The 57,671-nt window shown below is 63.5% G+C and carries 48 protein-coding genes and 1 pseudogene (1 of these 49 running past the window's edge); 30 read left to right on the top strand and 19 right to left on the bottom strand.

Features of this window, described 5'->3' with window-relative positions:
* Window positions 1-334, top strand: partial view of a LytR/AlgR family response regulator transcription factor gene (locus tag ACE3UG_RS19440; protein ID WP_374626947.1) — the 3' end only. 491 nt of this gene lie to the left of the window's left edge; the window shows 334 of its 825 coding nt (coding positions 492-825); the start codon falls outside the window, past its left edge; its stop codon occupies window positions 332-334.
* On the opposite strand, the gene ACE3UG_RS19435 is transcribed toward ACE3UG_RS19440, so the two are convergent.
* Window positions 297-1,163: a helix-turn-helix domain-containing protein gene (locus tag ACE3UG_RS19435; RefSeq protein ID WP_374626969.1), complete on the bottom strand. Its 867-nt coding sequence runs from the start codon at window positions 1,161-1,163 to the stop codon at window positions 297-299. The genes ACE3UG_RS19440 and ACE3UG_RS19435 overlap by 38 nt on opposite strands.
* Before the next feature lie 293 nt (window positions 1,164-1,456).
* Here ACE3UG_RS19435 and ACE3UG_RS19430 point away from each other — a divergent pair, with 293 nt between their 5' ends.
* Window positions 1,457-1,945, top strand: coding sequence for a gamma-glutamylcyclotransferase (locus ACE3UG_RS19430; protein WP_374626945.1), 489 nt, complete (start codon window positions 1,457-1,459; stop codon window positions 1,943-1,945).
* Window positions 1,946-1,993: 48 nt separating this feature from the next.
* Here ACE3UG_RS19430 and ACE3UG_RS19425 read toward each other — a convergent pair whose 3' ends face one another.
* Both ACE3UG_RS19425 and ACE3UG_RS19420 read right to left on the bottom strand, forming a co-directional pair.
* Window positions 1,994-2,797: a queuosine precursor transporter gene (locus tag ACE3UG_RS19425; RefSeq protein ID WP_374626943.1), complete on the bottom strand. Its 804-nt coding sequence runs from the start codon at window positions 2,795-2,797 to the stop codon at window positions 1,994-1,996.
* Complete coding sequence (locus ACE3UG_RS19420; RefSeq protein ID WP_374626941.1) at window positions 2,794-3,627, bottom strand: hypothetical protein; 834 nt, start codon at window positions 3,625-3,627, stop codon at window positions 2,794-2,796. The genes ACE3UG_RS19425 and ACE3UG_RS19420 overlap by 4 nt, the downstream gene beginning before the upstream one ends.
* A 286-nt stretch (window positions 3,628-3,913) precedes the next feature.
* Between ACE3UG_RS19420 and ACE3UG_RS19415 the strand changes: the two genes are divergently transcribed.
* Window positions 3,914-4,825 carry a DMT family transporter gene (locus tag ACE3UG_RS19415; RefSeq protein ID WP_374626939.1) on the top strand — a complete coding sequence of 304 codons (912 nt, stop codon included), beginning with the start codon at window positions 3,914-3,916 and terminating at the stop codon, window positions 4,823-4,825.
* Here the strand turns inward: ACE3UG_RS19415 and ACE3UG_RS19410 are convergent.
* Window positions 4,822-4,956: a hypothetical protein gene (locus ACE3UG_RS19410; protein WP_374626937.1), complete on the bottom strand. Its 135-nt coding sequence runs from the start codon at window positions 4,954-4,956 to the stop codon at window positions 4,822-4,824. The two genes, ACE3UG_RS19415 and ACE3UG_RS19410, sit on opposite strands and share 4 nt — an antisense overlap.
* 339 nt (window positions 4,957-5,295) lie before the next feature.
* Here ACE3UG_RS19410 and aceA point away from each other — a divergent pair, with 339 nt between their 5' ends.
* Window positions 5,296-6,618, top strand: coding sequence for an isocitrate lyase (gene aceA, locus ACE3UG_RS19405; RefSeq protein ID WP_374626935.1), 1,323 nt, complete (start codon window positions 5,296-5,298; stop codon window positions 6,616-6,618).
* A gap of 248 nt (window positions 6,619-6,866) precedes the next feature.
* On the opposite strand, the gene ACE3UG_RS19400 is transcribed toward aceA, so the two are convergent.
* Both ACE3UG_RS19400 and ACE3UG_RS19395 read right to left on the bottom strand, forming a co-directional pair.
* Complete coding sequence (locus ACE3UG_RS19400; protein ID WP_374626967.1) at window positions 6,867-7,301, bottom strand: universal stress protein; 435 nt, start codon at window positions 7,299-7,301, stop codon at window positions 6,867-6,869.
* A 397-nt stretch (window positions 7,302-7,698) separates the two neighbouring features.
* Window positions 7,699-8,120 (bottom strand): annotated as a pseudogene (locus tag ACE3UG_RS19395) (hypothetical protein); the annotation flags it as partial.
* A 295-nt stretch (window positions 8,121-8,415) separates the two neighbouring features.
* On the opposite strand from ACE3UG_RS19395, the gene pip reads away from it, so the two are divergent.
* Complete coding sequence (gene pip, locus ACE3UG_RS19390) at window positions 8,416-9,354, top strand: prolyl aminopeptidase (protein ID WP_374626965.1); 939 nt, start codon at window positions 8,416-8,418, stop codon at window positions 9,352-9,354.
* A 107-nt stretch (window positions 9,355-9,461) separates the two neighbouring features.
* Here pip and ACE3UG_RS19385 read toward each other — a convergent pair whose 3' ends face one another.
* Window positions 9,462-11,222 (bottom strand): DEAD/DEAH box helicase, encoded by a 1,761-nt coding sequence (locus tag ACE3UG_RS19385; RefSeq protein WP_374626933.1) that lies wholly within the window; start codon window positions 11,220-11,222, stop codon window positions 9,462-9,464.
* A 427-nt stretch (window positions 11,223-11,649) separates the two neighbouring features.
* Here ACE3UG_RS19385 and tsaB point away from each other — a divergent pair, with 427 nt between their 5' ends.
* Genes tsaB through ACE3UG_RS19365 form a run of 4 tightly spaced genes read left to right on the top strand, consistent with a single transcriptional unit; the run spans window position 11,650 to window position 15,122 of the window.
* Window positions 11,650-12,411, top strand: a complete 762-nt coding sequence (gene tsaB, locus ACE3UG_RS19380; protein ID WP_374626931.1) for a tRNA (adenosine(37)-N6)-threonylcarbamoyltransferase complex dimerization subunit type 1 TsaB — start codon at window positions 11,650-11,652, stop codon at window positions 12,409-12,411.
* On the top strand, window positions 12,411-12,890 hold the full coding sequence (gene rimI, locus ACE3UG_RS19375) for a ribosomal protein S18-alanine N-acetyltransferase (protein WP_374626929.1): 480 nt from the start codon (window positions 12,411-12,413) through the stop codon (window positions 12,888-12,890). The genes tsaB and rimI overlap by 1 nt, the downstream gene beginning before the upstream one ends.
* Window positions 12,891-12,927: 37 nt before the next feature.
* Window positions 12,928-13,962, top strand: coding sequence for a uracil-DNA glycosylase family protein (locus tag ACE3UG_RS19370; protein WP_374626963.1), 1,035 nt, complete (start codon window positions 12,928-12,930; stop codon window positions 13,960-13,962).
* Window positions 13,923-15,122, top strand: a complete 1,200-nt coding sequence (locus ACE3UG_RS19365) for a DUF1853 family protein (RefSeq protein WP_374626927.1) — start codon at window positions 13,923-13,925, stop codon at window positions 15,120-15,122. Before ACE3UG_RS19370 ends, ACE3UG_RS19365 begins: the two co-directional genes overlap by 40 nt.
* A 110-nt stretch (window positions 15,123-15,232) precedes the next feature.
* Here ACE3UG_RS19365 and thiD read toward each other — a convergent pair whose 3' ends face one another.
* Both thiD and lplT read right to left on the bottom strand, forming a co-directional pair.
* Window positions 15,233-16,057 (bottom strand): bifunctional hydroxymethylpyrimidine kinase/phosphomethylpyrimidine kinase, encoded by an 825-nt coding sequence (gene thiD / locus ACE3UG_RS19360; protein ID WP_374626925.1) that lies wholly within the window; start codon window positions 16,055-16,057, stop codon window positions 15,233-15,235.
* Window position 16,058: 1 nt separating this feature from the next.
* A complete protein-coding gene (gene lplT / locus ACE3UG_RS19355; protein ID WP_374626923.1) occupies window positions 16,059-17,351 on the bottom strand; it encodes a lysophospholipid transporter LplT in 1,293 nt (430 codons plus the stop codon).
* A gap of 337 nt (window positions 17,352-17,688) precedes the next feature.
* On the opposite strand from lplT, the gene alr reads away from it, so the two are divergent.
* Both alr and radA read left to right on the top strand, forming a co-directional pair.
* Window positions 17,689-18,759, top strand: coding sequence for an alanine racemase (gene alr, locus ACE3UG_RS19350; RefSeq protein ID WP_374626921.1), 1,071 nt, complete (start codon window positions 17,689-17,691; stop codon window positions 18,757-18,759).
* A gap of 24 nt (window positions 18,760-18,783) precedes the next feature.
* Complete coding sequence (gene radA / locus ACE3UG_RS19345; RefSeq protein ID WP_374626919.1) at window positions 18,784-20,154, top strand: DNA repair protein RadA; 1,371 nt, start codon at window positions 18,784-18,786, stop codon at window positions 20,152-20,154.
* A gap of 192 nt (window positions 20,155-20,346) precedes the next feature.
* On the opposite strand, the gene ACE3UG_RS19340 is transcribed toward radA, so the two are convergent.
* The 7 genes from ACE3UG_RS19340 to dapC form a co-directional block, all read right to left on the bottom strand.
* Window positions 20,347-22,302: an ATP-binding cassette domain-containing protein gene (locus tag ACE3UG_RS19340; RefSeq protein WP_374626917.1), complete on the bottom strand. Its 1,956-nt coding sequence runs from the start codon at window positions 22,300-22,302 to the stop codon at window positions 20,347-20,349.
* Window positions 22,303-22,473: 171 nt separating this feature from the next.
* Entirely contained in the window at window positions 22,474-23,901 is a 1,428-nt protein-coding gene (gene cls / locus ACE3UG_RS19335; protein ID WP_374626914.1) for a cardiolipin synthase, read from the bottom strand.
* A gap of 111 nt (window positions 23,902-24,012) precedes the next feature.
* Window positions 24,013-24,909 carry a 50S ribosomal protein L3 N(5)-glutamine methyltransferase gene (gene prmB, locus ACE3UG_RS19330; RefSeq protein ID WP_374626912.1) on the bottom strand — a complete coding sequence of 299 codons (897 nt, stop codon included), beginning with the start codon at window positions 24,907-24,909 and terminating at the stop codon, window positions 24,013-24,015.
* Window positions 24,910-24,928: 19 nt separating this feature from the next.
* Window positions 24,929-26,080, bottom strand: a complete 1,152-nt coding sequence (gene dapE, locus ACE3UG_RS19325) for a succinyl-diaminopimelate desuccinylase (protein WP_374626910.1) — start codon at window positions 26,078-26,080, stop codon at window positions 24,929-24,931.
* A 4-nt stretch (window positions 26,081-26,084) separates the two neighbouring features.
* Window positions 26,085-26,432 (bottom strand): ArsC family reductase, encoded by a 348-nt coding sequence (locus tag ACE3UG_RS19320; RefSeq protein WP_374626908.1) that lies wholly within the window; start codon window positions 26,430-26,432, stop codon window positions 26,085-26,087.
* 88 nt (window positions 26,433-26,520) lie between these two features.
* Window positions 26,521-27,348: a 2,3,4,5-tetrahydropyridine-2,6-dicarboxylate N-succinyltransferase gene (dapD, locus tag ACE3UG_RS19315; protein ID WP_374626905.1), complete on the bottom strand. Its 828-nt coding sequence runs from the start codon at window positions 27,346-27,348 to the stop codon at window positions 26,521-26,523.
* A gap of 24 nt (window positions 27,349-27,372) precedes the next feature.
* Complete coding sequence (gene dapC / locus ACE3UG_RS19310; protein WP_374626961.1) at window positions 27,373-28,575, bottom strand: succinyldiaminopimelate transaminase; 1,203 nt, start codon at window positions 28,573-28,575, stop codon at window positions 27,373-27,375.
* 340 nt (window positions 28,576-28,915) lie between these two features.
* On the opposite strand from dapC, the gene ACE3UG_RS19305 reads away from it, so the two are divergent.
* The 5 genes from ACE3UG_RS19305 (at window position 28,916) to def (ending at window position 37,942) form a co-directional block, all read left to right on the top strand.
* Window positions 28,916-29,914: a DMT family transporter gene (locus tag ACE3UG_RS19305; protein WP_374626903.1), complete on the top strand. Its 999-nt coding sequence runs from the start codon at window positions 28,916-28,918 to the stop codon at window positions 29,912-29,914.
* Window positions 29,915-30,037: 123 nt separating this feature from the next.
* A complete protein-coding gene (smc, locus tag ACE3UG_RS19300) occupies window positions 30,038-33,553 on the top strand; it encodes a chromosome segregation protein SMC (RefSeq protein ID WP_374626901.1) in 3,516 nt (1,171 codons plus the stop codon).
* 39 nt (window positions 33,554-33,592) lie between these two features.
* On the top strand, window positions 33,593-35,122 hold the full coding sequence (locus ACE3UG_RS19295) for a cell division protein ZipA C-terminal FtsZ-binding domain-containing protein (protein ID WP_374626899.1): 1,530 nt from the start codon (window positions 33,593-33,595) through the stop codon (window positions 35,120-35,122).
* A 173-nt stretch (window positions 35,123-35,295) separates the two neighbouring features.
* The gene (ligA, locus tag ACE3UG_RS19290) at window positions 35,296-37,392 is read left to right on the top strand and encodes an NAD-dependent DNA ligase LigA (RefSeq protein ID WP_374626897.1); all 2,097 of its coding nucleotides are present in this window, start codon (window positions 35,296-35,298) and stop codon (window positions 37,390-37,392) included.
* 16 nt (window positions 37,393-37,408) lie between these two features.
* Window positions 37,409-37,942, top strand: a complete 534-nt coding sequence (def, locus tag ACE3UG_RS19285) for a peptide deformylase (RefSeq protein ID WP_374626895.1) — start codon at window positions 37,409-37,411, stop codon at window positions 37,940-37,942.
* 101 nt (window positions 37,943-38,043) lie between these two features.
* Here the strand turns inward: def and ACE3UG_RS19280 are convergent, their stop codons facing one another.
* The 3 genes from ACE3UG_RS19280 to map form a co-directional block, all read right to left on the bottom strand.
* Window positions 38,044-39,663 carry a pseudouridine synthase gene (locus tag ACE3UG_RS19280; RefSeq protein ID WP_374626892.1) on the bottom strand — a complete coding sequence of 540 codons (1,620 nt, stop codon included), beginning with the start codon at window positions 39,661-39,663 and terminating at the stop codon, window positions 38,044-38,046.
* Window positions 39,660-42,224 (bottom strand): [protein-PII] uridylyltransferase, encoded by a 2,565-nt coding sequence (locus ACE3UG_RS19275; protein ID WP_374626890.1) that lies wholly within the window; start codon window positions 42,222-42,224, stop codon window positions 39,660-39,662. Before ACE3UG_RS19275 ends, ACE3UG_RS19280 begins: the two co-directional genes overlap by 4 nt.
* Window positions 42,225-42,300: 76 nt before the next feature.
* Complete coding sequence (gene map, locus ACE3UG_RS19270; RefSeq protein ID WP_374626888.1) at window positions 42,301-43,161, bottom strand: type I methionyl aminopeptidase; 861 nt, start codon at window positions 43,159-43,161, stop codon at window positions 42,301-42,303.
* Between the two features lie 483 nt (window positions 43,162-43,644).
* On the opposite strand from map, the gene rpsB reads away from it, so the two are divergent.
* The 14 genes from rpsB to lpxB form a co-directional block, all read left to right on the top strand.
* Window positions 43,645-44,394, top strand: coding sequence for a 30S ribosomal protein S2 (gene rpsB, locus ACE3UG_RS19265; protein WP_374626886.1), 750 nt, complete (start codon window positions 43,645-43,647; stop codon window positions 44,392-44,394).
* A gap of 155 nt (window positions 44,395-44,549) precedes the next feature.
* Entirely contained in the window at window positions 44,550-45,431 is an 882-nt protein-coding gene (gene tsf / locus ACE3UG_RS19260) for a translation elongation factor Ts (protein ID WP_374626884.1), read from the top strand.
* 98 nt (window positions 45,432-45,529) lie between these two features.
* On the top strand, window positions 45,530-46,243 hold the full coding sequence (gene pyrH, locus ACE3UG_RS19255) for a UMP kinase (protein ID WP_010803863.1): 714 nt from the start codon (window positions 45,530-45,532) through the stop codon (window positions 46,241-46,243).
* Window positions 46,244-46,330: 87 nt separating this feature from the next.
* The gene (frr, locus tag ACE3UG_RS19250; RefSeq protein ID WP_374626882.1) at window positions 46,331-46,891 is read left to right on the top strand and encodes a ribosome recycling factor; all 561 of its coding nucleotides are present in this window, start codon (window positions 46,331-46,333) and stop codon (window positions 46,889-46,891) included.
* Window positions 46,892-46,955: 64 nt separating this feature from the next.
* Complete coding sequence (uppS, locus tag ACE3UG_RS19245) at window positions 46,956-47,738, top strand: polyprenyl diphosphate synthase (RefSeq protein WP_374626880.1); 783 nt, start codon at window positions 46,956-46,958, stop codon at window positions 47,736-47,738.
* Complete coding sequence (locus ACE3UG_RS19240; protein ID WP_374626878.1) at window positions 47,738-48,547, top strand: phosphatidate cytidylyltransferase; 810 nt, start codon at window positions 47,738-47,740, stop codon at window positions 48,545-48,547. Before uppS ends, ACE3UG_RS19240 begins: the two co-directional genes overlap by 1 nt.
* 2 nt (window positions 48,548-48,549) lie before the next feature.
* Window positions 48,550-49,749, top strand: coding sequence for a 1-deoxy-D-xylulose-5-phosphate reductoisomerase (ispC, locus tag ACE3UG_RS19235; protein WP_374626876.1), 1,200 nt, complete (start codon window positions 48,550-48,552; stop codon window positions 49,747-49,749).
* 44 nt (window positions 49,750-49,793) lie between these two features.
* On the top strand, window positions 49,794-51,191 hold the full coding sequence (rseP, locus tag ACE3UG_RS19230) for an RIP metalloprotease RseP (protein WP_374626874.1): 1,398 nt from the start codon (window positions 49,794-49,796) through the stop codon (window positions 51,189-51,191).
* A gap of 71 nt (window positions 51,192-51,262) precedes the next feature.
* Entirely contained in the window at window positions 51,263-53,566 is a 2,304-nt protein-coding gene (gene bamA / locus ACE3UG_RS19225) for an outer membrane protein assembly factor BamA (RefSeq protein ID WP_374626872.1), read from the top strand.
* A 125-nt stretch (window positions 53,567-53,691) separates the two neighbouring features.
* On the top strand, window positions 53,692-54,156 hold the full coding sequence (locus tag ACE3UG_RS19220; protein WP_374626959.1) for an OmpH family outer membrane protein: 465 nt from the start codon (window positions 53,692-53,694) through the stop codon (window positions 54,154-54,156).
* Between the two features lie 26 nt (window positions 54,157-54,182).
* Window positions 54,183-55,241, top strand: coding sequence for a UDP-3-O-(3-hydroxymyristoyl)glucosamine N-acyltransferase (lpxD, locus tag ACE3UG_RS19215; RefSeq protein WP_374626957.1), 1,059 nt, complete (start codon window positions 54,183-54,185; stop codon window positions 55,239-55,241).
* The gene (gene fabZ, locus ACE3UG_RS19210) at window positions 55,238-55,696 is read left to right on the top strand and encodes a 3-hydroxyacyl-ACP dehydratase FabZ (RefSeq protein WP_374626870.1); all 459 of its coding nucleotides are present in this window, start codon (window positions 55,238-55,240) and stop codon (window positions 55,694-55,696) included. Before lpxD ends, fabZ begins: the two co-directional genes overlap by 4 nt.
* Window positions 55,697-55,713: 17 nt before the next feature.
* Window positions 55,714-56,505 carry an acyl-ACP--UDP-N-acetylglucosamine O-acyltransferase gene (lpxA, locus tag ACE3UG_RS19205; protein WP_374626868.1) on the top strand — a complete coding sequence of 264 codons (792 nt, stop codon included), beginning with the start codon at window positions 55,714-55,716 and terminating at the stop codon, window positions 56,503-56,505.
* 3 nt (window positions 56,506-56,508) lie between these two features.
* The coding region (gene lpxB / locus ACE3UG_RS19200; RefSeq protein ID WP_374626866.1) for a lipid-A-disaccharide synthase at window positions 56,509-57,671 on the top strand (1,163 nt) is incomplete at its 3' end.

Genomic DNA, 57,671 nt, shown 5'->3' with positions numbered 1-57,671 from the left:
TGCCCGCGAATACCTGCGCTTTGTGCGGGCGTGCGGGCGCGACGCGATTCATCTCGTCCCCGTCGACGACGTGTGTTTCTTCGAGGCGGCCGACAAGCACGTCATGGTGGCGACGGTCGACGGCGATCTGCGAATCCGCACCAGCCTGCGCGAATTGCTGCCGCAACTCGATCCGTCGCGCTTCTGGCAGGTGCATCGCAGCACGGTCGTCAATGTGGCGGAAGTCGTGAGTGCGCAGCACACGCCGCTTGGCCGTCTTACACTCAAGCTCAAGCGTCGCAAGGACCGTGTGGCGGTTAGTCGTCAGTACGCGCACTTGTTTCGGCAGATGTAGCGTCCGGAACGGCGGCGAAGAACTCGCTGGGCGTGCGTCCAAAAGTGCGTTTGAACATCGCGGAAAACGCACTCTGGCTCCGGTAGCCCAATTCGCGGGCGATGCGGGCAAGCGGATATCCCTTCGACGCGAGCGGAATCGCCTGCGCCAGCACCACTTGTTGACGCCATTGAACGAAGCTCATATTGAGTTCCTGCCGGAACAGCCGTCCGATGGTGCGTGGACTGGCGCCTGCATGACGGGCCCATTGATCGAGTGTCCAGGCACGTGCCGGGTCGGCCAGCATGGCGTTGCACAGCGTGAGCAGCCGCTTGTCGCGCGGTAGCGGCACTTCCAGCGGTAGCGGTGACGCACGCCGCAACTCGTCGAGAATCAGGCCGCCCAGCAAGTGTTCGCGAGGCGCCTCCAGCGTCGATTCGGGCACGTCGATGGCCGCGATCAGCTCGCGCAGCAGCGGCGAGACCTCGACCACGCGGCAATGCGTCAGCCCGGCCGGAACGACATCGGGATGCACATAGAGCGTGCGTAAGTAGGACGGTTCGTTGACCTGCAGGCTATGCACGACATTGGGCGGAATCCAGATGGCGCGCGATGGCGGGACGATCCACGCCGCATCCGCCACCGCGATCTGAATCACCCCCCTTGGCGTGTAGGCGACCTGAGCCCAGGCATGTTGATGATCGGGCACGCGAATGCCGTCGCGCAGCGGCCGGGCGCGCAGCCGGACCGGGCGCTCGCGGGTGGGCGTAAACGCCGTCGGCACGATATGGGGGCCGGGATCGACCGGGGCCGCGACATCGCTCGCAAGGCGCGGCGGCTCGGCATCCAACGGTTCGGACCGCGCAGGCGTGAGGTTGGGCATGGCGTATGCACGACAATTCGGGTCCCGTAAGTGTAATTCAGCCGCGCGCACTCGTTCGCAAGCGCGCCGCTGTTTTCGTGGGATGCCTTTCTGACACGCCTCGGGGCCGCCTGCGTGCCGGGACGACAGCGCCTCACAGGTTTCCCGGTGGCAAAGGCGCTATCATCCATGGCACCACGTTGTGGACGTAGTGCCGTCCGCCACGCCACCGACCTTTTCCCTTGACTGGGCAACCCCCATTTACGACCTGAACGCGCTTGATGACAACGCCAACACGCGATCGATGTGACGCTCGCGATTCGCGAGACGAGACCTGCCACGTTTTTGTCTATGGCACGCTGCGAGCGGGAGAAATCAACGACATCATGCGCGCCGCTGCGCGCTGCGGCATCGCCCCCCCGGTCCATGTTGGCACTGCATCGCTGCGCGGGCGGCTTTACGATTTCGGGCACTATCCCGGCATGGTGCTCGACGTGGCAGCCGCGGGAGACGCCCACGCCGCAGGCCGCGTCGCGGGTGACGTCTATCGCATTGCGGCGGCGCTGGTTCCCGTGCTCGACGAGATCGAGGCGGTGTATCCGGGGGAGGCAGGGTTGTTCGTTCGCGAGATGCATGCGGTCGCATGTGACGGCGCGACGTACGCATGCATCGTCTATCCGGTGAGCGAATCGGCCGTCAGTCGCTTGCCGCCGATTCCGGGCGGGGACTGGGTGGCCTATCGCCGCGCGCGCGATGCCGATTGGGCGTGAGCCTTCTACCGCTGGGGCACTGCGGTAGAAGGGTTCGAGCGTCGTGCGCTATCGGACGCCGGTGGAAGGTTGCGGTGCCGAAACCCGAAGACTGAACGGATTCAGCGGGGTGCCGATGTCGTAGTGATCGATGCCGTCGGCCCGCTTGAGCAGGCGCGCGAGTCCGACCGTGAGCGGAAGCGCCAGCCATTGCAGCACGCATTTGAAGACGAATTCGAGCCCGACCATTCGCGCCATGGTGTCGAAGTCGAGGACGTAGGCGAAGGCGACCAGTGCGAAGACGACCGTATCGAGCATGGCGGCAAGCGCGCTGCCTGCCATGATGCGGAGACCGGCGAGCTTGCCTCGCATCGCTACCTTCATGCGCGCGAGCATGGCAGCGTTCGCGAACTCGCCCACGAAACATGCGGAGACCGACGCGAGAAACATATGCGCAATGGCCTCGAACCAGTGGCGCTGCACCTCGTCGGTGAAGCCCGTTTGCGCCGCCCAGGCCGCTTCGGTTGGCATGCGGGCCATCAGCCACAGAAATCCGATCATTACCAGATTGGCCGCAAGACCGCTCCAGATCACGATGCGGCTTAGGCGATAGCCGTAGACTTCCGTGAGCACCGATGCAAACAGATACGCGAACGGGAAGCTGATCAGCGCGGCAGAGAACGTCAGTTTGACCGGCTCGTCGGTGGGCGACCAAGGCAGCGTCACTTCACACACGCGCGCACCCAGTGCGTTCGAGATCAGCAAAAAGCTCACGAAGGCGATTGCCAGCCCGATGACGGCGGGGGTAATGCGTGTTGCTTGACGTGAACCGGGCGCGGCGGACGATGACAGAGTGGAGGCGATGGAAGTCATTGGCGAACGGTCCGGATGTTGGTGATTGCGATGGCATGCGTCGAGCGCACGGGATTGATGTCGAGTCCGTAGCGTCGCGTGAAGCGCGCGCCGACCGCCAGCCGCGTCGGTGCGCATTGCGCCAGGACATCGCCGAAGAGCGCTTCCACGCATTGCTCGATGAGCATCGCACTGTCGCGAAACGACAGCACGTAAGCGAGCAGCGAGCGACGGCAGATCGGCGCGCCCGTGTAGTCGAACCAGACGGTCCCGTAGTCCACACCATCCGTGAGCGGGCATCGCACGCTCAACAGGTCGGAGGTCAGACATTCGTGAATGGGCGACGCGAGCGCGGCGTCGGCATCGCGGGCAAGGCCGAGGAGATTCGGCTGCACACCACCGCGTACCACGCTGACCGGTGCGAGGTCGAGGTTCTCAGTGCCGGGCCCGCATGCGGTCGTTGTGCGGATGGCTTGCCTCACCGGCGTGGCGCGCACGAGAACGTAGGCGCGCAGGCAGCGCGACAGCTCGCCTGCCACATGGGCCTCAAGCGCGTCGTGAGATTCGAAGCAGCGCTCGCGTAGCGTCAGGAAATAGCGTTGCGCGTCTGCCATCTCCAATGTGTATGGGGAATCGCATGGAATCACGAGTTCCAGGACGGCGATCTGCGGGCGCTCATGCATGTCGAGCCAGGCGACTTCATAGTGATTCCAGAGGTCGTAACCGCGCGGCGCGACCGTCGGCGGGGCGGTTTGCCCCGGCGCTCGACGTTGAAATCGCGTGCGGGGAATCGGATGGATGTCGTTGGCTTGGCAGCGCAGCGACGCGGCAGACGTGTTTGCCCCATCCATAGGTGACACGGGATGCGAATCTTGGTGCGTCATGTCGTTCGTCATGTCGTTCGAAGTCTCCGATCGGTCGGTCAGCCACGATATCGTGCGACGTTGCACTTGTTCAATGCGACGATTCTGAAAACAGCTTGGGACTCGCTCGGCATGCCGCATGGGCTTGTTTGACGATGTGCATAACCGTGGCGGCACCGGCATGTCCGATTTTGACCAGCGTGCCCGGCGCCGATGTGGGACGATTCACGCGTTTTCACTCTCTTTGACGGCCGACTGAGCCGTCTTTCCGACCATGCGTTCGTCCGACATTGCTCGTTTGCTGACGCTCTCCGCCATCTGGGGGGCGAGCTTTCTTTTCATGCGTATCATCGTTCCGGTGCTCGGGCCGTTGCCCACGGCGTTCCTGCGTGTGACCCTTGGTGCTGTCGGTATGGCCGTGATCCTGCTTGTGCTGCGCGTGCGTTGGGATTTCAGGGGGCTGCTCGGGCGCGCGATGCTGCTCGGTGTCATCAACTCGGGCATTCCGTTCGCGATGTACTGTCTTGCCGCGCGCGTGCTGCCTGCCGGCTACTCCGCCATTCTCAACGCGACCACGCCGCTCATGGGCGTGATCGTCGGCACACTGTTCTTTCGCGAGCGTCTGAGCGGCGCCAAGGGGCTCGGGGTGTTGCTCGGGCTGGCCGGCGTTGCGGTGCTCACGCGTACCGGACCGGTCACGATGTCGGCGCCGGTGATGATGGGGGCGCTGGCGTGTCTCGTTGCCACCTTCTGCTACGGTCTGGCGGGCTATCTCACCAAGCGCTGGATTACCGAGCGAGGCGGTCTCGACGCCAAGCTCGTCGCGTTCGGCAGCCAATTGGGCGCGGCGGTTGTGTTGCTGCCATTCTTCGGCTACGTGTCGGCGACGTCCGGCATGCCGGGCCCGGTCACCGGCGGTGTCTGGGCTGCGCTGGCCGCGCTCGGCTTTGTTTGCAGCGCAGTGGCTTATATGCTCTTCTTCCGCCTGATCGCGGATCTCGGACCGTTGCGCTCGCTGACCGTGACCTTCCTCATTCCGCCGTTCGGTGTGTTGTGGGGCGCATTATTCCTGAATGAAGCGGTCACCATGGCGCATTTCTTCGGTGGCTGCTTCATCGCGCTGGCCGTGTGGCTTGTGTGTAAGCCGCCCAAGACGGCACCGTCCGCCCGTCGCGCCACGTCTTAACCGCCGCCCACGCCACCCACGCCACCCACGCCACCCACGCCACCCACGCCACCCACGCCACCCACGCCGCTCCCGGCGCTCCCGGCGCTCCCGGCGCTCCCGGCGCAGTCGCCCGTTTTCACACTCGGCATTTCTCCATGCCGGTAGCTTCCGCTACCGGCATTTTTCATCATGCGGAATGGCTTTGCGGTCCGTAAAAATTTGCGCTGCTTGGCACAACAGTGCGATTTCAGGAAGGGAAACATCGTTTCATATTAAGAAATTATTTTGCTATGTATTTGATTAATATAAATAAAAAATATCGTCTTGGACGATGATTCGTTCTGTTGCGTTGCGTGAGAAATCCCTACACTCTTATACAAGACCTGCCGATCTTGAGACGCTGAAAGCGGTCAACCGCAGTCCCGGCGCCGATCAAGCGGCAAAGCGTCACCTTTTTTATTTGTATCGAGAAACCAGGAGAGCACATCATGACGACGCGTCAAGAGCAAGTGAAGCAACTCGAGCAGGACTGGGCGAACAATCCGCGCTGGAAGGGCATCAAGCGTGGCTACTCGGCCGAGGACGTCGTGCGTCTGCGCGGTTCGATCCAGCCGGAGCAAACGCTGGCGCGCCGCGGTGCTGAGCGCCTGTGGAGCATGATCAACGAAGAGCCGTTCGTGAACGCGCTCGGCGCGCTCACCGGCAACCAGGCCATGCAACAGGTCAAGGCCGGGCTCAAGGCCATCTATCTGTCGGGCTGGCAGGTCGCGGGCGACGCCAACGTCGCGGGCGAAATGTACCCCGACCAGTCGCTGTATCCGGCCAACTCGGTGCCGCAAGTCGTGCGCCGCATCAACAACACCTTCACGCGTGCCGACCAGATCCAATGGTCGGAAGGCAAGAATCCGGGCGACGAAGGCTATATCGATTACTTCGCGCCGATCGTGGCCGACGCCGAAGCCGGCTTCGGCGGCGTGCTCAACGCCTTCGAACTGATGAAGGCGATGATCGAAGCGGGCGCCGGTGGCGTGCACTTCGAAGACCAACTCGCTTCCGTCAAGAAATGCGGCCACATGGGCGGCAAGGTGCTCGTGCCGACGCGCGAAGCGGTGGCCAAGCTGGTGGCAGCGCGCCTGGCGGCGGACGTGCTCGGCGTGCCGACCGTTCTGATTGCCCGCACCGATGCCGAAGCGGCGGACCTGATCACTGCTGACGTCGATCCGCTCGATCAGCCGTTCTGCACGGGCGAGCGCACGGTCGAAGGCTTTTACCGCACGCGCAATGGCCTCGATCAGGCCATCGCACGTGGTCTTGCCTACGCACCGTACGTCGATCTGGTGTGGTGCGAGACCGGCAAGCCCGATCTCGAATTCGCCCGGCAGTTTGCCGAGGGCATTCATAAGCACTTCCCGGGCAAGATGCTTTCGTACAACTGCTCGCCGTCGTTCAACTGGAAGAAGAACCTCGACGACGCCACCATCGCCAAGTTCCAGAAGGAACTCGGTGCCATGGGCTACAAGTTCCAGTTCATCACGCTGGCCGGCTTCCACAGCCTGAACTACTCGATGTTCAATCTGGCGCACGGCTATGCCCGCCGTCAGATGAGTGCCTTCGTGGAGTTGCAGGAAGCCGAATTCGCGGCGGCCGACAAGGGCTTCACGGCCGTCAAGCACCAGCGCGAAGTGGGTACGGGCTATTTCGATGCCGTCACGCAAACGATCGAGCGCGATGCGTCGACCACGGCCCTGAAGGGTTCGACGGAGGACGAACAGTTCTTCGACGAAAAGAAGGCGCAGGTCAAGGTCGCCTGACCGGGCGAGGGAGGGCGCGGTGCGCCTGTCGGCGGCGATGCGCGTGGGGGCGCATCGTCAACTGACGGAACGACGTCGCGTCATGATCGCGCGTCCGGCTTATCCGGCCGGGGCGGCCCTGACTGCGGTCCCGTCGCGGTAAGCGCTGCCATGCACGCCTGAACGAGAGAAGGCTCGTGAGCGTATCCCGCTCACGGGCCTTTTTTCATGGGCTGCCGGGTCGACGCCGAACGATCGTCGATCAACGATCAACGATAGACGAGCACCGGAATCTTGGAGTGCACGAGAACGCGCTGCGTCTCGCTGCCGAGCAACACGCTGGTGAGTCCACGCCGGCCGTGCGAGGCCATCAGGATGACGTCGCACCCGTGTCGTTGCGCCGCATCGATGATGCCCAGATAGGGTGCAGGGAACGTGGAACTGTCGCGGTCGAAGGGAACGCCTGCGGCGGCCGCAGCTTCAGCCAGCTTATCGAGATGCGCACACGCCTCGTCGGCAATGCGTTCACTGAATGTCGCTGGCGCTTCCAGCACGTACTCGCTGAACGGCGAGTACGGATACTCCGCGAGGCAGCAATAGCCCGTCACTCTGGCACCGAGTGCACGCGCCAATTCGAGTCCGCCAGTGACAGCCTTTTCGGAGAGTTCCGACCCGTCGGTCGGAATGAGGATGTGGGTAAACAGCATAGGACCTCCCGCAGTTGGCGTTGCTGAACACGCGTTCACAGGCTCGCGCAGGTATCACGGTCTTGCAACCCAGTCCGCTGTTCCGGGCCTTGCGACGCCCCTGGATGCCTTGCGACGCTTCGAAACCTGCCCATCGCCAGCGAACCCTTTGCTTCGATTCTATGGTTTTGGCGCGGCGCAACAACGGGGGCAAACCCGATAACGCCGAGGAATGTGACGGTCTCGCGTTGCCAGCGCTGCAAGTAGCGTGCGCTCCTTGGCGCGTCGACGTCAAAAGAGCAGTTTGCGCGTGTGGCGGCCTTGAATTAGGGACTTCCGATGCCCCTGCGCCGCAAGGGCCTCGTCACTGCATGGGAAACGGGGGCAGACTCAAACGTTTATTGTGTGCCCTGGGTCAGATCGTCTCGCATTGCGATTCCCCGCGCGCCGCATCGTCTTGCCAGTAGACCGAAGTACTTTGGTGGTGCTTGAGAGGGTCGATGAATGGACGAACACGCGGCGGCAGATGGCGGTGCTGCGGGAAGAGGGCATGAATGCCGATGGGCGGGCCGCGAAGTCGTCGAGGACGGTGACGCGTCGACCCGCCCGGATGTCGTCGCCTACCCCCCCACCTCCCACCTCCCGTCATGAACGCCATGAGCGCCATGCGAGGCCTTAGCCGTCCAGGCACCCGTCGTGCCGCACTGCGCCGTCGGTGCATTGCATCGAGCCGTTCGCGCGGAGGGTCACGACCTTGCGCGCCTGCGCGAATGTCCAGCCTCGCTGCGGATTGGCGGTCGATCCGCAGGCGAGGCAGTTGTGACGGGCGAGGTCGGCATCGTCCCATTTCGTTTTGAACGTGGGCTTTGTCTTGTGTGACGCACGGCGCTACACTGACCCTCGACGTATTTGTCCTCGTCTTGCTCGCCCACGATTTGCGTGCCGACGTTGCGCACGCAACGTTGCAGATGCGCTGGCCATTGTTCCCGTGAGGATGCCCATGTCCGCCGACATTCCCAAAGATGCTCCCCGCAACCTGACGAACGATCCACGCGTCCAGACCCTGGCACCGCGCCGCACGCCGCGCGCGCCCGGAAAAGTCATAGAGACGCGCCCGGACGCGCTACGCGGTTTGTACCCGGCGATCGAGCCGTTTGAGCGCGGCATGCTCGAAGTCGGCAATGGGCATCGCATTTACTGGGAGCGGTGCGGCAATCCGCAGGGCAAGCCGGCGGTGTTCCTGCATGGTGGGCCTGGTGGCGGATGTTCCCCGGAGCACCGTCGTCTGTTCGATCCCGCGAAATACTGCATCACCCTGTTCGATCAACGCGGCTGCGGGCGCTCGGTCCCGCATGCGAGTCTTGACCACAACACCACGTGGGATCTGGTCGATGACATCGAGCGCTTGCGTGCCCGATTCGGATATGCACGTTGGCTGGTGTTGGGCGGATCGTGGGGCAGCACGCTGGCACTGGCCTATGCGCAGGCGCACGTCGGGCGTGTGAGCGAATTGATTGTGCGGGGCATTTTCACCGTGCGCCGCGAAGAGTTGCAGTGGTACTACCAGCAGGGGGCGTCGTGGCTGTTTCCGGATCGTTGGGCGTCGTTTCTGGCGCCCATTCCGCTCGAAGAGCGGGGCGATCTGATGCGTGCGTATCGGAAGCGCCTGACCCACCATGACGAGGCGGTGAGAATCGAGGCGGCGCGCGCGTGGAGCATGTGGGAGGGCAGCACCATCACGCTGCTGCCCGACGACAAACTCACCGAGGCGTTTGGCGATCCGCACTACGCGATTGCGTTCGCGCGCATCGAGAACCACTACTTCGTCAACGACGGCTTTCTCGAACCGAATCAATTGATCGATGGCGCGCACCGCTTGCGCGACATTCCGGGCGTGATCGTTCAGGGGCGCTACGACGTGGCCACGCCCGCCCGCACGGCGTGGGAATTGCACAACGCCTGGCCGGAGGCGGATTTTTATTGGGCGTCCGACGCCGGGCATGCCTTCAGCGAGCCCACCATCCTGCATTGGTTGATCGAGGCGACGGATCGGTTTGCGTCGACACCGTAAGGGCATAAAAGCAAAAACCCCGGCGTTGACGATCGACGTCAACTTCCGGGGTTTTCGCAACGCTGTTCAGGACCGCTACGCGAGCGGTCCTGTCGGCGTCAGGCGTTTCAGTCGCCGCGACGCTTGCTGAAGCCGCCGCCGTTGCGATTGCTGTAGCCGCGATCTTGACGCGGTGCGTCGAAGCTGCGGCCGCCGCGATCCTGACGATTGCCGTCGAGCGGGCGCGGCGAGCGACGCTCAAAGCGGTCGGTAGCGCTGCCGTTCGAGAAGCCGTTGCCGGCATTGCCACCGCCATTGTGCTGATGCGCCGCTTGGAAGCCACTGCTTTCACGGCGCTCGAACGGGCTGCCGGCCGGCTTGTTGCCACCAAAGCGCTGACCGCCCTGATAGCCACCACCGTTGCCGCCGTTGCCGCTGCTGTTGCCCCAGCGGCTGCCGCTGTTGCTCTGACCATGGCGCGGCGCGCCGCGGCCTTGCCCCGGACGCTTGCCGGCGGCGCCTGCCTTCGGTGCCGAACGGCGCGGTTCGAAGCCGGCCACGACATTGACCGGCAGCGGTTGACGCGTATAGCGTTCGATGCGACGCACGGCGCCGATTTCAGCGTGTGCGGCCAGGCTCACGGCGACACCGCGACGACCGGCACGGCCCGTACGGCCGATACGGTGGACGTAGTCCTCCGCGAACTTCGGCAGATCGTAGTTGAACACGTGCGTAATGCCCGGCACGTCGATACCGCGTGCGGCGACATCGGTGGCAACCAGCACGCGCACACGACGCTCGCGCAGCGCGCGCAGCGTACGGTTACGCACGCCCTGCGGCATGTCGCCGTGCAGTGCGGCGCTGTCGAAGCCGGCCTGTTCGAGCTGGTCGGCCAGCAGATCCGCGTCGCGCTTGGTCGACGTGAACACGATGGCCTGATCGAGCGAATCGTGGGCGAGCAGGTGCGTAAGCAGGCGATCCTTGTGGGCGCGATCGTCCACATAATGGAGCGTTTGCTCGATGTCCGAATTGGTGCGTTGATCGTTACCGCGCGTGATCTCGATGGTTTCCGGATCGCGCAGCAGACGGCGCGTGATTTCGCCCATGCGGCCGTCGATCGTTGCCGAGAACAGCAGCGTCTGGCGCGACTCGGGCGTGGCGTCGACAATGGTCTGGATGTCGTCGATGAAGCCCATGTCGAGCATGCGATCGGCTTCGTCGAGCACGAGCATCAACAGTTGCGACAGATCGATCTTGCCGCTGGAGATGTGGTCGAGCAGACGGCCCGGCGTTGCCACGATGATCTCGGGCTGCTTGGCCAGCATTTCGAGCTGACGCGGGTAGGGCATGCCGCCCAGAATGCTCACCGTGCGCAGGCGGCGCAGATGCTTGCCGTACGTGTCGGCGGCAGTCGATACCTGTTGTGCCAGCTCACGCGTCGGCGTGAGCACGAGCAGCAGCGGCTGCGCAGCGACGCGACGCACGCGCTGGCCCTTGCGGGGCTTCTCGCCCGGTTCGGCCGGTTGATTGCGCGGGTGGGCTGCCGGGGCGCGGCTGTTCAGCTCGCCGCTGGCTTGCATTTGCGCGAAGCGATGGATGGCCGGCAGCATGAAGGCGGCCGTCTTGCCCGAACCCGTCGGGCTCGACACGAGCAGATCGCGACCGGTGAGCGCGGAGGGAATTGCGCGCTGCTGTACCGGTGTCGGGTGGTTGTAACCCGAGGCGGCGAGTACCGACAGAATGGCCGGGTTCAGGCCGAGTTCGGCGAACGTGGGCTTGCCGTCGTCACTGGGTGCCGTTGCAGCTTCGGTAACAATAGCGTCGACGTTTTCTTCGGACGAAGGGAAGTACGTCTGCGCGAGCGCAGACAGCTTGGAAGTCTGTTCCATGAATCCTCTTGCGGATGGATAAGGTTATGTCGGGGCGTTGGCGCCAATCGGCAAACCCAATTCGTCGCAAGCAGGATGCAAATCGCGGATGGGGCAGAAAGCGGATCGAAATCCGTATCGTAAGCCAGGGACGGCGGCGGGTCGTTCCATCAGGAACGCCAGTACCGGCAAGAACTACAGCGGCTTATCACAGGATTGGGGCAAAACGCGGTTTTTCGCCGCTTTACGGGAAGTCACGTGACGTCCCGCGAAGCGAAGCGCGGATTATATCAGTGTTTCGAGAAAAGTGCACGTTCGGATTTTCACGAGGTGACGCGTGCCGCGCCGGTCCGCGTTGGGTCAGGAGGCGAGCGCGTGGCGTCGGCTCGAGGCGGGCGGCGAGCGATCCCGCTAGGCCGCTCGCCGCCCGCCCGATTACAATGGCGTCATGTCTTCGATTACGCTTCTCGCCCTCGATACCTCGACCGAGTTCTGTTCGGTTGCCGTGTATCGTCACGATCCTGCCAGCGCGGCGCCGGCCCTTGTGGTCGAGCGCCACCTCGATACCGGGCCGGTCTCCAGTACCCATATTCTGCCTGCCGTGCGTGATGTGCTGCACGAGGCCGGCCTGACGCTTGCCGACTGCGATGCCGTTGCCTTTGGCGCCGGGCCGGGTTCATTTACCGGATTGCGTACGGCGTGCGGCGTTGCCCAGGGGCTGGCCTTTGGCGCCTCACTGCCGGTGGTGCCGGTCGGCACGCTGGTCGCCTGTGCCGAAGCGGCGCGTGCGTCGCGCGTTGGCGTGCAACGGGTACTCGTCGCGCTCGATGCGCGCATGAACGAGGCTTACTGGGCCGATTACGCCTGGGACGCCGTCGCTGGCGATTGGCGCGAAGTTCGAGCGCCGTCGCTCGACGCCGCCGAAGCGGTGCCTGCACCCGATGCCGAATTCGTCCTTGCGGGGAATGCCGCGCTGGCGTTTGGCGAGCGTTTGCAGGTGAGTGCACAGGCACACGCGGTGCTGGCCGATGCCATGCCGCGCGCCCGCTATGTCGTGGCGTTGGCGGCACGCGCCTTTGCGCGCGGCGAAGCGATTCCCGCCGATCAGGCCATGCCGGTCTACATCCGCAACAAAGTGGCGCAAACGACCGCCGAGCGCGAGGCGATCAGGCAAGCTGCAGCGCAGACCGTCGGCAAGGGGGCGCGCTGATGCGCCAGAGCGGGCCGAACCATTATTCACCGATGACGCTGGCCGATCTCGACGAGGTCGTCGCCGTCGAAGTGCGCGCGTACCCGTTTCCGTGGACCCGCCAGAACTTCGCCGATTCGCTCGGTGCCGGGCATCAGGGGGTCTGCCTGCGCGCCGTCGATGGCACGCTGCTGGGCTATTTCCTGCTGATGCCGGTCGTGGACGAATCGCATTTGCTCAACGTGTGCGTAGTCCCCGAAATGCAGGGCAACGGCCTGGGTGTGCAGTTGCTGCAGGAAGTCGTGCGCGTCTCGCGTGCGCAAGGCATGGGCGGGGTGTTGCTGGAAGTGCGCCCGTCGAACCTGCGGGCGTTGCGCGTCTATGAACGTTTCGGCTTCGAGCAGATCGGCCGGCGCAAGGAATATTATCCGGCGAGCGGGCGTCGTGAAGACGCTATTGTGATGCGCCTGTCGTGGGAGACCGATCGTGCCGTGGCCTAAAGCGATTCTGGAGGAGTTTGGGCTCTGGCCGGTGTGGATGTCCCACGAGACGGCGACCCAGGCGGCGAATGCCGCTGCCGAGGTGGAAATGGAGGCTGTGGCGCACGCCGACGCGCCAACGCTCGGTACGCTCGGTACGCTCAGTGATGCGGCGGCCCCTCGCGTTGGGGCGTCTGCCGACGACTCGCCGCCATGGGAGGTGACGCCCTTCGATGCCTCGAGCGCGGCGCGACCCGCTGGGCGGGCCGCAACATCCGACGCGCTGCCCGTGACCCCGGTCCGTCGTAACGCGGCGCCGCCAGCCGCGCCGCGCGGGGACGACCGGGTTGCGGGGGATCTGCCGCCCGACGACGTGCCAATGTGGCTCGATAGCGAGGGCAACGGCGATGGCGATGCGGCTGCCGATGCCGCGCTGTGGTCGATCGTGCGCGACGCGGGCGACGCCGATGTGCCGTCGCGTCCGGCATTGCCGGGCGTCGAGACGCTGGATTGGGAGGCGCTCACGGAGCGTGTTGCCAATTGCCGCCTGTGCGGTTTGTGCGAGAAGCGTACGCAGACGGTTTTCGGCGTAGGCGATCGCGAAGCCGACTGGCTGCTCGTGGGCGAAGCGCCGGGGCAGCAGGAGGACTTGCGGGGCGAGCCGTTCGTCGGTCAGGCCGGCAAGCTGCTCGACAACATGCTGCGCGCGGTGACGTTGCAGCGCGGGGAGAACGTATATATCGCGAACGTGCTCAAGTGCCGCCCGCCGAACAACCGCGATCCGCAGGCGGACGAAGTGGCGAGCTGCGAGCCGTATCTGAAGCGTCAGGTTGCGCTGCTCAAGCCGCGCGTGATCGTGGTGATGGGGCGCTTCGCGGCGCAGAGTGTGTTGCGTACGCAGGCGAGCATCGCCAGCTTGCGTGGACGAGTGCATGAATACGAGGGGGTACCGGTGATCGTGACTTACCATCCGGCCTATCTCTTGCGCAGCTTGCCCGACAAGGCCCGGGCCTGGACGGATTGGTGCCTGGCGCGGGCTACCTACGAGGCAGTGTGCGAATCGACTCCGGCCAACAAGCCTACGGCGAACTGATCGAGACATTGCGCGAGGCGCCGGTGCGCGACCTCGCGTGGCTGCTGCTGTCCGCCGACTTGCTCAGTGCGGCCCGTTTCCCGGCGGCACTGGCGCATTTCGACGGTCTGCAGGCGGCGGTCGATGCGCCGACCGATCCCGTCGCTGCGGCGCCAGGTGTTGCGCCCGCAAGGCTTTCCGGCGTTTGCGAACCCGTCTTTCATTCTCGAATCCTGCATGACTGGCTGCTCGCGTGCGACGCCGACGCGGCGCCGTTGCGTGCGTTTCTCGCGCGTGGCGAAAGCAACCGGCTGGGCCGCTACGCGGAGCAGTTGCTGCACTTCGCATTGCTGCACAGCCCTCGGTTCAATGTGCTTGCCGCAGGCCTGCAAGTGCGCGACGCCCGGCGCGGGAACATGACGCTCGGCGAGTATGATTTCTTGCTGGAGCGTCGCGCCGACCGTCAATTGTTGCATTGGGAGTTGGCGGTAAAGCTATACCTGTTCGTGCCGAGCGCGACGCCGTCGCCCATGCTTGACGAGCGTGCCATTCAATTTCATTGGCTTGGGCCGAACCTGGCCGACAGTCTGGCGGACAAGGTGGCGCGCTTGCTCGGACATCAACTGCAACTAACGACCGTTGACGCCGCGCGTAGTGCCTTGCCTGCTGTGGGGCCATGGTTGGCGCAAGTCTATTTGAAGGGGTGGCTGTTCCATCCGCTCACACAGCGCGGGCGGTTGCCGCAGGTCGTGTCCGATTCGCACGGCCGAGGCTGGTGGGCGACGCTCGACGAGTGGTGGGCGCACGCGCACTCGTCGCAGCACACGCAGGCTGACCATGACCAGCGCGATCGGATGTGGGCGCTACTGCCGCGTGGGCGTTGGCTCGCGCCTGCACGCGTTGGCGATTCGGCGGCGTTATCGTTGGCGGCGATACATGCCCATATCGAAACGCATTGGCGCGAACGCGGTGTTGCCGAGCCGTTGCTGATCGTGTCGTTGACGCGGCGCGCCGGCGAGGGCGATTGGTTCGAATGCGAGCGCGGATTTATCGTGCCGGACTACTGGGCGCCGCGTGCCCGGCATCGTATCGAGGAATTGCGCGAACGGGCGGACGCGGCTGCGCGCCGCAAGCTCGCACGTAACGTCGACGACGGTGCACCGTCAGGCCGATCCGACTGATCCGACTGATCCGACTGATCCGACTGATCCGACCGATCCGACCGATCCGACCGATCCGACCGATCCGACCGATCCGACCGATCCGGCATGACACGCATACCCGTTCCGCCTCAATCCTTGGGCCAGAGCGCGTGGAAGTGATGCACGGGGCCGATGCCATGGCCGACGTGCAGTGTGTCGCTGGCTGCGAGCGCGCCGTTGAGATAAGCCTTGGCGTCGCGCACGGTGTCTGGCCAGTCGTTGCGGCGCGGGCGCAACGCAGCCAGCGCAGCGGAGAGCGTGCAACCGGTGCCGTGGGTGTTGTGAACCGCGAGGCGCGCTGCGTTGAAGCGTTCGACCCCGTCGGCGCTCACGAGCCAGTCCGGACTCAGATCGCTGGCCAGATGGCCGCCCTTGACCAGTACGTTGCGAGCGCCCAACGCGCGTAGCGCGTGCGCCTGCTGCGCCATCTCGTCTTCGTCGGTCGCCGGCGCAACGCCTAGCAACGCTGCCGCTTCCGGCAGGTTCGGTGTAATCAGATCTGCCAGCGGCAGCAGCTCGTCGCGCAATGCGGCGACGGCGTCTGGCAGCAGCAGCGCGTGACCGCTCTTCGAAATCATCACCGTATCGAGCACGACGAATCGCGGTTGGTAGCGACGCAATGCGGCGGCAACCGCACGTACGATCTCGGCGTTGGCAAGCATGCCGAGCTTGACGGCGTCGACCTCTAGATCCTGAAAAACGGCGTCCATTTGCGCGGTAACGAAGTTCGCGGGCGGCGTGTGGATGCCGGTAACGCCTTGCGTATTTTGCGCGGTGAGGGCCGTAATCACGCTGGCGCCGTAGGCGCCAAGTGCGGAGAACGTCTTGAGGTCGGCCTGGATGCCCGCGCCACCACTGGGATCCGAGCCGGCAATGGTGAGCGCAATGGGGGGCGACGCCTGACGCGAGTTCATATCAATGCTTGACTTCGCCAATGAGCGCGACCGAATCGAACTCGCGCTGATTGGCCTGGTGACGCTTCATCACAAGCCACATCGTGCCCGACACAAACACGCCGAACAAGATGATGACGACCCCGACCGGCACGTTGTACCAGATCAGCAGTGCGTAGAGGCACAGCATGATGAGCACGGAAAGGTTCTCGTTGAAATTCTGTACGGCGATGGAATGGCCGGCCGAGAGCAGCACGTGACCTCGGTGCTGCAGCAGGGCGTTCATCGGCACCACGAAGAAGCCCGCGAGGGCGCCGACGATGATGAGGAAGACGTACGCGACGATCAGGTACAGCGGCACCTTCCAGTCGGCCCCATACGTCAGCAGATCCTTCGAGAAGAAGGCCATCGCCATCACCGCGATGCCCATGGCGATGCCAACGGGCAGCACTGAGAGCGAGCGTTTGAGCGGAATGCGCGAGGCGGCCGCGATCGCACCGATGGCCACGCCGACGGCCGACACCGCCTGCAGGATCGCGCCTTCGGACAGGGTCATGCCAAGCGCCTTTTCAGCCCAGCGCAGCACGATGAATTGCAGCGTCGCCCCCGCCCCCCAGAACAGCGTCGTGACGGCAAGCGAGATCTGCCCCAGTTTGTCGCGCCACAGCGTGACGAAGCAGTCGGCAAAATCGGAGACGAGCTTGATCGGATTATGTTGCTGACGGGCGTACCGCGCGCCCGTGTCGGGGATACGCAGATTGAACAGCGCGGCAATCACATAAATGCCCATGATGATCACCATCGAGGCCATGGCCGGCGAATTGATTGCCTCTGGCGTGCGTTGGAGCACCCATTCCGAAATGTGCGGACTGATCAATGTGCCGCCGAGGACGGTGCCGAGAATGATCGAGCTGACGGTGAGTCCTTCGATCCAGCCGTTGGCCGCGACCAGTTTCTCGGCCGGCAGCAATTCGGTCAGAATGCCGTATTTCGCGGGTGAGTAGGCTGCCGCGCCGAAGCCCACGACGCCATAGGCGATCAACGGGTGCGAGCCGAACAGCATCATCAAGCAGCCTGCGACCTTGATCGAGTTGCTGACGAACATGACCTTGCCCTTGGGCATTGAGTCTGCGAAGGCTCCGACGTAGGCGGCGAGAATGACATACGAGAGCACGAAGAAGAGCTTGAGCAGCGGGGTCATCCACTGCGGGGAATGCAAATCTTTGAGGAGCGCGATTGCGGCGATGAGCAATGCATTGTCGGCCAGCGACGAAAAAAACTGCGCGGCCATGATGGTGTAAAAGCCTTTCTTCATCGGTACTTGAGTCGATCCCGTGCGGCGTAAAACTTGCGTGTCTCGGTTGTCGGAATCCGCGGTGCCCCAAGGGGCTCCCATACGGGATGAAACCGGGCTTAAACACAGGGGTATCTGCGCGCTTTGGTCGTTCAACTGTCGCTAATCGACCGTATATTCGGTCTTGATGCCCCCGCAATGGGCGCCCGTTCGCCCTCGGTCTGAGACCGGTCTTGTTATCGGGATAAAGATTTCGGCAAAACAAGTTGTGCGCACGGCTTTATAACACGAAAATATGCCGATGCGTTATGCCGCCGGCCTGTCCCGGCGAGCGTCTCCTCCGATTCCGTATCCGCTTATGCCTCGTCCAATCAAAGTCTCGATTCATACCGCCGCACTGGCCCACAATCTCGATATCGCCCGTCGTCGCGCACCCAACGCCAAGGTGTGGGCCGTGGTCAAGGCCAACGCCTACGGGCATGGCATTGAAAACGCCTATCCCGGATTGCGTGACGCCGACGGTTTCGGCCTGCTCGACCTCGACGAGGCCGTGCGCCTGCGTGAGCTCGGCTGGGCCGGTCCCATCTTGCTCCTCGAAGGCTTCTTCAAGCCCGAGGACCTGGCGGTCGTCGACAAGTATGGGCTAACGACCACCGTGCACAGCGACGACCAGTTGCGCATGCTGGAGACAACTCGACTGAGCAAGCCGCTCAATCTCCAGCTCAAGATGAACTCCGGAATGAACCGTCTCGGTTTCGCACCTGAGCGTTTTCGCGCGGCGTGGGAACGTGCCCGTGCGATTGCCGGTGTGAGTCAGATCGTTCTGATGACCCACTTTTCCGATGCCGACGGCCCGCGCGGCATTGCGCATCAGATGGAGGCGTTCGAGCGAGGCGCGCGCGACGTGCCCGGCGAGCGTAGCCTTGCCAACTCGGCAGCCACGCTGTTCCATCCGGAAGCGCACGGCGCCTGGGTCCGGCCGGGCATCATGCTCTATGGATCGTCGCCGAAAGGCCTCGAGGTCCCGGCGGCAGATCTCGATCTGCAACCGACCATGACGCTCGAAGCCGAACTGATCGGCATCCAGGAAGTGCCGGCGGGCGCCACAGTGGGCTACGGCAGCCTGTTTACCGCCGAGACGCCGATGCGCGTGGGCACGGTCGCATGCGGTTATGCCGATGGCTATCCGCGGGTGGCCCCCACGGGCACCCCCGTACTCGTCGACGGTGTGCGAACGCGCACGGTGGGCCGTGTGTCGATGGACATGCTGGCCGTCGACCTTACGCCGGTGCCGCAGGCGCGCGTCGGTACGTCCGTCACGTTGTGGGGCCGGGGTCTATGCATCGACGAGGTCGCGGCGTCGGCCGGCACGCTCGGCTACGAGCTGATGTGTGCCGTGGCACGCCGCGTGCCAGTGCACGCGAACTAAGCATCAAGAACAGGATCGCGCCGCATGGCCAAAGCCAAGACTGTCTACATCTGTACCGAGTGTGGCGGACAGACGCCCAAATGGGCGGGCCAATGTCCTCACTGCAACGGCTGGAATTCGCTCGTCGAGTCGGTGGCGCAGACGTCGACCGGTCATCGATACCAGGCGCTCGCCAAGAGCACGCCGGTGCGCAAACTGGCGGAGATCGAGGCGGCCGATGTGCCGCGTTTTTCCAGCGGTGTGAGTGAATTCGATCGCGTGCTTGGCGGCGGTCTGGTGGCGGGCGGTGTGGTGCTGATTGGCGGCGATCCCGGCATCGGCAAGTCGACGCTGCTGCTCCAGTCGCTCGCACACCTGGCGCGCGAACGGCGCGCGCTCTATGTCAGCGGCGAAGAATCGGGGGCGCAGATCGCGTTGCGCGCGCAACGGCTGGGCCTGGGGGCTGCGGGAGACGGCGGCGACCTTGACCTTCTCGCGGAAATTCAGCTCGAGAAGATTCTTGGCGCCATCGAGTCGGAAAAGCCCGACGTCGTCGTGATCGACTCGATCCAGACGATCTATTCCGAAGCGCTCAGTTCGGCACCCGGTTCGGTCGCGCAGGTGCGCGAATGCGCGGCGCAGTTGACCCGAAGCGCGAAGCAGACCGGTGTGACCGTGATCCTTGTCGGTCATGTGACCAAGGAAGGCAGTCTCGCGGGTCCCCGCGTGCTCGAACACATCGTCGATACGGTGCTGTATTTCGAGGGCGATACGCACTCATCGTACCGTTTGGTGCGGGCGTTCAAGAATCGTTTCGGGGCTGTCAACGAGCTGGGCGTGTTTGCGATGACGGAGAAGGGCTTGCGCGGTGTGGCGAATCCGTCGGCGTTGTTTCTTTCGCAGCACGAGCAAAGCGTGCCCGGTTCATGCGTGCTCGTAACGCAGGAGGGTACGCGGCCGCTGCTCGTCGAGGTGCAGGCGCTGGTCGACACGGCGCAGGTGCCCAATCCGCGGCGTCTGGCGGTCGGGCTCGAGCAGAACCGGCTGGCGATGTTGCTCGCGGTGATGCATCGCCATGCGGGCATCGCGTGTTTCGATCAGGACGTTTTTCTCAATGCCGTCGGCGGCGTGAAGATCTCTGAGCCTGCTGCCGATTTGGCGGTGTTGCTGGCGATTCATTCGTCGCTGCGCAACAAACCGTTGCCGCGCGGCATCGTGGCGTTTGGCGAGGTAGGTCTGGCAGGCGAAATCCGGCCGAGCCCGCGCGGTCAGGATCGCCTCAAGGAAGCGGCCAAGCTTGGCTTTTCGATCGCGATCATTCCGAAGGCGAATGCGCCGAAGCAGCCCATCGATGGTCTCGAAGTCCACGCGGTCGACCGCCTGGAGCATGCGATTGCCGTGGTGGCGGGATTGTAGCCGCGCTCTGCGGGCGGCATGCAGCATGCGGCATGCGGCATTGAAGCGAAAAGCCCGGTCCACAATTGGCCGGGCTTTTCGCTTGGCAGATCGCGACGACAGAATCGCACCGCACGCACCGAACGCACCGAACGCACCGAACGCACCGAACGCACCGAACGCACCGAACGCACCGAACGCACTGTACGTGCTTCAGGCGATTTGCTCGAGCGCTTCCTGGGCTTCGAGCCATTCGGACTCGATATCCGAGAGTTTGGCCGTGATGTCCACCTGTTGCTTCAGGCTTTCGGTCAGCAAGGTCTTCTTCGCGTCTTCATAGGTGCTGCTGTCGGCGAGAATGGCGTCGAGCCGCGCTTTTTCGTCCGAAAGCTTCGCCATCGACTGCTCGAGCTTCTCGATCTTTCTTTGCAACGGCTTGCGTAGTTGCGACAGCCGTTGACGCGCTTGCGCTTCAGCGCGCTTCTGATCTTTGCGATTGACGCCATCGCTGCCATCGCTGCGATCGGCACCGTCGCCGTTGTCGCCACCGCCACTGGCTTCGCGCGCCGCAGCCCGTTGGTCGGCCGCGTGTTGCAACAGCCAGTCGCGGTAGTCGTCGAGGTCGCCGTCAAACGGCTTCACTTCGCCGCCGGCCACCAGGAGGAATTGATCCGTGGTCGCGCGCAGCAGGTGCCGGTCGTGCGAGACGAGAATCAACGTGCCGTCGAATTGCGCGAGGGCGATCGTGAGCGCATGGCGCGTTTCGAGGTCCAGGTGGTTGGTCGGTTCGTCGAGCAGCAGCAGGTTCGGCTTGCGCCAAATGATGAGCGCCAGCGCCAGACGCGCCTTCTCGCCACCGGAGAACGGGGCAATCGACGACGTTGCCATGTCGCCGCGAAAGTTGAATCCGCCGAGAAAATCGCGCAGTTCCTGCTCGCGCGTATCGGGGGCGAGACGCTGTAAATGCTGCAACGGCGAATCGTCGTGGCGCAGCGTTTCGACCTGATGCTGCGCAAAGTAACCGATCTGCAGTCCCTTGCCGGTCTTGACCGAGCCGGCAAGCGGTGCAAGCGTGCCGGCGAGCGTTTTGATGAGTGTCGATTTGCCCTGGCCGTTGGCGCCAAGCAGGCCGATGCGTTGCTCATTCTGCACCGACATCGTGACCTGCGGCAGTATCACCTTGTCGCTGCCGTCGTCGAGCGGATACCCGCAACGCACGGCATCGAGCACGAGCATCGGGTTCGGCGCACTGGCGGCCGGGCGGAACTCGAACGTGAACGGCGACGCGATATGGGCCGGCGCGATACGCTCCATTTTTTCGAGCGCCTTCATGCGGCTCTGCGCTTGACGTGCCTTCGTCGCCTTCGCCTTGAAGCGCGTGATGAACGACTCCAGATGGGCGATCGTCTTCTGCTGCTTGTCGAATGCGCTTTGCTGCAGCGTCAGTTGCTGAGCGCGCAGGATTTCGAACTGGCTGTAATTGCCGCCGTAACGCTTGATCTGCTGATTCTCGATATGCAGGGTGACGTTGCAGACCTCGTCGAGAAACTCCCGATCGTGCGAAATGACGACGAGCGTGCCTGGGTAGCGCTTGAGCCAGTCTTCGAGCCAAACGATGGCGTCGAGATCCAGGTGGTTGGTCGGTTCGTCGAGCAGCAGCAGATCGGACGGGCACATCAGCGCCTGCGCCAGATTCAGGCGCATGCGCCATCCGCCCGAGAAGCTGGCAACGGGCAACTGCGTCTGCGCCAGCGTGAAACCGAGGCCGAGCAGCAGCGCTTCGCCACGCGCGGGGGCAGTGTAACCGTCGGCGTCGGCAAAGGCGGTGTGGGCTTCCGCCTGCGCATGGCCGTCGTGCGCCGTCTCGGCGGCGACGATGGCCGCTTCGATTTCGCGCAGGCGCGTGTCGCCGTCGAGCACATAGTCCAGCGCAGTACGCTCGACCGCGGGCGTTTCCTGCATCACATGCGCGATGCGCCAGCGACTGGGCACGAAGACGTCGCCGCCATCGGCGTGCAACTGAGCGCGCAACAGCGCGAAGAGGGTCGACTTGCCTGCGCCGTTGGCGCCGACGAGGCCGACGCGCTCGCCCGGATTGAGCGTAACGGAGGTGTCCTCGAAGAGCGGCTTGGTGCCGCGTGCGAGGGTAAGGTGTTCGAATCTGATCACGAAAAAGGCCGTGGGGAGAGCGGATCGGTGCGTCCTTGGCGAGCGCGGCAAGCATGCGCCGCTGACCGGATGACGATCGGACAGCGCATGCATCGAAACCCGTGCACGGGGACGGCAAAACCGGCATTTTACCGGTCTGTCGACGCGAAGGCGACGTGCGCGCCGATGCGCCTACAGAATTGGGGCGAAAAGTCGCGCCACACGCATCGCAATCTGACGCCATTTCGGAATTGCCCGAGCCTCGTCCTTTTGCAGCAGGGTGGCATGCTCGAAGTCGCGTGTGAGCATTTGCGCGACGTCCTCGGCGAAGGTGCGATCGAGCGTCAACAGCATGATTTCGAAATTGAGGCGGAACGACCGGTTGTCGAGGTTGGCGCTGCCGACGGCGGCCGCACGGTCGTCGATCAGCACGACTTTCTGGTGAATGAACCCGTGTCGGTACCGGTAGACGTTGATGCCGTTGCGAGCGGCTTCGAGCGCATACGATGTGGTGGCTTCGAATACCACGCGGTGATCGGCCCGGTCGGGGATCAGAATGCGTACGTCCACACCGCGCAACACGGCCAGGCGCAGCGCGGAGAACACCGCTTCGTCGGGCACGAAATAAGGCGTGGTGAGCCACACCCGTTCCTGCGCGGCGTTGATGACGGTGACGAAGAAGAGCGACGACGTCTCGAGGCGGTCGGCCGGGCCGCTCGGCACCACCTGACAGTGCATGTCCTCCTCGGAGGTGGCCGGCTCACGGTTCAGCTCGGGGACTGAGCCCGTGCTCCAATGCCAGTCTTCGGCGAACGCGCGCTGAATGCCGAGCACCACCGGTCCACGTACCGAAATGTGCGTGTCGCGCCAGGGCGCGAGCGGCGGTTTCTCACCGAGATATTCGACCCCGACGTTGTGTCCGCCAATGAAGGCTTCGACGCCATCGATCACCACGATCTTGCGGTGATTGCGAAAGTTGAGCTGAAAGCGATTGACGAAGATTCCGCGCCGGGCGGCTGTGAACTCATGCACCTGTACACCGCCTTGGCGCAGCGTCTCGCAATAGCTGCGCGGCAGATCGTGGCTGCCGATGCGGTCGTACAGAAAGTAGACCTTCACACCGGTCGCGGCGCGCGCCAGCAGCCGCGCGGACAGGGCGCGTCCGAGCGCATCGTCCTTGACGATGAAAAACTGCACGATGATGTAGTCGCGCGCGCGGTCGATCGCGGCGAAGATGGCGTCGAACGTGGCGCGGCCATTCACCAGCAGCCGTACGCGATTGCCCGCAACGAACGACATACCCGTCATCGCCGTGAGCGCGGCGAACTCCGGGTGGGCGTCCACGGCGACGGGCGGCTCGTCGCCCCAGTGGGCCTCGCCGATGCGCGATTGCATCGCCTGATTGCAGGCGCGACGTGCTTCTACGTAGCCGATGAACTTCGAGCTGCCGAGGAACAGATAGGGGATGAGCGTGAGGTAGGGCATTGTCACGAGCGACACTGCCCAGGCCACGGCGCCTTGCGACGTTCGTACCGTCAGAACGGCATGAATCGCGGCGATCACCCCCAGTGCATGGATACAGGCGACGGCAAAGCCGACGTCGAGCCAATTGAGCGCCATGACGAACCCTCTTCCTCCATGCGATGAGTCGCGCAGACCCGGGAACCCGAGTGTAACCGGGGTGCGTGAACTTAAGCGAGGGCTCTCTACAACGCGCGCGCCCTGAGGGGGTTATGGCAGGTCGGCGGCCTGCACCAGAAAGACCATGTCGTCGCCTGCGCTCGTGGCCAGCCACGTCATAGGCAGATCGGGGAACGCGGCTTCGACGAAGCGGCGTTCATTGCCGATTTCGACGACCAGAATGCCGTGATCGGTCAAATGCTCGCGTGCTCCGGCAATGATGCGTCGAACCACGTCCATACCGTCGTCGCCCCCCGCCAGCGCGAGACGCGGCTCGTGACGATACTCGGCCGGCAGCGCTTGCATCGAGCCTTCGTTCACGTACGGCGGATTGGTCAAGATGACGTCATAGCGCTTACCCGAGGGCAGCGGCGCGTACAGGTCGCCCAAGCACAGCGCGATGCGGTCTTCGAGGCCGTAGTCGGCCACGTTGATCTTCGCCACGGCCAAGGCGTCTGGCGAAATGTCGACAGCATCGATCTGCGCGGCCGGGAAGGTCTCGGCGGCGAGAATCGCAAGACAGCCTGAGCCGGTGCACAGTTCGAGGACCTCGGCGACGTCATCGGCGTGATCGACCCACGGCTGCAATGCATCTTCGAGCAGTTCGCCCACGAACGAGCGCGGCACGATGACGCGCTCGTCCACGTAAAACCGGTGGCCGTGCATCCACGCTTCGTTCGTGATGTAAGACGCCGGCACGCGTTCGCCCGCACGGCGGTTGATGACAGACAGCGCTCGTTCGATTTCCTCGGGCAGCAAGCGTGCGTCGAGAAACGGATCGAGCGTATCGATGGGCAGGTGTAGCGTATGCAGTAGCAGATACGCGGCCTCGTCGTATGCCGTGGCCGTACCGTGCCCGAAAGCCAGTTCGGCTTCCGTAAAACGCGAGACGGCGTAACGCAGCAGATCGCGCAACGTCTGGAAAGGGTGCGGCGCTTGAAGGGTCATGGTGAGTGTCTCGCGCGCCTTATGCCACCAGACGTGTCAACACGCCGCGGTAAATATTCTTGAGTGGCTCGATATCGGCAATCGCAATGTGTTCGTCGATCTTGTGAATGCTGGCGTTGCATGGGCCGAATTCGATGACCTGCGGACAGATCCGCGCGATGAAGCGCCCGTCGGACGTGCCGCCTGTTGTCGAGAGTTCGGTCTCGAGGCCCGTTTCCTCGCGGATGGCGCTCGTAAGGGCTTCTGACAGGTCGCCGCGCGGTGTGAGAAACGGCTGGCCGCTGATCGACCACTCGAGCGTGTAGGTCAGACCGTGACGGTCGAGCACCTCGTGCACGCGCTTCTGGAGGTCGTCGGACGTGCTGGCCGTCGAAAAGCGGAAGTTGAACATCACCATCAACTCGCCGGGAATGATGTTGGTTGCCCCCGTGCCCGCGTGAATGTTCGAGATTTGCCAAGTCGTGGGCGGGAAATACTCGTTGCCGTTGTCCCACACGGTTTGTGTCAGCTCGGCGAGTGCCGGTGCGAACACATGCGTCGGGTTCTTCGCGAGATGCGGATAGGCAATGTGGCCCTGCACGCCTTTGATGACGAGCTTGCCCGACATCGACCCGCGACGGCCGTTCTTGACCATGTCGCCCAGACGCTGACTCGACGTCGGCTCACCGACCAGACAGTAATCCAGCCGTTCGCCACGCGCGCTCAGTGCCTCAACGACTTTCACGGTGCCGTCGGTGGCGGGCCCTTCTTCGTCGCTGGTCAGCAAAAAGCCGATGGCGCCGGCGTGATCCGGGTGCCGGGCGACGAATTCCTCCGACGCGACCACGAACGCCGCCAGCGACGTTTTCATGTCGGCGGCGCCGCGCCCGTACAGCATGCCGTCGCGATGTGTCGGGGCGAACGGGTCCGAATGCCATTGCTCGAGCGGACCGGTCGGAACCACGTCCGTATGGCCTGCGAAGACGAGCAGTTTTGCGTCGGTGCCGCGCGATCCGCGCTTGACCGCCCACAGGTTGGTCACGCCGTTCGACGCGAGGGTCTCGCACGCGAAGCCGATGGCCTCGAGGCGGCGCGCCAGAATGGTTTGGCAATCGCGGTCTTCGGGCGTCACCGAATGACGGGCGATCAGTTGCTCGGTAAGTGCCAGCGTGGCGCCTTGGGAGGAAGTCATGAAATCAGAATCGTGAAGCGTAGCTATCGGGCGTGAAGCCCACGGAAACCTTGCCGCCGGCGACCAGCACCGGACGCTTGATGAGCGACGGATGGTCGATCATCAGGGAGCGGGCCACCGACTCGTCGGCCGCGGCCGTCTGTTGTTCCGGCGAGAGTTTGCGCCACGTCGTGCCCTTGCGGTTGAGCAGCGTGGTCAGCGGCACCTGGGCGAGCCAGGTGTCCAGCAGTGCGTCGTTCACGCCCGCCTTTTTGAAGTCGTGAAAATCGTACGCTACGCCGTGCTCGTCGAGCCACGTGCGCGCCTTCTTCACGGTATCGCAGTTGGGAATGCCATACAGCACGGCCGTCATCGCCTGAACTCCTGAGGTCGCGATTGCAAAAATCGAGGCGATGACGCCGCTCCAACGGCTGCGCCGCCGCCTCGGGTGCTACGCCGCTTTATTCGCCGCGCAGCAGGTCGTTGATGGCGGTCTTGGCGCGCGTTTGCGCATCGACCTTCTTCACGATCACGGCGCAGTACAGGCTGTACTTGCCGTCTTTCGAGGGCAGGTTGCCCGGCACGACGACCGACCCCGCCGGCACGCGGCCATAGTGCACTTCACCGGTTTCGCGATCGTAGATCTTGGTCGACTGCCCCAGGTAGACGCCCATCGAGATCACCGAATTTTCCTCGACGATCACGCCTTCCACGACTTCCGAACGCGCGCCGATGAAGCAGTTGTCTTCGATGATGACCGGGTTGGCTTGCAGCGGCTCAAGCACCCCGCCGATACCGACGCCACCCGAGAGGTGCACGTTCTTGCCGATCTGGGCGCACGAACCGACCGTCGCCCACGTGTCGACCATCGTGCCTTCGTCGACGTAAGCGCCGATGTTGGTGTACGACGGCATCAGCACGACATTCTTGCCGATGAACGCACCGCGACGCGCCACGGCCGGGGGCACCACGCGGAAGCCGCCGCGTGCGAAGTCTTCGGCGGTGTAGTTGGCGAACTTGCTCGGCACCTTGTCGTAGAACTGGCTGAAGCCGCCGGCGGGCATCACGGCATTGTCTTCGAGGCGGAACGAGAGCAGCACGGCCTTCTTGACCCACTGGTTGACGATCCAATGGCCGTCGTGCTTCTGGGCCACGCGCAGGGCACCCTGGTCCAGTTCGGCGATGACGTGGGCGACGGCCTCACGCACCTCGGCAGGCGCCGACTTGGCCGAGATCTCGGCACGGTTTTCCCAGGCTTGGTCGATGATGGTTTGCAATTGTTGCGACATGGCGAGAATCGGTTGCGATAAGGATTAAAGGGATTGGCAGAACTGCACGATGCGCTGGGCGCCTTCGGTGCATTCGTCGACATCGGCCACGAGGGCGATGCGCACGTAGTTCTCGCCCGGATGGGTGCCGTGCGCCGCACGGCCCAGATACGATCCGGGCAGTACGGCCACATTGTATTGCGCCAGCAACTGGCGCGTGAATTCGGTGTCGGACAGGCCGGTTCTGGTGTCGACCCTGGCCCAAAGATAGAAGCCGGCGTCCGGCAACCGGACGTCGAGCACTTCGGCGAGCATCGGCGTGACCGTCTGGAACTTCTTCACGTACTTGCTGCGGTTCAGTCGCACGTGGGCTTCGTCGTTCCATGCGGCGACGCTTGCCGCCTGCACGGCCGGGCTCATGGCACAACCATGATACGTACGGTACAGCAGGAATTTCCTGAGGATGGCGGCGTCGCCTGCCACGAAGCCCGAGCGCATGCCCGGCACGTTCGAGCGCTTCGAAAGACTGGAGAACACGACCAGACGTTCGAAGCCGCGTCCGAGTTGCTGAGCGGCCGCGAGACCGCCCAGCGGAGCGTGCTCTTCGTCAAAGTAGATCTCGGAATAGCACTCGTCGGACGCAATCACGAACCCGTACTCGTCCGAGAGTTCGAACAGGCGCTTCCAGTCGGCGAGGCTCAGGACGGCACCGGTCGGATTGCCCGGCGAGCAAAGGTAGACGAGTTGCACGTCGCGCCAGACGTCAGCCGGCACGGCATCGTAATTGGGGGCGAAGTTGCGTTCGGGATCGCTGTCGGCGTAGTAAGGCGTGGCACCCGCAAGCAGCGTTGCGCCTTCGTAGATCTGATAGAACGGGTTCGGGCACAGCACGCGCGCGCCAGGCTTGCTGCCGTCGACGACCGCCTGTGCGAACGAAAACAGTGCCTCGCGCGAGCCCGTGACCGGCAGCACTTCGGTCGCGGGGTTCACGTTGGGCAGCGCGTAGCGACGCTCCAGCCACTGCGCGATCGACGCGCGCAGCGGCTCGCCACCGGCGGTGGCCGGGTAGTTCGAGAGGCCGCCCAGCCCCTCGATCAGGGCTTCCTTGATGAACTGCGGCGTCGGGTGCTTGGGTTCCCCGATGCCGAAACTGACGGCCTTGTAAGCGCTGGCGGGCGTGATGTCCGCCACCAGCGACTTCAAGCGTTCAAAGGGATAGGGCTGGAGCTTGTCGAGTAATGGGTTCACGGGTTCAAGAGAATTCAAACAGACTCAGGGCTAGGGTTCGCGATGCCATTCAAGGCAACTTTCGAGGCCGCTGGGCGAGACTTGCAACGCGCTGGCACGCTGCGCCGCGGCGCGTTTTCCGGGGCCGGTCTTGCGAAAGGCGGCCCACACATGGGCTTGTGCTTATCCGCGACATCACACGATGGGGTTCTCGGACGCACGCAAGAATGGCAAGATCGGCGAAGCGAAAATTATACCGTTACGGCGCGCTCAAAGCGCGAGCGCCGGATAATTCAGTACATTCCGAGGCGCCAATGAGGCAAGCCTGCGGAGTATCTCAGGTTTTTCAGGAGTCAACAGTATGACCGTAGCCGGCAACGGCGCGCACGGCCCGTCGTCGGCGTCGACGTCGACGCCCGGCGCTTTGTTGCGTGCCAGGGCGGCGCCCGCGTTGGCCATCCTCATGGGTTCGTCGGTATGGGGGCTGGCCTGGTATCCCTACCGCGTGCTTGCCGAGTGGGGCGTGACGGCGGTCGCGGCGCAGATTTGTACCGCGAGCGTCGCGCTGCTGCTGCTTACCGTGGTGTATCGCCGCTCGCTCGGCACGCTACGCTGGTCGTGGCTGCTCGTTGGGGTGGCGTTCGCCGGCGGCACGACCAACGTGGCGTTTGTCTGGGGCACGACGCACGGTCACGTCATGCGTGTGCTGCTGCTTTTCTATCTGACGCCGGTCTGGACGGCACTTTTCGCGCACGGGTTGCTCGGCGAGCGCGTTGGGGGGCGCGGTGCGGCGTTGATTGCGTTGGCGCTTGGCGGGGCGGCGCTGATGCTCTGGTCGCCCGCATTGGGGTGGCCGGTGCCGAACAACCCCGGCGAATGGGCTGGCGCGTTGGCCGGCGCCGCCTTCGCGCTCAACAACGTGTTGCTGCGGCGTGTCAGTCAGGCGATGCCCGACGTTCGCGCGGAAATGCGCAGTTGGACACTCTATCTGGGCTGCGTGGTCGGCGGGCTGCTGGTGCTGCCGCTCGACGGCGGGGCGCAAGCGGGACGCGCCGCCGTCTCGGCGCTCGCCTCGGGCGCGGCGACGGCCGCGGTTGCGCTCGCCTTGGGCTGCGCGTTTGCCGTGACGAACGTCATCGTCCAGTTCGGTCTGGCGCGGGTGCCGGCCAACCAGGGCGCGCTGATCATGCTTTTCGAGATCGTGGTGGCGGCGATTTCGTCCTGGTGGCTGGCCCGCGAGGGGCTGGGCGGGCGAGAAATCGCCGGCGGGCTGTGCATTGTGGCGGCGGGTGTGCTGTCCGGAATTTTGCCGGATTCGCGACGTTGTAAATCCGCGACGGCGGGGGATGCGATGGTATGATGCGTACCGATGTTATATCGATGTAAGCGGCCCGTGCGCGCCAGCGTGCGCGGGGTCCGACAGGACCAGCTAAGCGCGTCTGCGTCTTTCCCATCATTCAATGACCGATAAAGCGAACCTGCCGTGCGTCTGACCTCCATCAAACTCGCGGGCTTCAAATCCTTCGTCGATCCGACGAACTTCGCGGTGCCCGGCCAACTGGTCGGGATCGTCGGCCCGAACGGGTGCGGCAAATCCAACATCATCGACGCCGTGCGCTGGGTGTTGGGCGAGTCGCGTGCCTCGGAGCTGCGTGGCGAGTCGATGCAGGACGTGATTTTCAACGGCTCGACCGCCCGCAAGCAGGCGAGCCGCGCCAGTGTCGAACTCGTCTTCGACAACAGTGCCGGGCGTGCCGCCGGGCAGTGGAGCCAGTACGCCGAAATCGCCGTCAAGCGCGTGCTCACGCGCGATGGCACCTCCAGCTACTACATCAACAATCTGCCGGCCCGTCGCCGCGATATTCAGGACATCTTCCTCGGCACCGGACTTGGCCCGCGCGCTTACGCCATCATCGGGCAAGGGATGATCTCGCGCATCATCGAGGCCAAGCCGGAAGAGTTGCGCGTGTTCCTCGAGGAGGCGGCAGGTGTTTCCAAGTACAAGGAACGTCGCCGCGAGACCGAGAACCGTTTGCAAGATACGCGGGAGAACCTGACGCGCGTCGAAGATATCCTGCGCGAACTCGGCACGAATCTCGAGAAGCTCGAATCGCAGGCCGTGGTGGCCCAGCGATTCAAGGACTTGCAGCGCGACGGCGAAGAAAAGCAGCAGTTGTTGTGGTTGTTGCGCAAGAACGAAGCCCAGAACGAACAAGAGCGTCAGCAGCGCGCTATCGAGTCGGCACAGGTCGATCTTGAAGCGCAGATGGCGCGTCTGCGGGGTTCGGAATCCGATCTCGAAACGCTGCGCGCCGCTCACTACACGGCGACCGACGCGGTGCAGGCCGCGCAAAGCGCGATGTACGAGGCGAATTCCGAAGTCAGCCGGCTCGAAGCCGAGATCCGCTACGTTGTCGAGTCGCGCAATCGTGTTCAGGCCCAACTGGCGGCGCTGACTTCGCAGCGCGAGCAGTGGCAGGCCCGTTCGGCGCAATCGGAAGAAGCACTCGCGCTCGCCGAAGACGAACTCATCGTCGCTGAAGAGCGTGCCGCCACTGCGCAGGACCAGGCGGCCGATCAGAACGACGCACTGCCAGCGCTCGAAGCCGGCTGGCGCGAAGCGCAGAATCTGCTTAACGAGCAACGCAGCGAGATCGCGCAGGTCGAGCAGAATCTGAAACTCGAAGCGGCGCATCAACGCAATGCCGATCAGGCGTTGCAGCAGTTGCAGCAACGTCAGGAGCGTTTGCAAGGTGAGGCGCGCGGGCTCGACAAGCCCGACGAAGCCGAACTCGAAATGCAGCGCGCCGACCTCGCCGAACATCAGGCGATGCTCGAAGACGCGCAAGCCGAGCTTGCCGACGCGCAGGAACGGCTGCCACGACTGGAAGCCGAGCGTACCGAGGCACAGGCCCGGGTGCAGTCCGAAGCCGCGACGATCGCGCAGCTCGAAGCGCGTCTCACGGCGCTCAAGCAGCTCCAGGAGAGCGTGCAGACCGAAGGCAAGGTGCAGCCGTGGCTCGACAAGCACGAGCTGGCGCAGCTGCCGCGTCTCTGGAAGAAGCTGCACATCGAGCCGGGCTGGGAAAACGCGCTCGAATCGGTGCTGCGCGAGCGTCTTGCCGCACTGGAAATCAGCAATCTCGACTGGGTGAAGGCGTTTGCGAGCGATGCGCCGCCGGCCAAGCTGGCGTTCTATTCGCCGCCACCAGCCGCGCGCGCGCTCGACGTACCGGCGTCGCTGCGCCCGCTGCTCGCGTTGCTGCGAATCGACGATCCGGGCCTTCGTGCCGTGCTGCAGGAATGGCTCGGACAGGTGTTCGTTGCCGACGATCTTACGCAGGCGATGGTCATCCGGGCGCAGCTACCGGAAGGCGCTTCGATTGTCGTCAAGGCGGGGCACCAGGTCACGCGTGTGGGCGTGCAGCTCTATGCCGCCGACTCCGAGCAGGCCGGTCTGCTGGCCCGTCAGCAGGAAATCGAGAATCTGGGCAAGCAATTGCGCGCGCAGGCGCTCTTGTCGGAAGAAGCCAAGTCTGCCGCCGTGCGCGCGGAGGCTGCCTACAGTCAGGCAGCGCAGTCGCTGGCCGAGGTGCGCGGGCGTGCAGAGCGCGCCACCCAGCGTGTACATGCGCTGCAGATGGACGTGCTCAAGCTTACGCAAGCGTACGAGCGCTACAACGCGCGCAGCACGCAAATCGACGAAGAGCTGCGTGAGATTGCCGCGCAGATCGAGGAACAACTGGCGTTGCGTGCCGAATCGGAGGCGAACTTCGAGCAGAGCGACGCGCGTTTGGCCGAATTGCAGGCAACCTTCGAAGACGGCCAGCTCGAATTCGAAACACTCGACAGTCAGCTCTCGGACGCCCGCAACCGGGCGCGCGAGCTTGAGCGTCTGGCGCAGGAAGCCGCGTACGGACAGAAGGGCATTTCAAGCAAGATCGACGAGCACCGCCGCAGCATTCAGACGGCGCTCGAGCAAGCGGAGCGTCTGGTGGTGTCGATCGAGCAGGCGCAGGCCGAACTCGCACAGATCACCGAACAGACGGTCGAAAACGGTTTGCAGGATGCGCTCGGGCTGCGTGCGGAGAAGGAAGAGATTCTGGGCGCCGCACGTATCGAACTCGATGCACTGACCCAAAAGTTGCGTCAGAGCGACGAAGAGCGGCTCGCTGCAGAGCGCGGGCTGCAGCCGCTGCGCGAGCGCATCACCGAGTTGCAGTTGAAGGAGCAGGCTGCACGCCTGAACCGCGAGCAGTTCGTCGAACAATTGGCGACGGCCGAGGTCGACGAGGAGGCACTCTCCGCGAAGCTGACGCCGGATATGAAGCCGTCGTATCTGCAAGGCGAAGTCACGCGCATCAACAATTCGATCAACGCGTTAGGCCCGGTCAACATGGCCGCGCTCGAGGAACTGGAGACGGCGCGTGAGCGCAAGGTCTTCCTCGACGCGCAGTCGGCCGATCTGAACGACGCCATCGACACGCTCGAAGGCGCGATTCGCAAGATCGACGAAGAAACGCGCGTGATGCTGCAAGGCACGTTCGACGAAGTGAATAAGCATTTCGGCGAACTTTTCCCGATGCTGTTCGGCGGCGGGCAAGCGAAGCTCATCATGACCGGCGACGAAATTCTCGACGCCGGCGTGCAAGTCATGGCGCAACCCCCGGGCAAGAAGAACTCGACGATTCATCTGCTGTCGGGGGGAGAGAAGGCGCTCACGGCCATCGCACTGGTGTTCGGGATGTTCCAGCTCAACCCGGCGCCGTTCTGTTTGCTCGACGAGGTGGATGCACCGCTCGACGACGCCAACACCGAGCGCTACGCCAAGATGGTGGCGCGCATGTCGGACCGAACCCAATTCGTATTTATTTCGCATAACAAAATCGCGATGGAAATGGCCAATCAGCTCATCGGCGTCACCATGCAGGAGCAGGGGGTGTCGCGGATCGTGGCGGTGGACATGGAGTCTGCGATCAATCTGGCCGAGATCAACTGACCCCGCGCCGAAGATGGAGAAGAGAGAGGAACGCCGCGCATGAATGATCTGCAGCTTAGCTTGATCGCCGCAGGGGTTGTGGTACTGCTGGGGGTGGTGGCCTATAACGCCTGGCAGGGCAGCAAGGCACGCGCGCGCATACCGCGTCGCATGCCGGTCGACGGTGCAGGCATAGACGCGACCGCCGGGATGCCCGACGCCGCCGACGACGATGACCGGCCGTTCATTGAGCCTACGCTTTCGCCGCCTCGCGTTCCTGCGCACTCGGGTGAGCGCCGCGAGCCGACGCTGGGCCCGGCCGCAGTATCGAGCGCATCGGTTCAGGACGCCTTCGCAATCAACGAAGATGCCTGGGATGCGCCGCCTGCCACGCGCAAGCGCGCGGTGCAGGACGAATCCGACCCGACGGCTGAAGCCGGCCGGCCCGTCGCTGCAACGGGCGAATCGACGACCGTGGCCGACGCCGCACATCAAGATCACGACGCGCAGGCGCGCGATACCGAGCAAGCGGCTGCGGCGAGCATGGTTGCCCGTTTCGATGCAGAGCTTGCTGCCGACGACACCGTCGATGCCGCCGCCGCCGGTGCGGCCGCCGCTGCGGCCAGCGCACCGGGGCCCGAACCCGCTGCGAGCGCTGAGGGCGTAGCGGCTGCGTCCGCTCACGAGATGGGGGCAGGCGTTGCGCAGGCAACCTCGGGTGCGGCCGTCGCGCCGGTTGCTGCAGCCCGCCCGGCCGTGCCGAGCGGTCCGCCGCCGATCATCGACGAGCGCATCGACTGCGTCGTCGAACTGCCATTGGCGAGCGTCGTGGCGGCCGAGCGTCTGATGCCGTTGACGGTGCGCATGCGCCGTGCGGGCAGCAAAGCGGTCAATGTCGAAGGCCGTGCCGACGAGTCGTCGCCGTGGGAGTTGATTCGTGCCGGCGGACGTTATCACCAGTTGCGCATTGCCGTGCAGTTGGCGAACCGCGCCGGTGCCTTGAACGAAGTCGAATTCTCGGAGTTTTCGAACCTCGTGCAGACGCTCGCCGACGCGGTCGATGCGCTGCCCGAACTGCCCGACATGATGGAGACGGTAGCCCGCGCTCGCGAACTCGACAGCTTTGCCGCGCAATGCGACGCGCAACTGTCGGTCAACGTGCTCTCGGATGGTGCGCCGTGGTCGGCGAACTACGTTCAGGCGGTCGCAACGCAGGACGGTATGCTGCTCTCGCGCGACGGCATGCGCTTCGTCAAGCTCGATGTGCGCCAGAATCCGGTGTTCATGCTGCAGTTTGGCGACACCAACTTCCTGCGCGACGATTTGACCTACAAGGGCGGCGATCTGATTACGATGCTGCTCGATGTGCCGGTGGCAGACGAAGACCTGCTGCCGTTCCGCCTGATGTGCGACTACGCGCGCTCGATCGGGCAGCGCATCGGCGGGCGCGTGGTGGACGATCAGCGCCGGCCGCTTTCGGATGCTGCGCTGCAAAACGTCGACACCCAGTTGCTCAAGCTCTACGAACGTCTCGAAGCGCGGAATCTGCCGGCAGGCTCACCCGTGACGCGCCGTCTGTTCAGCCAGTAACGCCGAGGCGATGCGCAGCGGCCGCGCCGCTGTCGCATGCCGCGTTCGACGCACGCCGTTCACCGTCGGGTGAGCGGCGTTTTTATTCCGATGAATGTAGGCTTTCGGCGACGCGCAGGGTGCGTATGTCGAAGGCATAATGTTCTGACTTCTCGTATTCCGAGTCTCCTCGCATGTCGCAAACTTCTGTTCCGGGGCAGGGTGCAAACGCCCCTGCGGTTACCGACGCAACGGCCGCCGCGCAGCGCGCTGCGGCGTTGCGCGTCGAGTTGACGCGTCACAATCGCGCCTATTACGAAGCGGATGCGCCGCTGATTCCCGATGCCGAGTACGACCGCCTGTTCAGCGAACTGGTAGCGCTCGAGGCTGCGTATCCGGGACTGCAGCGTCCCGACTCGCCTACGCAGCGCGTGGGTGGCAAACCGGTGGAGGGTTTCGCACCGGTCGTGCATCGCGTGCCGATGCTCTCTCTGAACAACGGCTTTACCGACGAAGACGTCGAAGCGTTCGATCGTCGCGTGTCGGACGGGCTGCGCGATGGCGATACGCCGGCGGCGGGGGATCTGTTCGGGGCGCCGGTCGAGTATGCGGCCGAGTTGAAGTTCGACGGGCTGGCCATTGCCTTGCGCTACGAGCATGGCGTACTCGTGCAGGCGGCGACGCGTGGCGACGGCACGACGGGTGAAGACGTCACCGCGAACATCCGCACGATCAGGAAAATTCCACTGAGCCTTGCGACCGGCAACCCGCCTGAGGTGCTTGAGGTGCGTGGGGAGGTACTGATGTTCCGTGCCGACTTCGACAAGCTCAACCGGGCTCAGGAGGCTGCGGGCGAAAAGGTATTCGTCAATCCGCGCAATGCGGCAGCGGGCAGCCTGCGGCAGCTCGATTCGAAGATCACGGCGAAGCGTTCACTGTCGTTTTTTGCGTATGGCGTGGGCGAATTGGTGGGGGTGCCGATGCCGCAGACGCACTCGGCGTTGCTCGACTGGTATGTCACGCTCGGCATTCCCGTCAACGACCGGCGCAAAGTCGTGCAGGGCGCGGCCGGACTGTTGGCGTTCTACCGCGAGGTGGGCGAGGCGCGCGAGGCGCTGCCCTATGACATCGACGGTGTGGTCTACAAGGTCAACCGGCGCGACGAGCAGGATCGCCTCGGGTTCGTCTCGCGCGCCCCGCGCTTCGCGCTGGCGCACAAGTTTCCGGCGCAGGAAGCGCTGACGACATTGCTGGACATCGAAGTGCAGGTGGGGCGAACCGGGGCGATTACGCCGGTGGCGCGGCTCGCGCCCGTGTTTGTCGGCGGGGCGACGGTCACCAATGCCACGCTGCACAACGAGGACGAGATTCGCCGCAAGGACGTGATGATCGGCGATACGGTGATCGTGCGCCGTGCGGGCGATGTGATTCCGGAAGTCGTCGGGTCGGTGCTCGAGCGCCGTCCTGCCGACGCGCGGGCGTTTGTGATGCCGACGGCCTGTCCGGTGTGCGGTTCGGCCATCGAGAAGTTGCCCGACGAGGTGATCGCACGATGCACGGGCGGATTGATATGCGCGGCGCAGCGCAAGCAGGCGTTGTTGCACTTCGCCCAGCGCCGGGCGCTCGATATCGAGGGGCTGGGCGACAAGCTCGTGGAGCAGCTTGTCGACCAGCAGATCATCCGGACGCCGGCAGATCTGTTCAAACTGGGGGTTGCGAAGCTCGCGGCGCTTGACCGGATGGCCGACAAGTCGGCGTCCAATCTGGTGGCGGCGATCGACACGGCGCGTCACACGACGCTGGCACGGTTCATCTTCGCGTTGGGTATTCGGCATGTGGGCGAGGCGACGGCGAAGGACCTCGCGCGCCATTTTGGCAAGCTCGACAACGTCATGACGGCCAGTGTCGAGGCACTGCTGGCCGTGCCGGATGTCGGACCGATTGTGGCCCAGTCCATCGCCAATTTCTTTGGCGAGCCTCATAATGTCGAGGTCATCGAGCAGTTGCGGGCGGCGGGCGTGACCTGGCCCGAGTCGGAACCGGCGACGGCGGCACCGCTGCCGTTGGCGGGCAAGACGTTCGTGCTCACGGGCACGCTTCCGACGCTCGCGCGCGAGGAGGCGAAGGCCATGCTCGAAGCGCTGGGGGCGAAGGTTGCCGGCTCGGTCTCTGCGAAAACCGACTATGTCGTGGCGGGGGCAGAGGCGGGGAGCAAGTTGGCGAAGGCCGAGGCACTGGGTGTGCCCGTGCTGGACGAAGATGCTATGCGGGCGATGTTGGCCGCGTTTTGATGGGAGGATCCAATCGATGATTCGCGACATCCTGAAGATGGGTGATCCGCACCTGCTGCGCATCGCCAAACCCGTGGAGCATTTCGATACGGCCGAGCTGCGTGAGCTCGTCACCGATATGTTCGACACCATGAGGCATGCGAACGGCGCAGGACTTGCCGCTCCGCAGATCGGCGTCGATCTGCAGGTGGTGATCTTCGGCTTCGAGCATAACGAGCGCTATCCAGACGCGCCCGAAGTCCCTGAGACGGTGCTGATCAATCCCGTCATCACGCCGCTGACGCAGGACATGGAAGAGGGCTGGGAGGGTTGCCTGTCGGTGCCGGGGCTGCGCGGCATGGTCAATCGCTATTCCATGCTGCGCTACCAAGGGTTCGATCAATATGGCAGTGCGATCGACCGCGTGGCCGAGGGGTTTCATGCCCGGGTCGTTCAGCATGAATGCGACCATCTGATCGGCAAGCTCTATCCGATGCGAATTACCGACTTCAGCAAGTTCGGTTTCACCGAGGTTCTCTTCCCCGGTCTCGATCCTAAGCGCGACGACTGAAGCGCAACCCGATCGGCGGGAATCATCGGTCGGCGCAAGTCGGCATGCGCATGCACAAGCCCGCCTCGATAGCGGGCTTGTTCACGCTTGGCGCGGCCGACTCAGAATCCCTCGCCCGCGCGCAGGTAACGCCACTCACCGACGGGCAGATTGCCCAGCGCGATGCGGCCCATGCGTACGCGCTTGAGGCCGGTCACGTGCAGGCCGACCAGTTCGCACATCCGGCGGATCTGGCGCTTTTTGCCTTCCTTGAGCACGAAACGCAGCTGCTCCGGGTTCTGCCACTCCACCTGCGCGGGCTTGAGCGGTTGATCGTCGAGTTCCAGGCCATGACGCAACAGGGCCAGACGCTCGGCCGGGAAGTGTGCCTGGACGTCTTGCGAATGCTCGTTGTACGAGACGCGCACGAGGTATTCCTTCTCAATGTCCGAGTCTTCGCCGATCAACTGCTTGGCGATGCGACCATCCTGCGTCAGGACGAGTAGGCCAGTCGAGTCGATGTCGAGGCGTCCGGCGGGGGCGAGGCTGCGCAGATGCAACGTGGAGAAGCGCACACCGGCATCGTCCTCCGCCCAATGATGTTCGCGCGTGACCAGCACGGCGGCGGGTTCATAACCGTCTTCGGCCTGGCCGGAGACGTAACCCATGGGTTTGTGCAGCAGGATCGTGACGCGATTGGCTTGCTCCTTGCGCGCGGCCTGCACGACCGTGATTTCTTGCGTCGGCAGGATCTTCGTGCCGAGTTCCGTCACGACCTTGCCGTCGACGCGAACCCATCCCTTGGCGATCCATTCATCCGCTTCGCGACGTGAGCACAGTCCTAGCTCGGACATGCGTTTGGACAGGCGCAGCGACCCGGCGGCGTCGTGGTGAACTTTGACGTCATCGTCGTCGTGCCTTACGCGAGGTGCGCGTGCGAGGCGGGGCTGCGGGGCGCGGTCGTCGGCGCCGCGTTTGGCCGGCCGGGCGAAGTCGCCACGGGCACCGGTGTCGGCGCTGCGCTGCGGGCGGTCCTGATCGAAGCGGCGCGGGGCGCGGTCGTCGGCGCCGCGTTTGGCCGGCCGGGCGAAGTCGCCACGGGCACCGGTGTCGGCGCTGCGCTGCGGGCGGTCCTGGTCGAAGCGGCGCGGGGCGCGGTCGTCAGTGCCGCGTTTGGCTGGCCGGGCGAAGTCGCCACGGGCACCGGTGTCGGCGCTGCGCTGCGGGCGGTCCTGGTCGAAGCGGCGCGGGGCGCGGTCGTCAGTGCCGCGTTTGGCCGGCCGGGCGAAGTCGCCACGGGCACCGGTGTCGGCGCTGCGCTGCGGGCGGTCCTGATCGAAGCGACGCGGCCGGTCATCGTCGAAGCGGCGCGGACGCGACTCGTCGGCAACGCGCGCCGGTCGTGCGCCAGCAACGCGCTCGCGTTGCCCACGCGCAGGCGGACGTTCGCCCGTCGGTCGCTTTTCGAACGGCTTTGCACCGGCTGCGGCGGGTTTGCGCGGCGCAGCGGCGCCACTGCCAGCAGGGCGACGTGCGCCTGCAGGCGATGCGTCCGCGTCCACCGGACGCGGACGTGCCGGCTTCGCGGCGGGCTTCTTTTTCACACCGCCCGCGTCGAGCATCGACGCCGGCACGGCTTTGGTCGGTCGGCGCATCGCGCCGGCCGAACGCACCGGAGCGCGAGTCTTGTCGAGAGTGCGGGGATGTTTGGCGCTCAGTTTGGTGCGCGGGGTATCGCTCATGATTCCAATGCTTCGAGTAATTCGGTCTCAACGGCGATTTGCAGGCGATTGTCCTGCAAACGGCTGCCGTCAAGCAGGAACGTGTCTTCGACACGCTCGCCGAGGGTGTTGATGCGGGCGGTGCGCACGCTCACGCCGTGACGCGCGAGCACGCGAGCGACCGCGTATAGCAGGCCGGTGCGGTCGTTAGCCGACACCGACAGCAGGTAGTACTGGCCGCGCTCGTCCGGGCGCAAGTCGACGCGCGGCGTGACCGGGAAGCTGCGAGAGCGCCGTGGCAGCCGGCCTTTGTTCGGCTCTGCCAGCGGCTCGGCGCGCGTGAGCAACGACACGAGTTCGCTCTCTACCAGATTGATGATGTCGCGGTAGCTTGTATCGAGGCCGGGATCCGTGAGAAGGAAGCTATCCAGTGCAAAGCCCTGGCTGGTCGTGTGCACCTTGGCGTCGAGAATCGACAATCCTTTGCGCTCGAAATAGCCGCAAATGCGAGCGAACAAATCGACCTGGTCTCGCACGTAGACCATCACCTGCAGCCCTTCGCCAATTGGCGAAGGCCTCGCCTTGACGATGGGGACAGCACTGTCGACGTGCCGCCACAGATGGCGCGTCTGCCATGCGACGTCTGCCGGATCGTTGCGCAGGAAGTATGCGACGTCCAGCGTGTTCCAAAGCGCCTCCTGCGCGCGCTCCGGTACGGTATACAGACGCAGCAGCCCGAGGGCCTCTTCCTTGCGTGTTTTCAGTTGCGAACGCGGATCGGGGTTGGCCCCGCCCAGCACCTGCAACGTCAATCGATAAAGGTCCTCGAGCAACTTGCCTTTCCACGCATTCCATACCTTCGGACTGGTGCCGCGAATATCGGCGACGGTCAGGAGATACAACGCCGTGAGGCGCCGCTCGTTCCCGACCTTCTCGGCAAAGCGTCGGATGACATCGGGATCGGTGGTGTCCTGCTTCTGCGCGACGGTACTCATCGTCAGATGTTCTCCCACCAGCCAGACGACCAGTTCCGTATCCTCCTTGTCGACGCCGTGTCGCGCGCAGAAACGTCGTGCGTCGGCCATGCCGAGGGTGGAGTGATCGCCCCCGCGGCCTTTCGCGATGTCATGGAAGAGGGCGGCGATCGTCAAGACCCACGGCCGGTCGAAATTTGCGATCAACTGGCTACAGAACGGATATTCGTGTGCATGCTCCGCCACGGCGAACCGGCGGATGTTGCGCACGACCATCAGGATGTGCTGGTCGACCGTGTACACATGGTACAGATCGTGCTGCATCTGTCCGACGACGCGGCGGAAGTTGATCAGGTACCGGCCGAGCACACTCGTTTGATTCATCAGCCGCAAGGCGTGGGTGATGCCCTGCGGTTGCTGGAGAATCGCGAGAAAAATACGTCGATTCTCAGGGTCGGCCCGCCACTGTGCGTTCATCAGCTCGCGCGCGTTGTACAGCGCGCGCAGCGTGCGCGCAGAGAGCCCTTTCACGCCCACAACCTGTTCGTACAGCAGGAACGTCTCGAGGATCGCGTTTGGGTGACGCTGGTACAACTCGTCGTCGACGATCTCGATCATTCCCTGCTTCTCGACGAACCGCTCGTTGATGACGCGCGTGACGCCGCTCGTCTGAGGGAACAGGCGCGCTTCGACGTTGAGCAGCAAGACGGTATTGAGCTGCGAGACCGCCTTGGCCGCCCAGTAATAACGCCGCATGAGCAGCTCACTGGCCCGCTTCGTGGTCGTGGCGTTGAAGCCCAGGCTCTGCGCCAGCGATGTCTGCAGATCGAACACGAGCACATCCTGACGCCGTCTCGCGAGCAAGTGCAGCCGCGCCCGCAACCCTTTCAGGAACTGCTCGTTACGGCGCAGTTCCTTGAGCTCGCGATCTGTGAGCAGGTCCCGCGCGAACAGTTCCGACCAGCTATTGCCGAGGCCCGCCGCCTTCGTCATCCATAGAATGACCTGCAGATCGCGCAGCCCACCCGGGCTTTCCTTGCAGTTCGGCTCGAGGCTATAGGGGGTGTCTTGATACTTGGCGTGACGCTGACGAATCTCCAACTGCTTGCTGCGAAAAAATGCGCGCGGATCGAGGTCGACCGAGAACCGTTGTTCGAATTCGTCGAAGAGTGCCTGGTTGCCGGTCAGAAGGCGCGCTTCGAGCAAACTTGTTTGCACGGTAACGTCGGCGTGCGCTTCGGTGATGCATTCGTCGACTGTACGAACCGATGAGCCGATCTCGAGCCCGATATCCCACAGAAAACCGATAAACGGCTCCACGTGCGACGTGAGCGCCGGCCCGTCGGCGTGGCGGTGCAGCAGCAGAATGTCGACATCCGAGTGCGGGTACAACTCGCCGCGCCCATAGCCGCCCACGGCGACGAGTGCAAGATCGTCGGGCATCTGGCACTCGGTCCACGCGTCGCGCATGGACTGATCGACGGCTTGGCACAAGCCATGCAGCAGCACGTCGATCTTGCCGTGCGCGGAAAAGCGTTCGACGAGTTCGGCCTTGCGTTCCTTGAGGGCCTGACGCAGTGGAGAAGGGGCGTGCGCACGCGCGTGCATGGCGGCTTCCTGGAGGTGAAAGTAACGAGTCAGGCCGGGCGGCCGCCTATGGGGCAGGCGGCCGGTCGATGATTGCTCAGGCTGCTGCGAACGACGCTACATACGACGAGCCGGGCGGCGGCGGCGGGGTCAGGGCGGAGCGCGTGAGCACCTCATGTCCGGTCTCGGTCACGAGAATGGTGTGCTCCCATTGCGCCGACAGGCTGCGATCGCGCGTCTTGACCGTCCACTGATCGGGCATCGTCCGAATCTCGCGCTTGCCCGCGTTGATCATCGGCTCGATGGTGAAGATCATGCCGGCCTGCAGTTCGAGCCCGGTGCCCTGTCGGCCGTAATGCAGAATCTGCGGATCTTCGTGGAACACCTGGCCGATCCCGTGGCCGCAGTATTCGCGCACCACGCTGTATCCCTGCGCTTCGGCATGCGCCTGAATCGCTTGGCCGATATCGCCCAGATGTGCGCCCGGGCGCACCTGGTTGATGCCGAGCCACATGCACTCATACGTCACCTGAGCCAGACGCTTTGCGAGGATGGAGCCTTCACCGACGATGAACATTCGGCTTGTGTCGCCAAAATAGCCATCCTTGATGACGGTGATGTCGATGTTCAGCGCGTCGCCGTTCTTGAGCGTCTTGTCGCCGGGAATGCCGTGGCAGATCACATCGTTGACCGAGATGCACGTGGCCTTGGGGTAGGGCGGATAGCCGGGGGGCTGATAGTTCAGCGGCGCCGGCACGGTGCCCTGCTCCTTGACCATATACTCGTGGCAGAGCCGGTCGAGTTCGCCGGTGGTGACGCCAGCGCGCACGTGCGGCGTGATGAAATCGAGCACTTCGCTGGCCAGCCGGCAGGCGACGCGCATCATTTCAATGTCGTGAGCATTCTTGAGGGTGATGGCCATTGTTGAATCGGGCAGATTGCGTAAACAGTGGCGCATTATCGCACCAATGGACGGTTTTCGCCCCGTCCGGCTTGGATTTCGGAGCGTTCCGGCGGTGAATTTCCGATGTTCCGATCGGGGAGCGGGACCGTGAGGCGAATTGGCCGCAATGCCGCGCAAGACGGGCGTTTCCGGTGTGTCATCGCAAGCGCACGAGTTGCTTGAGTGCTGGTGCCCTGCGATGCTATAATCTCGGGCTAAGTCGAGAACGAATTGTCAATAAGTCCAAGGGTTTTCCCTTGTGTTTCAACGGTTTTCGCCGGATTTTCGGGGTGTTCGCGCCCCAATGTGGTGCCGAATGGCGCTGCATCCGGTGACGTCCCGGGTGGCAATGCGAGTCATCGGCTTGGAAATTTTGAAATCGCGGGCCGGCGCACCCAGGGTGCCCGATGTTCGCAGGCGGGTCATGCAAAGCTGTGTGGCAGTCTGACGAAACGGGTACGGCAGCCGGTCTAAGACCTAACCCTCACGGAGAATCACATGTCTGTCACGATGCGTCAGATGCTGGAAGCGGGTGTCCATTTCGGTCACCAAACCCGTTTCTGGAACCCCAAGATGGCCCCCTATATCTTCGGCCATCGCAACAAGATTCACATCATCAACCTCGAAAAGACGTTGCCGATGTACCAGGACGCGCTGAAGTACGTGCGTCAACTGGCAGCAAACCGCGGCACGATCCTGTTCGTGGGCACCAAGCGTCAAGCGCGTGAGATCGTGGCGGAAGCCGCCGGGCGCGCCGGTATGCCTTACGTCAACAACCGTTGGCTGGGCGGCATGCTGACGAACTTCAAGACGCTGAAGTCGTCGATCAAGAAGCTCAAGGACATGGAGCAGGCGCTCGAAGCCGGCGAGCAAGAGCGCATGAGCAAGAAGGAAGCGCTGCTGTTCGATCGTGAAATGGCCAAGCTGCAGAAGTCGATTGGTGGCGTGAAGGAAATGGGCGGTATGCCCGACGCCATCTTCGTCGTCGACGTCGGCTACCACAAGATCGCGATCACCGAAGCCAACAAGCTGGGCATTCCGGTGATCGCCGTGGTCGATACGAACCACTCGCCGGAAGGTGTTGATTACGTCATCCCGGGTAACGACGATTCGAGCAAGGCTGTTGAGCTGTACGTGCAAGGCGTTGCCGACGCGATCCTCGAAGGCCGTGAAACCGCGGTCAAGGAAGTCGTGGAAGCCGTTCGCGGCGATGGCGACGAGTTCGTCGAAGTGAACGAAGAGGCGTAAGCGGCCACCGCTGCGTAACAAAAGGGGCTGCTGGTGGCGCCCCTTTTTTTTAGTCCGATTTTCCCGCGTCGGGTGCGCGGGGCGCCGGGGAGCGGGCAGTGCGGCCGTTCAGGCGCCATCCTCTCCCGACTGATTCGATATACAGGAGTAACGATATGCCGGCAATTACTGCAGCGATGGTGGGCGAACTGCGCGCCAAGACCGACGCGCCGATGATGGAGTGCAAGAAGGCGCTGACCGAAGCCGATGGCGACATGGTCCGTGCTGAAGAAATCCTGCGTGTCAAGCTGGGTAGCAAGGCCAGCAAGGCCGCTAGCCGTATCACGGCCGAAGGCGTGATCGCTGCCTACATCGACGGCGGCAACGGTGCCGTGGTCGAAATCAACTGCGAAACCGACTTCGTCTCGAAGAACGACGATTTCCTCAAATTTGCCAACGACGTGGCCAAGCTGGTGGCCGAGCAGGGCCCGGCCGACGTGGCTGCCCTGTCGGCGCTGCCGCTCGATGGCAAGACGGTGGATCAAGTGCGCGCCGACCTGATCGGCAAGATCGGCGAGAACATGACCATTCGCCGCTTCCAGCGCTATGCAACGTCGAGCAAGCTGGCCGCCTACCTGCACGGCACGCGTATCGGCGTGGTCGTCGAGTATGACGGTGCCGACGCCGAAGTTGGCAAGAATGTGGCCATGCACATTGCCGCCATGAAGCCGGTGGCCGTGTCGGGCGATCAAGTCGCGCCGGAACTGATCGAGAAGGAGCGCAAGGTCGCGGCCGAGAAGGCTGCCGAATCGGGCAAGCCGGCCGAGATCGTGGCGAAGATGGTGGAAGGCAGCGTGCAGAAATTCCTGAAGGAAGTCTCGCTGTTCAACCAGTCGTACGTGAAGGACGACAAGTCGACCGTCGAACAGATGCTCAAGGCCAACAACACCGCAGTCAAGGGCTTCACCATGTTCGTGGTCGGCGAAGGCATCGAGAAGAAGCAGGACGACTTCGCTGCCGAAGTGGCCGCTCAAGTGGCCGCCGCCAAGCAGTCGTAATTTGCGCAGTACCGTAGTATCCGGGGGCGGCGGTGCCGTCCCCGTTGTTTCATCCAGAATACCCCAACAGTGCCCGACCAGACTTCTTAAGGACCGCCATGTCTACTCCTTACAAACGCGTACTTCTCAAGCTCTCTGGTGAAGCCCTCATGGGTGACGATGCATTCGGCATCAATCGTGCGACCATCGAACGAATGGTGGGCGACATTGCCGAGGTCGTTCGCCTGGGCACGCAACTGGCCGTTGTGATCGGCGGTGGCAATATTTTCCGCGGTGTGGCTGGCGGTGCCGCCGGCATGGACCGCGCAACGGCTGACTACATGGGCATGCTGGCCACGATGATGAACGCCCTGGCGCTGCAGGACGCCATGCGTCATGCGGGTATCGAGGCGCGTGTGCAGTCCGCGCTGCGTATGGACCAGGTGGTCGAGCCGTACATCCGCCCGCGTGCGATTCGTCAGCTCGAAGAGGGGAAGGTCGTGATTTTCGCGGCCGGTACGGGTAACCCGTTCTTCACGACCGACACGGCGGCCGCGCTGCGCGGCTCGGAAGTCGGCGCCGAAGTGGTGCTCAAGGCGACCAAGGTCGATGGCGTGTACTCGGCCGACCCCAAAAAGGATCCCAACGCGGTAAAGTACTCGACCATCAGCTTCGACGAGGCTATCTCGAAGAACCTGCAGGTCATGGACGCGACCGCTTTTGCGCTGTGCCGCGATCAGAAAATGCCTGTGCGCGTTTTCTCGATTGTGAAGCCGGGCGCACTCAAACATGTCATTCTCGGCGAAGACGAGGGAACGCTCGTCCACGTTTGAGTTCAAATTGCGGCGTCGGCGTGCATTGGCGCGCCGACGCCGTATCATTTACGTTTTTGCGTAACAATTCAAGGTTTGGAGGTTGTCATGAGCGTTGCTGACATCAGAAAGAATGTCGAGCAGAAGATGAAAAGCTCGATCGAATCGTTCAAGAACAACCTGGCGAAGATTCGTACCGGTCGCGCGCATGCCGGCCTGCTCGATCACGTGCAGGTGGACTACTACGGCTCGATGGTGCCCATCTCCCAGGTCGCTAACGTGAACCTCGTGGATAGCCGCACGATCGGCGTGCAACCGTGGGAAAAGAAGATGGTCGGCGTGGTCGAGAAGGCCATCCGTGAGTCGGATCTGGGCCTGAACCCGGCCACGCAGGGCGATCTGATTCGCGTGCCGATGCCGATGCTGACCGAAGAGCGCCGTCGCGAACTGACCAAGCTGGTCAAGTCGGAAGGTGAGGCCGCTAAGGTGGCTGTGCGCAACCTGCGTCGTGATGCCAACGAGCAACTCAAGAAACTGGTCAAGGACAAGGAAGCGTCGGAAGACGACGAGCGCCGTGGCAGCGACGAGGTTCAGAAGCTCACGGACAAGTTTGTCGCCGAGATCGACGAACTGGTGAAGCAAAAGGATGCCGAGATCATGACGGTCTGAGCGCTTCGGCACTCACCGCAAGATCTCCGCTGACTTTCGCGCTCGACTTTCGCGCCGTACCTCAATGGGTTTTCTCAGTTCCACGCTCGTCGTTCCCGAAACAGCGAGCATTCCGCGCCACGTCGCCATCGTCATGGATGGCAACGGGCGTTGGGCTACCCGTCGTAAATTGCCTCGCGTTGCGGGGCATAAGCGCGGCGTCGATGCCGTGCGCGAAGCGGTGACCGCATGCGCCGAACTCGGCGTCGAATATCTCACGCTGTTCGCGTTCAGCTCCGAGAACTGGCGTCGACCGCAGGATGAGGTATCGACGCTGATGCAACTCTTCATCCTCGCGCTTGAGCGTGAAGTGGGGAAACTGCATAGCAACGGCATTCGCTTGCGCGTCATCGGCGCGCTCGAAGCGTTCGAGCCGCGCATTCAGGAGCTGGTCAGGCGCGCGGAAGCGCGCACGCAAGACAACAAGGGGCTTACGCTCACCATCGCCGCCAACTACGGTGGACGGTGGGACATTTTGCAGGCAGCGCAGAAACTCGCTGCCGCGCGGGTCGCCGAAGGCGGGGCCGCAGCGCTCGACACGTCGTTCACGGAAGACGATCTTGCGCCTTATCTGAGCATGGCATACGCGCCGGAGCCGGATCTTTTCATCCGCACGGGTGGCGATCAACGCATCAGTAATTTTCTGCTCTGGCAACTGGCGTACACTGAATTGTATTTCACCGAAGACTTCTGGCCGGACTTCAACGCCAGTACGCTCAAAAGGGCCGTCGCTGAGTTTCAACAGCGCGAGCGCCGTTTCGGCCGTACGAGCGCGCAAGTTCAGAACCCCTCGGGACAATCCGCCTGATGCTCAAGACACGCGTCATTACCGCTGTCGTACTTCTCGCCATTCTGCTGCCTGTGATCTTCGTCGGTACACCGTCGCAGTTCGCATTGCTCGCCGCCGCCATCGTGGCGGCCGCCGGCTGGGAATGGGGCCGTCTGGTCGGTCTGAACGCTACGGGCGCCATTTTCTACGGTGCGCTCGCACTGTTGGGCGTGGGCTTGACTTGGGCGGGCGGCTGGATGCTCTCGTCGATCTGGCTCAAGCCCGCCGCCATCTTCTGGGTGCTGGCGGGACCTTACACGCTTGCGCGCAAGCCCGCGACCAAGGGGGCATGGCGCGGCCTGTTGCTCGTTGCCGGCCCGGTGCTGCTGATTGCGGCCTGGCAAGCGCTGTGTCTCGCGCGCGAGCGTGGCGTGGCATTCCTTCTCTCGGTACTCGTGATTGTCTGGCTCGCTGACACGGGGGCCTATTTCGCCGGTCGGGCGTTCGGCCGGCGCAAGCTTGCACCGTCCATCAGTCCCGGAAAGTCCTGGGAAGGCGCCATCGGCGGATGGCTGCTGGTACTCGTGGCCGCTGCGGCGGTGCTGGCGAGCGGATTGCAGGCGCCGACCATCGTTTTCCATCTCGTCGGCAGACTGGGTCTGGCAGGCGGCGCATTGGCGCTGACGGTGCTGGTGGCGTTCTCGGTCGTGGGCGATCTGTTCGAATCTCAACTAAAACGGCAGGCCGGCGTGAAGGATTCCAGCGCACTGCTACCCGGCCACGGAGGCGTGCTCGACAGAATCGACGCGTTGCTCCCGGTGCTCCCGCTGGCTCTGCTCTTCGTCTGATCATGACGCAACGTCTCTCCATTCTCGGCTCCACCGGCTCCATCGGCGTTAGCACGCTCGATGTGGTGGGGCGTCATCCCGACCGGTTCTCAGTGTATGCGCTCTCGGCGCACCGAAATCTGGATCGGTTGTTCGAACAATGTGTCGTGCATCGACCGGCGGTTGCAGTGGTGGCCGATGCCGACGGCGCGCGCTTGCTTGCGGCGCGTCTGGCCGATGCGGATCTGAAGATTGATGTGACGTACGGTCCGCAGGCCCTGGTCGAGATCGCGCAAGCGACCGAGGTCACGACGGTCGTCGCAGCGATCGTCGGCGCCGCAGGGCTCCCGTCGACGCTGGCGGCGGCGCGCGCCGGCAAACGCGTGCTTCTCGCGAACAAGGAATCGCTGGTGCTCTCCGGGGCCTTGTTCATGGCGACGGCCGAGCGCGCAGGCGCCACGCTGCTGCCGCTCGACAGTGAGCACAACGCGATCTTTCAATGCCTGCCGCAAGTGGCTGGCGAACATCGTGTTTCAACGCGCGGTGTCGATAAGCTGGTGTTGACCGCATCGGGTGGCCCGTTCCGCGAGCGCGATCTGGCATCGCTCGAGAACGTAACGCCCAACGAGGCGTGCGCGCATCCGAATTGGGTCATGGGCCGAAAGATTTCGGTCGACTCCGCCAGCATGATGAACAAGGGCCTCGAGGTCATCGAGGCGCATTGGCTATTCAATGTGCCGCCCGAGAGGATCGAAGTCCTGATCCATCCGCAGAGCGTGATTCACTCGATGGTGACGTATGCTGACGGCTCGACGCTGGCGCAACTCGGCAATCCCGACATGCGCACGCCGATCGCGCACGCGCTTTCGTTCCCGGATCGCGTGACGTCGGGCGTTGCCGGGCTGAACCTCACCGAGATCGGTAAGCTGACGTTCGAAGCACCGGATTTGCGCCGTTTTCCGTGCCTGCGTCTGGCGTTCGACGCGCTGCATCGGGGGGGCACCGCAGGTGCACTGCTCAATGCCGCCAACGAGATTGCCGTGGCGGCTTTCCTCGAACGACGCATTCGCTTTACGGCCATCGCCCAGGTGGTCGAGCGGGTCCTCGACGCGATCGCCGTCGGTGAGGCAACGTCGCTCGAGGTGGTGCTCGAGGCCGATCGTCGCGCGCGGGAACTGGCGGCGGGAATCGTCGCCAAAATGCCAGCCCCCGCGTTGTCGTGACGCCTAACTTTATGTCGTAACGTCTCCGGGGCCCGAATTCGCTCATGACTTTGCTGACCACGTTGCTTGCGTTTGCCGTCGCCATTGGCGTGCTGGTGGTATTCCATGAGTTGGGCCACTACTCGGTCGCGCGGATGTGCGGTGTCAAGGTTCTGCGATTCTCGGTCGGGTTCGGGGCGCCGTTGTTCAAGTGGACGATGGGCCGCGATCGTACCGAATGGACGGTTTGTGCGCTTCCGCTTGGCGGTTACGTCCGCATGCTCGACGAGCGTGACGAGACGCAGACCGTCGCGCCGGAAGAGCGGGCGAGGGCTTTCAACCGGCAGTCCGTCTACAAGCGTTTTGCCATCGTTGCGGCCGGTCCGGTCGCCAACTTCCTTCTTGCAATCGTGCTCTATGCGGGCTTGAACGTGGCCGGCGTGACCGAGCCCGTTGCGCGCATTGCGCCGCCGGCGGCCGGTACTTTGGCGGCTCGCGCGGGCATGTCTGGCGGCGAGCTGATCACCGGCGTTCGGGAGAACGGGAGCAGCTCGGACGAGGCCGTTGGCAACGAGGTACCCGTGCGATCCTGGGAAGACCTTCGTTGGCGGCTGGTCGACCCGATGATCGATGGGCAGCGTGTCACGTTGGTCACGCGCACTCGCGACGGTCGCGCGGAATACATGCTCGATGCGGCCGGACAACATTTCGATGCCGCGGCCGACGGCGAGCGCGACTTCATGCAGCGTCTCGGCCTGGTGCCCTCGGCGCGGGTCGTGGTGGGGCAGCTTCTGGCGGGAGGGGCCGCAGGGCCTGCCGGGTTGCGTGTCGGCGATGAGATCACGGCAGTCGACGGCAGCCCCATTGCGTCCGCCAAGGCGCTTGTGGACGCCGTGCGCGCCCATCCGGACAAGCCGATGACCCTCACCGTACGGCGTGACGGCACGCTGCGCGATGTGACACTGACGCCGAGCGCGGAGGTAGACCCCGCTGCGCCGGGCGGCGCGCGCGTGGGTAAAATCGGCGCAGCGCTGACCAGCCAGATCGACACGGTGAAGGTCCGGTATGGCCCGATCGACGCCCTGTCCAGGGGGGCGCAGCGTACGTGGGACGTGACGGCTTTCAGCGTGCGGATGTTCGGGAAGATGTTGACCGGGCAGGCGTCGCTCAAGAATCTGAGCGGGCCGGTGACGATTGCCGACTACGCGGGGCGTTCGGCCCGGCTCGGGCTGGATTATTTCGTCGCCTTTCTCGCCCTTGTCAGCATTAGCCTGGGCGTATTGAATCTGTTGCCGATTCCGGTTTTGGATGGTGGCTATCTGTTATATTATGCGGTCGAAGCGATGACCGGTCGGGTAATTTCCGAGCGGTGGCAGGGCGCACTGCAACGAGTGGGCATCGTTTGTATTCTCGCGCTTTCTGCCGTAGCACTTTTCAATGACCTGTCGAAGTTGCTGCACTAGACAGCGTCACGCGCCTGCCGTCGCAGGCAAATCCGAGTTTTTACGATTCAATTGTTTCTTGGGGAAGCAAGTTGTCGAATAAATACCACCTTGTTCCGAAGACCCTGGTGATTGCGGTTCTGGCGGCACACAGTTTCCTGGCGCGGGCCGTCGAGCCGTTCGTGGTCAAGGATATCCGAGTGGAGGGCTTGCAGCGCATCGAACCCGGCACGGTGTTCTCCTATCTGCCGGTCAAGCCAGGTGACAAGTTCAACGACGATAAGGGTACCGAAGCAATTCGGGCCCTTTATGCAACGGGCCTGTTCTCGGACGTCAGCGTTGAAGCGCAAGGCAACGTGCTGGTGGTGCACGTCAACGAGCGTCCCGCAATTGCGTCCATCGACTTCCTCGGCATCAAGGAATTCGACAAGGACGGTCTGAAAAAGGCGCTGCGCTCGGTCGGCCTGACCGAAGGCCGCTCCTTCGACCGGAACCTGCTCGACAAGTCGGAACAGGAACTCAAGCGTCAATACCTTACGCGCGGTTACTACGCTGCCGAGGTGAAGACGACGGTGACGCCGCTTGAGCGTAACCGGGTGGGTATTCAGTTCGCTGTGACCGAAGGACCGAAGGCCACGATCCAGCAGATCAACTTCGTCGGCAACAAGGCGTTCTCGTCGTCGGACCTGACGGCGGAGATGGAACTCGGCACGCCGAACTGGCTGTCCTGGTATTCGAAGAACGACCTGTACTCGAAGGACAAGCTCACGGGCGATCTGGAAAAACTGCGTTCGTTCTACCTGAATCGCGGCTATCTGGAATTCAACATCGACTCCACCGACGTCTCGATCACGCCGGACAAGGACCAGATGTTCCTGACGATCAACCTGCATGAAGGCGTTCCCTACAAGGTGTCGGACGTCAAGCTCACCGGCGAAATGCTGGGCAAGCAGGACGACATCCGCAAGCTGGTCCAACTGAAGGCGGGAGATACCTTCTCTGCGGCCAAGTTGCAGGCCAGCACGAAGGCCATTTCCGATCTGCTCGGCAACTACGGCTTCGCGTTCGCCAACGTGAATGCCCAGCCGACGATTGACCGCAACAACCACACGGTGGCGCTGACGCTCACGATCGAGCCGGGCCGTCGCGTGTACGTTCGCAAAATCAACATCGTGGGCAACTCGCGCACGCGTGACGAGGTGATTCGCCGCGAGATGCGCCAGCTCGAGAGTTCGTGGTACGACGCCGACCGCCTCAAGCTGTCGCAGGATCGTATCAACCGCCTGGGCTACTTCACCGACGTAAACGTGACGACCGAGCCGGTGCCGGGATCGAACGATCAGGTCGACCTTCAGGTGAAGGTGGAAGAGAAGCCGACGGGGACGATCAACGTCGGTGCGGGCTTCTCCTCGACCGACAAGGTGGTGTTGCAGGCCGGTGTCAGCCAGGACAACGTCTTCGGTTCGGGAACCTCGCTGTCGGTGAACGTGAATACCGGCAAGACCTACCGTACGTTGGCCGTCACACAGGTCGATCCGTACTTCACGGTCGACGGTGTTAGCCGAATCACGGATATTTTCTACCGCACGTATCAGCCGCTGCTGCTCACGAGCGACTCGGATTTCCGTATCAACACGCTGGGTGGCAACCTGAAGTTCGGTGTGCCGTTCTCGGAAGTCGATACGGTGTTCTTCGGTATCGGGTTCGAGCAGACGCGTCTGCACCTGACGAGCGACGGTACCACGCCGCAACGCTACATCGATTACGCCAACCAGTTCGGTTACGTCAGCAACAACTATCCGCTGACCATCGGCTGGTCGCGCGATTCGCGTGATAGCGCGCTGATCCCGAACCGCGGTCACTATCAGCAGGCGAACATCGAAATCGGCACGCCGATGGGGACGACGAAGTACATCCGTGCCTACTATCAGCACCAGTATTACTACCCGGTAAGCCGCGGCTTCACGCTGGCGCTCAATGGCGAAGTCGGCTACGGCCACGGTCTGGCCGGTCAGCCGTTCCCGATCTTCAAGAACTACTTCGCGGGCGGTATCGGTTCGGTACGTGGCTACGAGCCGAGTTCGCTGGGGCCGAAGGATACCAATGGCGAGCCTCTGGGCGGGGCGTCGAAGCTGATCGGCAACGTCGAGCTGACATTCCCGCTGCCGGGTACCGGATATGACCGTACGCTGCGCATCTTCACGTTCATGGACGGTGGTAACGTGTTTGACAACGGCCAAGCGATTACCTTGAATAACCTGCGCTATTCTTACGGTTTCGGCCTGTCGTGGATTTCACCGATTGGCCCGCTCAAGCTCTCGATGGGCTTCCCGCTCGTCAAGAAGCCAGGCGATCAGTATCAGAAATTCCAGTTCCAGGTGGGTACGTCGTTCTGATGACGGCGCATCGACCGGTTCCGAACGTTTCATCGTTGTAAAGGGGTAATACATTGAACGGTATCCGTAAGCATTGCCTTCGCGGCGTCGCCGCGGCGTTGCTGGCTGGCGCAGCCTTTGCTGCCATGGCTCAGGATGCGCGCATCGCCGCTGTCAATTCGGATCGCATCTTGCGCGATTCGGCACCGGCCAAGGCCGCACAAGCCAAGCTCGAAGCCGAGTTCTCCAAGCGGGACGCGGATCTGCAAGCGATGGCCCAACGTCTCAAGGCGATGTCGGACAAGCTCGACAAGGACAACCCGACGTTGTCCGACGCCGAGCGCGCCAAGCGTCAGCGCGATCTGGCTGCCGCCGACACCGAATTCCAACGCAAGCAGCGTGAGTTTCGCGAAGACCTGAATCAGCGTCGCAATGAGGAACTCGCTGCGGTGCTCGACCGCGCCAATCGCGTCATCAAACAGATTGCCGAAGCGGACAAGTACGACCTGATCGTGCAGGAAGCGGTCTACGTGAGTCCACGTATCGACATTACCGACAAGGTGCTCAAGACCCTGAACGCGAGTTCGGGTGGCGGCACCGGCGGCAAGTGACGCGCGCGCATTCCGTGCCGGGATCGCTGTCGGTTTCGCTCGCCCAGTTGGTCGCCCGCTTCGGTGGCGACCTCGTAGGGGACGCAGACGTCGTGGTGCAGGGTTTGGCACCGCTCGATCGTGCGGGTGCGAATCAGCTCGCGTTCCTGTCCAACCCGCTGTATCTCGCCGAAGTGCCCAACTCGGGCGCGGCGGCCGTGATTCTCTCCAAGAGCGACTTCGACAAGCTACCGTCGCATGAGGGGCGGGCGTGGATTATCGCGCCGAATCCTTATGCGTACTTCGCGCGTGTCGCACAGGTGTTTGCGCAGGCAGCGACACCGGTGCCCGCCGCCGGTATTCATCCGACTGCGGTTGTCGATCCGAGCGCCGTCGTGCCGGCGTCGTGCGTGATCGGTCCGAATGTGGTGATCGAGGCGGGCGCGCGTCTGGGTGAGCGGGTTCGACTGGTGGCGAACGTATTCATCGGGCGGGACACGACCCTGGGCGACGACGTGCTCGTCTACCCGAATGCCACGCTGTACCACACGAGCGTGATTGGTGCGCGGTGCGTGATTCACGCGGGCGCGGTAATCGGCTCGGACGGTTTCGGATTTGCACCGGATTTTTCTGCCGCTGGCGGCGAGTGGGTGAAGATTCCCCAGGTGGGGCGCGCGGTGATCGAGGATGACGTCGAAATCGGTGCATCGACCTCCATCGATCGGGGGGCGATGGCCGACACGGTGATCGAGCGCGGTTGCAAGATCGACAATCAGGTTCAGATCGCGCACAACGTGCGCGTTGGCGCCTATACGGTGATCGCGGCATGCACGGGCATTGCCGGCAGCAGCACCATCGGTAAATTCTGCATGCTGGGCGGCGCCGTGGGCGTGGCAGGGCATGTGACGATTGGCGACCGCGTCATCGTGACGGCCAAGTCGGGGGTCTCGAAGTCGATCCCTGGCCCAGGCACGTATACCAGCGCGTTTCCGGCCATCCCGAACGCGGAATGGAACAAAAACGCGGCCATCATGCGCAATCTGGACAAGATGCGTGATCGCGTGCGTCAACTTGAAGCGAAGGTCAAAGACCTGCAAGAAAAATGAGCGACACCACTATCAATATCGACATCCACAAGATCATGAAGCTGCTGCCGCATCGGTATCCGATGCTGATGGTGGACCGCGTGATCGGGCTGGAGCCGCACAAGAACATCAAGGTCATCAAGAACGTCACGATCAATGAGCCGTACTTCACGGGCCATTATCCGCAGCGTCCGGTGATGCCGGGGGTGCTGATCGTTGAAGCGCTGGCGCAGGCCGCTGCGCTCCTCACCTTCTCTGAAGAGAAGGTGCATGACGAGAATACGCTCTATTATTTCGTCGGTATCGAGAACGTTCGCTTCAAGCGTCCGGTCGAACCGGGCGACCAGCTCGTGCTCGATGTGGACTTCGTGAACGAGCGCCGAGGCTTCTACAAGTTCAAGGGCAAGGCGTTGGTAGACGGCAAGATCGCGGCGGAAGCCGAGTTCATGTGCATGGTCAAGAAGAACGGCGAATAACCGGAATTGAGACGCTCATGACGAACATTCACTCCACTGCAGTGGTCGATCCGAAGGCGCAATTGGCCGACGACGTCGTCGTTGGTCCTTACGCCATCGTCGGGCCGAACGTGACGATCGGTGCCGGTACGCAGATTCTTTCGCACACGGTTGTCGATGGCCATACGACCCTCGGCGAGGGCAACAAGATTGGCCCGTTCGCGTCGATCGGCGGCAATCCGCAAGATATGAAGTACGCTGGCGAGCCCACGAAGCTCGTCATCGGCGATCGCAACACGATCCGGGAATTCACGACCATTCACACCGGTACGGTGCAGGATGGCGGCCTGACCGGGGTTGGCAACGACAATTGGATCATGGCATACGTGCACATCGCGCACGATTGCCACGTAGGCAATCACACGGTCTTCTCGAGCAATGCCCAAATGGCCGGTCACGTCACCGTCGGCGACTGGGCGATCATCGGCGGCATGACCGGTGTGCATCAGTTCGTGCGGATCGGTGCGCACTCGATGATCGGGGGCGCGTCGGTGCTTGTGCAGGACGTGCCGCCGTTCGTCATTGCGTCGGGCGACCGTGCGGTGCCCTACGGCATCAACGTCGAAGGCCTGCGTCGCCGCAATTTTTCGGCCGATGCCATTACGGCGCTGCGTCATGCCTACAAGCTGCTCTACAAGAGCGGGCTGACGCTCGACGAAGCGAAGGTGCAGATCGAAGCCTTTGGCAATGCCGGTGCGCCGGACGTGTCCGACGCCGTGCGCGCGCTGCTCGACTTCCTCAACGCCAGCACGCGCGGTATCGTGCGCTGATCCATGCCGCCGACCCTTCCCGGTGCCGGCCAGCGAACCCTGGCGATGGTGGCCGGGGAGCTTTCCGGCGATCTCATTGCCGGCAACGTGCTTGCCGGTCTCAAACAGCATCTTCCCACTGACATCGCATATGCGGGCGTCGGTGGCCCGCATATGGCGGAAGAGGGTTTCGACGCCTACTGGCCGATCGATAAGCTCTCCGTCATGGGCTATGTCGAAGTCATCAAGCATCTGCGCGAAATTCTCTCGATTCGACGCCAACTTCGAGAGCGATGGCTCGCCGACAAGCCGTTGGCGTTTGTCGGCTTCGATGCGCCGGACTTCAATTTCGATCTCGAAATCAAGCTGCGTGAGGCGGGGATTCCCACGATTCATTTCGTGAGCCCGTCGATCTGGGCGTGGCGCGGTGGGCGTATCAAGAAGATCAAGCGGGCCGTCGATCATATGCTGTGTTTGTTCCCTTTCGAGCCGGAGATTTATCGCCGGGCGGGGATCGATGCAACGTTCGTCGGCCACCCGATGGCCGACAAGATTCCAATGGTGCCCGACGTGGCCGGCGCGCGCGCCAAGCTCGCACTTCAGGGCCACGGCCCGGTCGTTGCGGTCCTGCCGGGGAGCCGGACGTCGGAGGTGCAACGTCTTGCGCCGGTGTTTTTCGCCGCAATGCGCTTGCTTGCCAAGCGTGAGCCATCGATTCGCTTTGTGCTGCCCGCTGCGACCCCGCGCCTGCGCACGTTGATGCAGCCGATCGTGGACGCGCACGGCGATCTCAACCTGACCGTGATCGATGGTCGCGCCCCCCTCGCGCTGGAGGCCGCCGATAGCGTGCTGCTCGCCAGCGGTACCGCCACGTTGGAAGCCGCCCTCTACAAGAAGCCGATGGTCATTTCGTACAAGGTTCCCTGGTTGACGGCGCAGATCATGAAGCGCCAGGGATACTTGCCTTATGTCGGTTTGCCTAACATTTTGTCGGGCGAGTTCGTCGTGCCGGAGTTGCTGCAGCATTTCGCGACCCCGGACGCACTGGCAGATGCCGTCTGGAAGCAATTGACCGACCCGGCGTTGCGTGAGTCCTTGCAAGCGCGCTTCACGGCGATTCACGCGCAACTGCGCCAGAACACGGCCGCGCGTTCGGCTGAGGTGATCGAGCGCGTGCTGCGCGAGAA

This window comes from Pandoraea sp., from assembly GCF_041919235.1.
Lineage (GTDB): Bacteria > Pseudomonadota > Gammaproteobacteria > Burkholderiales > Burkholderiaceae > Pandoraea.
This window is presented reverse-complemented; position numbering and strand designations above follow the sequence as displayed.

Excerpts from the sequence above, each read along its gene's own strand:
- ACE3UG_RS19430 (WP_374626945.1), top strand. The coding sequence starts at position 1,457 with ATGACAACGCCAACACGCGATCGATGTGACGCTCGCGATTCGCGAGAC.
- ACE3UG_RS19425 (WP_374626943.1), bottom strand. The coding sequence starts at position 2,797 with ATGACTTCCATCGCCTCCACTCTGTCATCGTCCGCCGCGCCCGGTTCA.
- ACE3UG_RS19420 (WP_374626941.1), bottom strand. The coding sequence starts at position 3,627 with ATGGATGGGGCAAACACGTCTGCCGCGTCGCTGCGCTGCCAAGCCAAC.
- ACE3UG_RS19415 (WP_374626939.1), top strand. The coding sequence starts at position 3,914 with ATGCGTTCGTCCGACATTGCTCGTTTGCTGACGCTCTCCGCCATCTGG.
- ACE3UG_RS19410 (WP_374626937.1), bottom strand. The coding sequence starts at position 4,956 with ATGCCGAGTGTGAAAACGGGCGACTGCGCCGGGAGCGCCGGGAGCGCC.
- aceA (WP_374626935.1), top strand. The coding sequence starts at position 5,296 with ATGACGACGCGTCAAGAGCAAGTGAAGCAACTCGAGCAGGACTGGGCG.
- ACE3UG_RS19385 (WP_374626933.1), bottom strand. The coding sequence starts at position 11,222 with ATGGAACAGACTTCCAAGCTGTCTGCGCTCGCGCAGACGTACTTCCCT.
- tsaB (WP_374626931.1), top strand. The coding sequence starts at position 11,650 with ATGTCTTCGATTACGCTTCTCGCCCTCGATACCTCGACCGAGTTCTGT.
- rimI (WP_374626929.1), top strand. The coding sequence starts at position 12,411 with ATGCGCCAGAGCGGGCCGAACCATTATTCACCGATGACGCTGGCCGAT.
- ACE3UG_RS19370 (WP_374626963.1), top strand. The coding sequence starts at position 12,928 with ATGTCCCACGAGACGGCGACCCAGGCGGCGAATGCCGCTGCCGAGGTG.
- thiD (WP_374626925.1), bottom strand. The coding sequence starts at position 16,057 with ATGAACTCGCGTCAGGCGTCGCCCCCCATTGCGCTCACCATTGCCGGC.
- lplT (WP_374626923.1), bottom strand. The coding sequence starts at position 17,351 with ATGAAGAAAGGCTTTTACACCATCATGGCCGCGCAGTTTTTTTCGTCG.
- alr (WP_374626921.1), top strand. The coding sequence starts at position 17,689 with ATGCCTCGTCCAATCAAAGTCTCGATTCATACCGCCGCACTGGCCCAC.
- radA (WP_374626919.1), top strand. The coding sequence starts at position 18,784 with ATGGCCAAAGCCAAGACTGTCTACATCTGTACCGAGTGTGGCGGACAG.
- cls (WP_374626914.1), bottom strand. The coding sequence starts at position 23,901 with ATGGCGCTCAATTGGCTCGACGTCGGCTTTGCCGTCGCCTGTATCCAT.
- prmB (WP_374626912.1), bottom strand. The coding sequence starts at position 24,909 with ATGACCCTTCAAGCGCCGCACCCTTTCCAGACGTTGCGCGATCTGCTG.
- dapE (WP_374626910.1), bottom strand. The coding sequence starts at position 26,080 with ATGACTTCCTCCCAAGGCGCCACGCTGGCACTTACCGAGCAACTGATC.
- ACE3UG_RS19320 (WP_374626908.1), bottom strand. The coding sequence starts at position 26,432 with ATGACGGCCGTGCTGTATGGCATTCCCAACTGCGATACCGTGAAGAAG.
- dapD (WP_374626905.1), bottom strand. The coding sequence starts at position 27,348 with ATGTCGCAACAATTGCAAACCATCATCGACCAAGCCTGGGAAAACCGT.
- ACE3UG_RS19305 (WP_374626903.1), top strand. The coding sequence starts at position 28,916 with ATGACCGTAGCCGGCAACGGCGCGCACGGCCCGTCGTCGGCGTCGACG.
- ACE3UG_RS19295 (WP_374626899.1), top strand. The coding sequence starts at position 33,593 with ATGAATGATCTGCAGCTTAGCTTGATCGCCGCAGGGGTTGTGGTACTG.
- ligA (WP_374626897.1), top strand. The coding sequence starts at position 35,296 with ATGTCGCAAACTTCTGTTCCGGGGCAGGGTGCAAACGCCCCTGCGGTT.
- def (WP_374626895.1), top strand. The coding sequence starts at position 37,409 with ATGATTCGCGACATCCTGAAGATGGGTGATCCGCACCTGCTGCGCATC.
- ACE3UG_RS19280 (WP_374626892.1), bottom strand. The coding sequence starts at position 39,663 with ATGAGCGATACCCCGCGCACCAAACTGAGCGCCAAACATCCCCGCACT.
- ACE3UG_RS19275 (WP_374626890.1), bottom strand. The coding sequence starts at position 42,224 with ATGCACGCGCGTGCGCACGCCCCTTCTCCACTGCGTCAGGCCCTCAAG.
- map (WP_374626888.1), bottom strand. The coding sequence starts at position 43,161 with ATGCGCCACTGTTTACGCAATCTGCCCGATTCAACAATGGCCATCACC.
- rpsB (WP_374626886.1), top strand. The coding sequence starts at position 43,645 with ATGTCTGTCACGATGCGTCAGATGCTGGAAGCGGGTGTCCATTTCGGT.
- tsf (WP_374626884.1), top strand. The coding sequence starts at position 44,550 with ATGCCGGCAATTACTGCAGCGATGGTGGGCGAACTGCGCGCCAAGACC.
- pyrH (WP_010803863.1), top strand. The coding sequence starts at position 45,530 with ATGTCTACTCCTTACAAACGCGTACTTCTCAAGCTCTCTGGTGAAGCC.
- frr (WP_374626882.1), top strand. The coding sequence starts at position 46,331 with ATGAGCGTTGCTGACATCAGAAAGAATGTCGAGCAGAAGATGAAAAGC.
- uppS (WP_374626880.1), top strand. The coding sequence starts at position 46,956 with ATGGGTTTTCTCAGTTCCACGCTCGTCGTTCCCGAAACAGCGAGCATT.
- ACE3UG_RS19240 (WP_374626878.1), top strand. The coding sequence starts at position 47,738 with ATGCTCAAGACACGCGTCATTACCGCTGTCGTACTTCTCGCCATTCTG.
- ispC (WP_374626876.1), top strand. The coding sequence starts at position 48,550 with ATGACGCAACGTCTCTCCATTCTCGGCTCCACCGGCTCCATCGGCGTT.
- rseP (WP_374626874.1), top strand. The coding sequence starts at position 49,794 with ATGACTTTGCTGACCACGTTGCTTGCGTTTGCCGTCGCCATTGGCGTG.
- ACE3UG_RS19220 (WP_374626959.1), top strand. The coding sequence starts at position 53,692 with ATGGCTCAGGATGCGCGCATCGCCGCTGTCAATTCGGATCGCATCTTG.
- fabZ (WP_374626870.1), top strand. The coding sequence starts at position 55,238 with ATGAGCGACACCACTATCAATATCGACATCCACAAGATCATGAAGCTG.
- lpxA (WP_374626868.1), top strand. The coding sequence starts at position 55,714 with ATGACGAACATTCACTCCACTGCAGTGGTCGATCCGAAGGCGCAATTG.